The following is a 54,858-nucleotide window of genomic DNA, read 5'->3' on the forward strand; positions in this document are numbered from 1 at the left end:
TCGATCCAGAGTATCTCCAAGGTTTTTATGCTGACGCTGGCGCTCGGCAAACATGGCGAGAGCATCTGGAATCGCGTCGGCCGTGAGCCGTCCGGTTCCGCCTTCAACTCCATCGTGCAGCTTGAACATGAGCACGGGATTCCGCGCAATCCCTTCATCAATGCCGGCGCAATCGCCATTACCGACCTTGTTCTGGCAGGCCACACACCGCGCGAAGCGATCGGCGAAGTCGTCCGCTTCGTCCGCTACCTTGCCGACGAGGAAGACATTGTCATCGACCACGAGGTCGCGCGATCGGAGGCCGCGACTGGTTATCGCAACGCCGCGCTCGCCAATTTCATGCGCGCCTTCGGCAAGCTCGACCATCCGGTCGAACACGTGCTCGGCGTCTATTTCCATCAATGCGCCCTGGCGATGAGCTGCGTCCAGCTGGCAAAGGCGGGCCTGTTCCTTGCCGCCTCCGGCAGCAATCCGCTGACCCAGCATTCCGTCGTTTCGCGCCAGAGGGCGAGGCGCATCAACGCACTGATGCTGACCTGCGGGCACTACGACGGCTCGGGCGATTTCGCCTATCGTGTCGGTCTGCCCGGCAAGAGCGGCGTCGGCGGCGGTATTCTGGTCGCGGCGCCCGGCAAGGCCTCCATCGCCGTCTGGTCGCCCGGCCTCAACAACAACGGCAACTCGCTGCTTGGTTCGCTTGCGCTTGAAATGCTGGCAAGCCGCACCGGATGGTCCGTATTCGGCGGCTGAGCAGGCGTTACGGAAGTTTCATATCGATCCGCGTGCATTTCCCTTGATCTTGCCGGCTTACCCGGGCAAGTGCAGTTCACAACGCACGCGCCACAGCGCGTTTTCCAATCCGGGACTTTGTCATGGATATTTCCACCCCATCGCCTGAAGCCCACCTGGAAGAGCTTTCATCCGGCTCTGATAAGGCCCTTGATGACGTGCTGCATCCGATCTTTGCCAAGATGCCGTCGTCGGTTTCCTTCAATAAACTGCGCAAGCGCCTGCTGCGGCAGGTGCGCCAGGCGATCGAGGATTTCGGCATGCTGAAGGGCCAGAAGCGCTGGCTGATCGGCGTCTCCGGCGGCAAGGACAGCTACGGCCTGCTGGCGCTCTTGATGGACCTGCAATGGCGCGGCCTGCTGCCTGTCGAACTGGTCGCCTGCAACCTCGACCAGGGCCAGCCGAATTTCCCCAAGCATGTGCTGCCGGATTACCTGACCTCGATCGGCGTCAAGCACCGGATCGAATATCGCGATACCTATTCGATCGTGAAGGAGAAGGTGCCGGCGGGCGGCACCTATTGCGCGCTCTGTTCGCGCCTGCGCCGCGGCAATCTCTACCGGATTGCGCGCGAGGAAGGCTGCGACGCGCTGCTGCTCGGCCATCACCGCGAGGATATCCTCGAGACCTTCTTCATGAACTTCTTCCATGGGGGCAGGCTCGCCTCGATGCCGGCCAAGCTGTTGAACGACGACGGCGATCTGATGGTGCTCAGGCCGCTGGCCTATGCGGCCGAGGATGATCTCACAAAATTCGCAGCGGCGATGGAGTTTCCGATTATCCCATGCGATCTCTGCGGCTCGCAGGATGGGCTCGAGCGTAATGCCATGAAGGCGATGCTGGCCGATATCGAGCGCCGTATGCCTGGCCGCAAGGACACGATGCTGAGGGCGCTCGGCCACGTCAATCCGTCGCACCTGCTCGACCCGAAACTGTTCGATTTCCAATCCCTGTTCGCGGAGCCCAAAGCATGACGTCTGCCATCGATATCGCAACCATCGCCAATATCCTGCAGGAGGCTGCGGTCAAGGAGATACTGCCAAGGTTCCGCAATCTCGGCGCTGGTGACGTCAGGATGAAATCGGAGGCCATCGACCTGGTGACCGAGGCCGACGAAGCGGCGGAGCGCCTGATCAAAGCGCGCATGGCGGAGGTTGCGCCCGACGCGCTGTTTATCGGCGAAGAGTCGGTTGCCGCCGACCCGGCGCTGCTGGATCGCCTTGCCGGCGCCGGTCTGGCTGTCATCGTCGATCCGATCGACGGCACATTCAACTATGCGGCCGGAATGCCGCTGTTCGGCGTCATGGCATCTGTCGTTGCCAAGGGCGAAACCGTTGCCGGCGTGATCTATGACCCGATGGGTAATGATTGGGTGATCGCCGAAAAGGGGGCTGGTGCCTGGCTTTGCAAGGCGGATGGCTCGCAGGAACGGTTGAGCGTGGCGCCGTCTGTGCCGCTGGAAAACCTCGTCGGCTGCGCATCGACCGGCTTCTATTCGGCGGAAAACCGGCGCATCGTCATGGGCAACATGGCCAAGGTGCGGGTCGCCACGAGCTATCGCTGCGCAGCGCATGAGTACCGCGCCTTCGCCAGCGGACATTTTCACTTCCTGATGTATCAGAAACTGATGCCCTGGGATCACCTTGCCGGAACGCTGATCGCTGAAGAGGCGGGGGCCTATGCGGCGCGTTTCGACGGTTCGCCCTATCGCCCGGATCATGTCAATGGCGGCCTTCTGGTGGCCTCCGACAGGGATTGCTGGCAAGCGCTTCGCCGTGAGGTCTTTACCGTCTGAGGCGGCAAGATAATGCACACGAAAAGGCCCGCTTGACATCAGTCGAGCGGGCCTTTTTCGTGTCGCGTGATCACATATGGCCGCCGCCCGCATCGAGCGTAGCCTGATCGTCGCTCGGATGCGTGAAGAGTTTGCCCTTCTCTGCCCAGAGTGCTGCGAGGATCGTCACCGCTCCGAAAGCGGTGAACCCCGCAAACAGCGGCTGCACCGTGCCGTTGAACATCTGCCCGACCGCGCCGCCGATCAGCGCGCCGCCGGTGGTCGAAACGAAACCGGTGATCGCCGTTGCCGTACCTGCCAGATGCCCCATGGGCTCCAGGCTGATCGCTGTGAAGTTGGTTGCAATGACAGCGAACATCATCAAGAGAACGGAGAAGAGCAGGTAGGTAAGCCGGAAGTCCGGCTTGCCGCCGAGCGAAATCACCAGCCCGACGCCGGCGAGCAGCGTGAACAGGATCATCGCCGCATGCGAGATACGCCGCATGCCGAAGCTGCGGACGAAATAGCCATTGGCGAAGTTGGCGAGGGCTATGCCTCCGGCGGTTCCGGCAAAGGCAATCGGCAGCCAATCGCCGAGGCCGTAGACTTCGCCGAAGATCTGCTGGACCGTGACAACGTAGGCGCAGATGACGGCAGTGAACAGGGTCATGCCGATCATGTAACCGCAGGTGGTGCGGTTGGTGAGAACAGTGCGGAAGCCGGCGCCGACGGAAGCCACAGAAAGGGGCAGGCGCTCTTCATGCGGTAGGGATTCCCTCAGGCGCAAACCTGCCCAGACGAAAAGGATGGCGCCGACGCAGCCGAGCAGAATGAAGATCCAGTGCCAGTTCGCGTAATAGATCACGGCCTGGCCGAGTGAAGGGGCAACGATCGGCACGATCATGAAGACGATCATCACATAGGACATGACACGCGCCATTTCGCGGCCGCCGAAACAGTCGCGCACCACCGCCATGGTGGTGATGCGAACCGCTGCAGCACCGATCCCCTGCACGAACCGCAGCAGGAGCAGCATTTCGAAACTCTCTGTCGCCGCCGCACCGAACATCGTCAAGGTGAAGAAGGCGAGACCGCCGAGCAGGATCGCGCGGCGCCCGAAGGTGTCTGACAGGCTGCCGAAAATGATCTGCGAGCAGCCGAAGCCAAGGAAGAAGACGCCGATGATCAGCTGCGTGTCGTTGGTGTTGGCAACGCGGAGCGACTGGCCGATGGCGGGCAGGGCCGGCAGCATGATGTCGATGGCGATCGCGACGCTCGCGGTCATGAGCGCGATGGTGATGACGAATTCGAAGAAGCCGAGGCCTATCCGGGAGGAGCCGATATTTTCGATGTGTTCAGCGGTCGTGGTGGCGGACATGGAGGGGCCTATGGATGTCTTGGGGGGAGACAGTGATTAAATGGACGGATTATGTGGGCTGAAAAGCCTGCCTTTTTCGGCGACAAGCACGAAGATCAGGCCAATGACGGAGACCGTCAGGAAACCGATGGCAAGCGGCGTGACGGTGCCGTCGAACGCCTGTCCGATCAGTGCGCCGATGGTCGCGCCGCCGATCGTCTGGGTGAAACCGAGCACGGAAGATGCCGTTCCGGCGACGTGCCCGAGCGGCTCCATCGCCATCGCGTTGAAATTCGGACCGATCAGGCCGAATTGAAACATGGCTGCGCCATAGAGCAGCACGAAAAGCCAGAGAGGCAGCACGCCGAGCAACGAGGCCATGGCCCAGGCGAAACTGGCGAGCGCAAAGCCGATTAGCGCGCCGTGCGACAGGCGCCGCATGCCGTAGCGCTTGACGAGCCGCGAATTGGTGAAGGAGGCGACGGCCATCATGCCGGCGAAACCTGCAAAGACCAGCGGGAACCAGTGCCCAAGCCGGTAGATGCCGACCAGGATCTGCTGTGCGGAATTGATGAAGCCGAACAGCGAACCGAAGATGAAGGACGCGGCCAGCGAATAGCAGAGCGAGACGCGGTTGGTCAGGACAATGCGGAATGCGTCGACGATGGATGCGACTGTGAATGGGCGGCGATGTTCGACTGCGAGCGTCTCGGGCAGCCGCAGGGCGACCAGCGTCGCCACCAGAGCCGCAAATGCGCAGATGACCACGAAGATCATGTGCCATTCGGCAAAGATCATGATCAACTGACCGACGCTTGGTGCAATGACCGGCACGATCATAAAGACCATCATGACCAGCGACATGACCTCGGCCATCATCCGCCCGCCATAAACGTCGCGAACGATCGAAATAGTGATGACCCGCGTCGCGGCTGCACCAATACCCTGCATGAAGCGCAGCGCCAGAAGCCCGGCGAAGGACGGCACGAAGACGATGGCAAGCGCGCAAAGTGCATAGACGCCGAGACCGCCGAGAAGCGGCAACTTGCGGCCGAACCGGTCGGAAAGCGGACCGAAGAACAGTTGCGCGCAGCCCATGCCGAGCAGATAGGCGGTAATGATATATTGGCGCGTGTTCTCATCGGCGACGCCGAGGCTGGCGCCGATCTCCTGCAGGCCCGGCAACATGATATCGATCGAGATCGCGTTGATTGCCATTAGCATGGCCATCAGCGCAACGAATTGTGGTTTCGACAAAGCCTGCAGGCCCGGTTCTTCGGTGGTAACGGTCATCGGAATATTCCTGGGCAGAGGTGCCGGCGCCTGAGCTGAAAACGAATAGGTTCCAGCAGGAAACAGGCGCGGATGAAAATGCTGAAGCCGGTAATCCCATATCTGGTCGAAAGCGAGGCTCCGAGCGCTTTAAAACAATGAGCTGGTTGGCGTGATGCCGACACTTGTTCGGAATTCTGTGCCGAACGTCTGTCTGCGCGTGCTTACGCCTTGTTTCGCGACTATCTTGTGACAGCCGCTTCATATTGACTTCGACTGTTAAAGGTCGCGCAACATTAGGTAGCCTTCACAATTCGCAGGAATCAAAAAAGGCGGTGACCCGCCTTTTACGGTGCCCTGTAACTTGAAGTCAGATTCAGGCTGCGCCCTTGACGGCGACGCCGGCTTCTTCGAAATGCGACTGGAGTTCGCCAGCCTGGAACATTTCGCGCACGATGTCACAGCCGCCGATGAATTCGCCCTTGATGTAGAGCTGCGGAATGGTCGGCCAGTTGGAATAATCCTTGATGCCCTGGCGAAGATCGGCATCAGCAAGCACGTTGATGCCCTTATAGTCGACGCCGATATAGTCGAGCATCTGGACCACTTGGCCCGAGAACCCACACTGGGGGAATTGCGGCGTGCCCTTCATGAAAAGGACGACGTCGTTGCTCTTTACTTCGTTGTCGATGAATTCGTTGATTCCGCTCATATGTCGTAGTCCTTCCTGCTCCAGCTTCAAGGGCCGGGGGTGTCGATCCATTCTAGATAGCATGCAGGCCGGTGATTTTCATCACCCGATCCCAACAAAAATTGATGGCTTGCCCGGCGGCGACATGCCGCCGGCGAAATCATCGCGTCCTGCGCCGCGATGCGGCCGTCCGGCGTCGGCTCACCTGCTTTTTCGCGGGCTTTACGGCTCTTTTCGCCGTCGCTTTCTTGAACCGGCCGGTGGCAGACCGCGCCTGTCGCTTCTGGCGTTTTGTCGCCGTGCGACCGCCGGTCTTCTTGAGAATTTCCTTCAGAACATTCTCGACGACGTCACTGACCAGTTCATTCATCAGTCCGGCCATAAAGCCTCACTCCGGCGCAGATGTCTGAAGGGCGAGCGCGTGCAAAACGCCGCCCATATTTCCCTTCAGCGCATTGTAGACCATCTGGTGCTGCTGAACGCGGCTCTTGCCGCGGAAGGCTTCTGCCACGACCTCAGCGGCATAATGATCGCCGTCTCCGGCCAAATCCCGGATTGTCACCTTGGCGCCCGGGATACCGGATTTGATCATGTCTTCAATATCGCCCGGTGTCATCGGCATACGCTACTCCCTCAATTCTTGCTTGCTCCACAGTGGCAATCCCGTCGATTCTGCCACATGAGGATCACTTGTATAGAGGCGAAAACCGCGTTCCAACAGTTCCATCAATATTTTTACGTCGGTATCGGCATGCAGCCTCTGCATTTTGAGGTCGTTGTAGACATGACCGGTCGATGACGGATCGATCCCTGTCATGATGACGGCGGTCGCGCCATTGTGGATGGCGTACAGAATCGACGTTATACCATTGGAAAATTTCGATTCATTGTCACTTTCGGGAATGATGCGTCCGAGCACCGCTTCGGCCAGCCGGGTGCGATGATACTGGCTGATGAGCCGCAATTCCTTGAAGCCGTAGTCAAACGCACGGAGACCTTCGCGCAATCGTGCTTCGCTCTTCGGCCAGCGAAGCACGTAGAGCATGCCACAGTGTTTTCCGGAAAGTGCGCGACGCACGGCGGCAGCGCGCTCACCCTTGCCTTCCACCTGGTTGAATTGCAGGAAGGTGACGTCTGGCGCGTCTATGCCCCAGCCCGCTGTCACAACCTGGGAGCCGTTTACGCAAATAACGGCAAATCGGCTGTCAAATCCGTCTGGTAAATTGGAAACCGGCGCTGAACCCACAATCAGCGCCGGGCCACGGAAAGGGGTAGGGTGCTTCGGCGCCTGCGGCCGCGCCAGCCGATAAGCCAGGTGATACCGCCAAGAGCGCCGCAATCTGTTCAACCAGGCATACCAGTGCACTTCACCTCCGCTCATGCGTTCCCCTGTGTCCGTGTGATCCTTTTGGATCAGCAGATAGGTTTCGGATAGGCCTCGGAAAGACCGCTGTCGCCTTTGTTTCAGCAATCTTCCTTACGCGAGACGACCGTGGCAAGTCACGCTGCTATATCGATGGCCTGCACAGCGGACAAACCCGGCCGGCATCAAAGCCGTTTCAGTTTGATTCCGGCAGGCTGCCTTCCATGAAATCCGGGAACCAGGATTCATGTTCCGATCGCAATTGCACGACTGCAAGCGGCTTGGCCGAGCCGAGCACGACTTCGGTGCCGCCAGTCGCTCCAAGCACGGGCGCGGACACGCCCGCGGCTTTTGCCCGCTCGGCGACAACATCTGCATGCTCCGGCTTTACCGTCACGACGTAGCGTCCCTGGTCTTCTCCGAAGAAGACGGGGATCGGATCGCGGTCCGCTGCCGTCGAAACCTTTGCACCGATGCCCGATGCCATCGCCATTTCGGCAATCGCCAGCGCAAGGCCGCCGGAAGAGCAATCATGCACGGCGGTCGTCAGGCCGTCGGTGATCAGCCCGCGGACGAAGTCGCCGGTCTTGCGCTCATGGGCGAGATCGACATGCGGCGCAGGACCATCGGTGCGGCCGTGAATATCGCGCAGGTAGACGGACTGGCCGAGATGCGTTCCGAGGCCTTCCGGCGCGCCGACGAGGAGGATATCATCACCTTCGGCCGCAAAGCGGATGCGCGCCATCTGCGACCAGTCGCCGAGCAGGCCGACGCCGCCGATGGTCGGGGTCGGCAGAATGCCCTGGCCATTCGTCTCGTTGTAGAGCGAGACGTTGCCGGATACGATCGGGAATTCGAGTGCACGGCAGGCTTCGCCGATGCCCTTGATGGCATGGACGAGCTGGCTCATGATTTCCGGGCGTTCCGGATTGCCGAAATTGAGGTTGTCGGTGGCCGCCAGCGGCAAGGCGCCGGTCGCGGTGATGTTGCGCCAGCACTCGGCTACGGCCTGCTTGCCGCCTTCGAACGGATCGGCCTCGACATAACGCGGCGTCACGTCGGAGGAGAAGGCCAGCGCCTTGGTCGGATGACCTTCGACGCGCACGACGCCGGCGTCACCGCCCGGCAGTTGCAGCGAATTGCCCTGGATCAGCGTGTCGTATTGTTCGTAAACCCAGCGGCGCGACGAGTTGTTGGCGGAGCCAACGAGAGACAGGACGGCGTCGGCGACATCGGCCTGCGGGATATCGTTGGCCGCCAGCGGCGCAGGCGCCTTTGCCGGCGTCCAGGGGCGGTCATATTCCGGCGCCTGGTCGCCGAGTTCCTTGATCGGCAGGTTGGCTACTTCCTCGCCCTGATGGATGACGCGGAAACGCAGGTCGTCGGTGGTCTTGCCGACGATGGCGAAATCCAGGCCCCACTTGACGAAGATCGCCTTGGCGATTTCCTCCTTGGCCGGTTCCAGCACCATGAGCATGCGCTCCTGGCTTTCCGACAGCATCATCTCATAGGCCGTCATTCGCTCTTCGCGCACGGGCACCTGATCGAGCTGCAATTCGATGCCGAGGTCGCCTTTGGCGCCCATTTCGACGGCGGAGCAGGTGAGGCCGGCAGCCCCCATGTCCTGGATCGCGATGACAGCACCGGTCTTCATCAGTTCGAGGCAGGCTTCGAGCAGGCATTTTTCGGTGAAGGGGTCGCCGACCTGGACGGTCGGACGCTTCTCCTCGATCGATTCGTCGAACTCGGCCGACGCCATGGTCGCGCCGCCGACGCCGTCGCGGCCGGTCTTGGCACCGAGATAAACGACCGGCAGGCCGACACCCTTGGCTTCCGACAGGAAGATCGCGTCGGACTTGGCAAGGCCTGCGGCAAAGGCGTTGACGAGGATATTGCCGTTGTAGCGCGCGTCGAACTCAACCTCGCCGCCAACCGTCGGCACGCCGAAGGAATTGCCGTAGCCGCCGACGCCGGCAACGACGCCGGACACCAGATGGCGGGTCTTCGGATGGTCAGGCGCGCCGAAGCGCAGGGCGTTCATCGCCGCGATCGGCCGTGCGCCCATGGTGAAGACGTCGCGCAGGATGCCGCCCACACCGGTCGCCGCACCCTGATAGGGCTCGATGTAGGACGGGTGGTTGTGGCTTTCCATCTTGAAGACGACGCAATCGCCATCATCGATATCGACGACGCCGGCATTCTCACCGGGGCCCTGGATGACGCGCGGACCGGTGGTTGGCAGAGTGCGCAGCCATTTCTTCGAGGACTTGTAGGAGCAGTGCTCGTTCCACATCGCCGAGAAGATGCCGAGTTCCGTGAAGGTCGGCTCACGGCCGATCAGGTCCAGGATGCGCTGATACTCATCCCGCTTCAGGCCGTGCGAGGCAATGAGGTCGGGCGTGATGGGGCGGGTATTGGAAATGGTCATCGTGGTCCATTCGGTCCGTTGGAGCATCCCGGACGGCAAGGACACCGTCTTCCTGAAGGAATGCGTCAAAACAAAGAGATCGCGTCGGCGTTTCTTTAGCCGATGCTCTTGCGGGATGCGACAGGAAAATGCCGGAAAAGCACAGGAGATCGCGTGCTTTTTGCCGACGGGGCGGCGGTTCGATCAGGCGAAGCTGTCGTAACCGGTGCGGCCGCTGTCAAGCAGCCGGCGAAGGGTAAGGAAACCGCGCCGCACCTCGCTGCGGTCGGCAGGCGAGGAAAAGCCGATCCGCACCCGATGAAAGACGCTGTCGGTCCGCCCTGCCTTGAACTCGTCCTCGTCGTCAACCAGCACGCCCTCCTCAAACGCTGCGTGCTTGAAAGTGCCGGAGAGCCATGGCTCGGACAGTTTCAACCACAGAAACGGCACGTGCGGGTGCGAGTTGAACTCGATGCCCGAAAATATCTCGCGCGCCATCTGCTCGCGCGCGCGGATCTCATCGATGCTTCGCGCGCGCAGGATCGCAGCTTCACCGCTCAGCACCAGGCGTGCGCAGAGCTCGGCGAGCAGAAATGGCATGCCGCCACTCACCATCTTGTGGGCAATGCGGATACGCTGGCTGAAATGGGCAGGGCAGGCGACCCAGCCGCCGCGCACGCCGGCCGCAACCGATTTCGACAGGCCGCCGACCAGAAATGTCCGTTCCGGCGCAAGTTCGGCGAGAAGCGGCGTCATATCGCCGGTCATCGCGCCGTAGAGATCGTCCTCCAGCAGCCAGACGCCATAGCGGCGGGCAATATCGGCAATCGCCTGCCGGCGCTCCAGGGACAATGTCACAACCGTCGGGTTCTGTGCGGTCGGCATCAGAAAGGCGAGTTTCGGGTGCTGCTGGGCGCAGACGCGCTCAAAGTCTTCCGGGTCGAGGCCGTAGTCGTCGGTGCGCAGAAGGATCGTGCGCCGGCCGATCAGGCCGGCGCTACGGCTGATCTGCGAATAGGTGATGTTTTCGAAGGCGATCTTGTCGCCTGGAGCGGTGACAGCCGCAATGACGGCGACGGCGCCGGCATGGGCGCCGAGGGTCGGGACGATGCGATCGGGCTGCGGCTTGAACGCTCCTTTGGCAAGCCACCGGCTTCCCGCCTCGAACCAGTGCGCCGGAAAATCGCGAGCGTAGCTGGCGATGTCGGCGGGGTGTTCGCGGCTGATGTCGATCAGCAGCTTTTCGAGCGATTTCCCCTGGCCGATATCCGGCGCCGCCGTGCTGTCGAAGCGGAGCTTGCCCGGAGGCGCCTTGATCGGCCGCGTGCCGGCAAGTGCCGCGGTCATCGGATCGGCCTGTTCGGCCGGCCGCATGTTCGCATTGTCGAGCACATAAGTACCGCGGCCAACCTCGCCGCTCACGAGCCCGCGTTCCCGTACCAGGTGATAGGCGCGACCAATTGTGCCGATTGTCACGCCGATATCAAAGGCGAGATTGCGCTGCGGTGGCAATTTCGTTCCGGATGGCAGCACGCCACCGGTAATCGCCTGCTCGATCTGGTCGGCAATACGTGCGTAAAGGGGGCCTTGGCCAAGGCCGGGGTCTGGCATCCAAGTTGTCATGGTAACAATTTCTACATTGCATCAATTTCTGTGTCAATTATGACAATGCAATCCAAAAGTAACCGTGACAATCAGCGGAGTAGTGGCAATGGGTACAATTTGTACTGCAGACGATGCAATTTGCTCGTTGGAGACAAATACAATTCGTGCGCCCGTTGGCGTGGTGCCACGGGCAAAATACTTTTTCGGGCGGGCAATCTCATGGATTGTGGAGCGGGAGGAAAAGCGGCTCAGCCGCCTTGCCCTCGCCGAACTGACGGATGACCAGCTTGCCGATATCGGCGTGACACCGGCGGAGGCGAAGGGCGAAGCCTCGCAACCGTTCTGGAAATGACGGGCCTGCCGGCTACAGGAGTTCGAGAACCTTCGTCTTCGGCCGGCAGATGGCCACGCCCTTTTCGCTGACGACGATCGGCCGTTCGATCAGTTCAGGGTGGGCCAGCATGGCATCCAGGATCTGGCGGTCCGTCTTGCTCACATCGTTAAGCTCTAGTGACTGGTAAGAGCTCTCTTTCATCCGCAACATTGCGCGCGGTGACAGGTCCATTTCCAGGAGAAGGGCCAGCATCTGCTCGTGGGTCGGCGGCGTCTTCATGTAGTCGATGATAATGGGCTCGATACCGGATTCGCGGATCATCTCGAGCACCGCCCGGGACGTGGTGCAGCGGCTATTGTGATAAATCGTAACGCTCATGACTATGCCCTTTGATGACCGTTGGCCTTTGATGACCGTTGGGCCACGAAGAATGACAACACTGACCCAGCCGGTCTACGCTTATGAGGGACGTAACACAATTTCGTGACATATGTGAGAACGGCATTTCGGGTTGGAAACGTGCGAAAACACAGCCGACACCGTTCGAGCCGGATCGTCGAGCAAAATCCTTAAAAAGAAGAGCTGCTAGAGTTAGGCACCGCGCCCGGCGCCGGCGAAGGTTGTGTTATCGGCAACCGGTGTCGCCCGCGGCCCAGCGCTTTACATCCGTTGCCATTCTCGCTCCAACCGCTTCATTGAACAGCGGTCCGAAGGCTTGAAGCCGGGCAGGGTGTCCTTCCGCCTGGACGACGGCGAGCGGGCGTGATTCGGGTGAGTTACGCTTGACCAGTAGGATGCGCGGGCGTCCGGAGAAGGAGTTGAGTTCCGGAGCCAGGCGATATGGCTTGAAGGCTGCGTCGCCAGACTTGAACCAGCAGGCGTTGGCGCCGAGCGCGACGCGTTCCATGGTCGGCAACGCCGCCGTGCTCTGCGCAGGTGCTGGCGGGCTGGCCGACTGGCAGCCGGCGGCAAGTGCTGCAATGGCGAAGGAGCCGGCAGTTGCAATGAAACGGATAAATGCTGCGGCGCGCATCGGAAAGCCCCTTTTGATTCGGTCTCAGAAGCTGCCTTCTAGCAGACCGAATGTTAAGCGGCGATTACATCAAGAGCGGAAGCGAAGAGGCCGCGGCCGTCGACGCCGCCATGGGCCGCCTCGATCAGGTTTTCCGGGTGTGGCATCATGCCGAGAACATTGCCATTCTCATTGACGATACCGGCAATGTCGTTGATCGAACCGTTCGGATTGGTGCCGGCTGCGTAGCGGAAAACGACCTGGCCATTGCCCTCGATGGTCTTCAGCGTTTCCGCGTCAGCAAAATAATTGCCGTCGTGATGGGCGACCGGGCAGCGGATGATCTGGCCCTGTTCGTAGGCGCGGCTGAAATCGGTATTGGCGTTGACGACCTCCAGCTGGACTTCCTTGCAGACGAATTTCAGCGAGGCATTGCGCATCAGCGCGCCCGGCAGAAGGCCCGCTTCGACGAGAATCTGGAAGCCGTTGCAGACGCCCAGCACCTTGACGCCAGCCTCTGCCTTCGCCTTGATCGCCTGCATCACCGGCATGCGCGCCGCGATCGCGCCGCAACGCAGATAGTCGCCATAGGAGAAGCCGCCGGGGATGACGATCAGATCAACATCCGGGATATCCGTCTCGGTCTGCCAGATCGTTACCGGCGCCTTGCCGGAAATCTTGGTGAGCGCCGCGATCATGTCGCGGTCACGATTGAGGCCTGGAAGCTGGACGACGGCTGATTTCATGGGTGCGGTTCAAACCTGGATTGGGCCTCTGCAAGCTCACGCAGTTCGAGGCGGTTTTCTATTCTCTCCAAGCGTTCATCAATTTGATGAAGCATTGTGTAGAGCGTATTGATGTCGTTCTGATGCGCGTGCAACGAAAGTCTTATCGAGCCCATTTCGCTTCGCAGGTCGCGTATGCCGGTATCGGCCTTGTCAGCTCTCACATGCACACGCCGCAGTATCTCATGAATGAGTTCCTGAGTGATGTCAGCCACGCAACAAGCCTGCTCGATCGAAGCGATCCCCAAACAGCGCCTGTTTCAGCGCTTCCGTTCTGGCCCGGCCTTCGGCCAATTCCTGATTGGTCTCCTTCATGAAGGAGACCAATTCTTCAAGGGAGCTCACGGTTTCGCCGAGACGCCGGTCGAGTTCCACGACTTCAGCGTAGATCATCTCCTTTGTCACGCCTCCCATGAGACTGCTCCTTCAACCCTTAGTCGAGTGAGATAGTGTAGTTCTCGATAACCGTGTTTGCCAGAAGTTTCTCGCACATGGCTTTCAGGTCGGCTTCGGCCTTTGCCTTGTCGGTGGTCTCGATCTGCAGGTCGAAGACCTTGCCCTGGCGGACGTGGCCGATGCTGTCGAAGCCGAGAGCCCCAAGGGCGCCTTCGATGGCCTTGCCCTGCGGGTCGAGAACGCCGTTCTTCAGCGTCACTGTTACGCGTGCGTTGATCACTTTGTCTTTCCTGCTTATTTCACCAGCACGGGGCCGGTGCCGCGCGGCGGCTCGTTCTCGTTCATGATGCCAAGACGGCGGGCCACCTCCTGGTAAGCCTCGACGAGGCCGCCCATGTCGCGGCGGAACCGGTCCTTGTCCATCTTTTCCTTGGTTTCGACGTCCCAGAGACGGCAGCTGTCCGGCGAGATTTCGTCCGCCAGGATGATGCGCATCATGTCACCTTCGAAGAGGCGGCCGCATTCGATCTTGAAATCGACGAGCTGGATGCCGACACCCAGGAACAGGCCAGTGAGGAAGTCGTTGATGCGGATGGCGAGCGCCATGATGTCATCGAGTTCCTGCGGGCTTGCCCAGCCGAAAGCGGTGATGTGCTCTTCGGAGACCATCGGGTCGTCGAGCGCATCGGCCTTATAGTAGAATTCGATGATGGAGCGCGGCAGGACGACGCCTTCCTCGATGCCGAGGCGCTTGGCGAGCGAACCCGCAGCCACGTTGCGCACGACGATCTCGAGCGGAATGATTTCCACTTCCTTGATCAACTGTTCGCGCATGTTGAGGCGGCGGATGAAGTGCGTGGGAATGCCGATCCTGTTCAGATGCGTGAAGATGTATTCCGAAATCCGGTTATTGAGCACGCCCTTGCCATCAATGACATCGTGCTTCTTCTTGTTGAAGGCGGTGGCGTCATCTTTGAAAAACTGGATCAGCGTGCCTGGCTCAGGACCCTCGTAGAGGATCTTGGCTTTGCCTTCGTAGATACGGCGGCGACGGTTCATCAATATTGTTCTCTATGGTTGTCGGCGCTCTTGGGCTGCGCCATTGGCATTTTCTAATCGGGTCCATAGCTGAAAAGAAACTATTTCACAATCGGCGTCTGATCCGATCCCCTGAATTAGCAAGAGGGTAACACGGAAAGTCATCAAAGCGGAAAACTTCGCATTGCACTTTTGGCGGGCTTTTGGTTTATGGGCGAAAAGCTGTTTGCGGCGTGGGTTTTCAGGGAGAGCAAAGGATGACCAGTATGCAGGATCGCGAGAAGGCGTTTGAGGCGAAGTTTGCGCTGGATGAAGAACTGCGGTTCAAGGCCGAGGCGCGCCGCAACAAGCTGCTCGGCCTCTGGGCCGCGGAGCTTCTGGGCAAGAGCGATCCTGCGGCCTATGCCACGGAAGTCATCGCTGCCGATTTCGCCGTGGCCGGGCATGAGGACGTCGTGCGCAAGATTCGTGCAGACTTCGATGCTGCCGGCATTGCCCAGACTGATGACGACATTCGCCTGAAGATGCTGGAGCTTCTTTCCGAGGCCGTCACGCAGATCCAGAACGGCTGATACCAGCCCCCGCAATATTTTATGGGCCGTCCGCTTTCGGGCGGCCTTTTTTGTTCGGCCCAACTGGCCGGCTGCCGGCGGTTCGATCATCGATAAACGCGCTCGGAAAAAGCGCTCATGCCTGAGCGGATCATCAGTTCGTAAACCATCCGGCGGCTGATCGGGTTGTGGAGACGGGCAACCTTCGAGCCCAGAAATTCGGTTTCGACGTGATCGAATGCGGCGAGATCGGCTGAATTGGCGATCAACTCGGCGTAGAGCGCGTGGAATTCGCGGCGGCAGACATAGGTTTTGTACTTGGTCATGCAGAAGGCGGAAAAGGCTCCGCCGCAGTCCCGCAGGAAATCAGCCACGCCGATTGTCACCTCCGGCCAGGCCGGATTGAACGTATCGTCAAACGCAATGACGCCGTGGTCCGCAATCGTTTCCATCGCAAGCCTGCTATCGGCCGCGACATGTCGAAGCATGTGGCCGCCATCGATGCTGAAGAACCGAATTTTACCGATCTTGTCGGTGAGTTGGTCTGGCTCCAGCAGTGTGCTGTCGCCTTTGATGATCAGCTCTTCGTCCACGGGCAAGCCGAGCCGGCGTCCGTTTTCCAGAAAACGGCCGTATTGCGCGCTGACCCCATCGGCCGTCTGACCGATGTTGAAAAGGTCGATCGCCAAGACCTTCTCGTCGCCGCCACTGATCTTTCTGAGCAGAAAATAGGAGCGGCCATAGAACACGCCGATCTCGGCAAGGGCGCCGGCGAAGCTTCTTTCTTTCTGACCTTGCAGAAGCGAAAGGAAAACAAGTGCGTCCGGCGGATCGATATAGCCCTCGATCGTCTGGAGATCGTGGAAAATGAATTTTCGAATAACTGAGGTCATCAGGTCGCGAATCCGGTTGGTTGAGCCAAGAGATCGAATGGAACTCGATCGGAGCTGACAGCCGGCAGATGGAACGTCAGGCTGCTTGGGGAGACTCGAAGCTTGAGCCGAAGAATTCTATTTGCATTGCAGCAAAGTTCATAAGTAGGGCCATTATGGGGCCGCCACGCGGCCAAAGCGCGTCATTTCCACTATCAAAAGTTGAGTAAAATCATGCGTTTCGAGCGAGGCACGATCGGCTCGGATTACCTAAGCGATACCCACGCTTACAGTCATGGTTGTCTCAAGAAACGGACGCACCCGCGTTAGCGGTTAGCACGGAAGCCGCGGCGGTTCCGCGATTTCCGGCGCGTTGCTGTGATAGGGGCAGCGCTCGCCGCCGGGTCAGGGTCGAAGCCGGCTAAGAAACTGGGCAAAAACCATCGTGCCTTCCGGCCATGGACCGTGACCGGATTCGGTGTTGATGTGGCCGGATTCGCCGGCGTCCACCAGCAGCGAACCCCAGGCGTTTGCGATATCGCCGGCATGATCATACGATCCGAATGGATCGTTGCGGCTTGCGATCACCAAGCTCGGGAACGGCAGCGGATCGCGCGGATAGGGACCGAACGTCATGAAGTGCTTCGGGCGGATTTTCGGATTTGTCACTTCCGGCGGGGCGACGAGAAAAGCGCCGGCAATCTGCTTTTCCGCCAGCGGCAGGGCATGAATGGCTGTCGCGACGCCGAGCGAATGCGCCACGATGACGACAGGCTTGGTCGCCGAATTGATATCTTCGACCATCTGCCTGACCCAGTCTTCGCGTACGGGCTTTGCCCATTCGGCCTGTTCGACGCGGCGCGCGGAGGCGAGCTTCTTCTGCCATCGGGTCTGCCAATGGTCCGGTCCCGAATTGGTATAGCCGGGAACGATCAGGATATCTGCTTCGGATGCTTTCATAATAACGGCGATTTGTGCCCGAGGGCGACGGAAGTCAAGTGAAAGAGACGCAGATCTGGTATATGCTTGCTGCACGGGACGGTTGGTCACGACGTTCCGTGACGGCGAATGCCGCCAATAGCGAGAGCACTGGATTGAGGTCAGCGATGCCAAGATCCCCTCGAAACCGGAATACTGATTGTTCTCGAATGACGTGACGATGCGTATGTTCAAGGAGGAGAATTGATCATGACGACATTCCATGTATTGGCAGGATCCAGCACCACTATCGAGCATCCGGCAGTTCGCAAGATCGGCATTTCCGATGTCTTCGACGCGTTGCGTCTCGGCTGGCAGGACTTCAATGCCAAGCCGTCTCATTACGTCTTTCTGTGCCTGATTTACCCGATCGCAGGTGTCGTGCTTGCCACATGGAGTTCGGGTGCCAATATGCTGCCGATCCTCTATCCGCTGGCTTCCGGTTTTGCCTTGCTCGGTCCGGTGGCTGCCATCGGTCTCTATGAGATCAGCAGGCGCCGCGAAATGGGGATGAATACGTCGTGGCGGCACGCTTTCGATGTTCGCCGTTCTCCAGCCTTACCGTCGATCATCGCGCTTGCCTTCATGCTGTTTGTGCTGTTCGTCGCCTGGCTGCTCGTTGCGCAGTCGCTTTACGTGCAGATGTTCGGCGATGTGCCGCCGGCATCGATTTCAGCCTTCGCCAACCAGATTTTCGCGACAGATCAGGGATGGAACCTCATCCTGGTCGGCAACGCCGTTGGTTTCGTCTTCGCCGTGATCGTTCTGTCGACGGTCGTCGTGTCGTTTCCGCTGTTGCTCGACAGGGATGTCGGCGCCGTAGCGGCGGTCGAGACGTCGGTGCGGGCAACGCTCACCAATCCGGTTCCCGTTGCCGTTTGGGGGTTGATCGTCGCCTCAGGCCTTGTTATCGGATCGATCCCAGTCTTTGTCGGGCTCGCCGTCATCATGCCGATACTCGGACATGCGACGTGGCACCTCTATCGCAAGCTCGTGGTTGCGCCGGACACCAAATGAAGCGGGCACGAAACGAACGTGCCGCCAGATAGGCGGCACGTTCGTGCTGTAGTGTGTGCCGCTTAGCGGAAATATTTGAAATAGGATGAGATTTGCGCCGAGGTATTCGACGACGGGTCGAGACGAATGCCGATCCTGTCGCCGCGATACCATTGCACGGCGCCGGTCAGGTGACCGAATTCGTTGCTCTCGATCGAAACGTCCTGGCCGATCCTGGCATTGATATCAAAATAGAGCTGGAAGCAAATTCCGACCTCTGACAGGTCCTTGACGATCCCGCGGCTCGATCCGCCCTTGCAAGTCACCGTACCGGTGAATTTGGTTGTAGTGCGTTCCACCTTGCGTTGGATCGCCTGCTGATGCCGCATATTTCCACCCAGTTTCCGTTTGCTCGTTTTCCGCAGCCTCTCACGAAAGGCTGACGAAAGGCTTGAGAAAACCGTTCAAAATGGAGCGATGTGGGCCGAAACCGGACACCCTGCGCGATGGCGAAACGGGGAGCCTCTTCGGCTCCCCGCTACAGCGCCGCGCGTCAAATATGACGCGCAAAGGACGCTGTAGCACTTTGAAACTGCTGCATAATTTATCCTTAAAATCGATACCGATTTAAGGAATTATGCAGTAGGAATCAACCGAAGACGCGATTGAAGATCGTGTCGACGTGCTTTGTGTGATAGCCGAGGTCGAATTTCTCGCGGATATCCGCCTCCGGCAGGAAGGCGCTGACTTCGCTGTCGGCAAGCAGTTCCTCAAGGAAATCCTTGCCCTGTTCCCAGACCTTCATGGCATTGCGCTGCACGAGGCGATAGGCATCCTCGCGCGAAGCGCCGGCCTGCGTCAGCGCAAGCAGGACGCGCTGGGAATGAACAAGCCCGCGGAACTTGTTCATGTTCTTCATCATATTGTCCGGATAGACGAGCAGCTTGTCGATGACGCCCGTCAGGCGTGCCAGCGCGAAGTCGAGCGTCACCGTGGCATCCGGGCCGATCATGCGTTCGACGGAGGAGTGGGAAATATCCCGCTCGTGCCACAAGGCGACGTTTTCCATGGCGGGCAGGGCGAATGCGCGCACCATGCGCGACAGCCCAGTGAGATTTTCCGTCAGCACCGGGTTACGCTTGTGCGGCATGGCCGACGAGCCCTTCTGGCCCGGCGAGAAATATTCTTCGGCTTCGAGCACCTCGGTGCGCTGCAGGTGACGGATTTCGGTTGCCAGGCGCTCCACGCTCGAAGCGATGACGCCGAGGGTGGCAAAATACATCGCATGGCGGTCGCGCGGGATGACCTGGGTCGAAACCGGCTCGGCGGCAAGGCCCATGGCCTTGGCGACGTGTTCCTCGACGCTCGGATCGATATTGGCAAAGGTGCCGACGGCACCGGAAATGGCGCAGGTGGCGATTTCCTCACGCGCGGCGATCAAACGCTTCTTGCAGCGTTCGAACTCGGCATAGGCTAGGGCCAGCTTGATGCCGAAGGTCGTCGGCTCGGCGTGGATGCCGTGCGAGCGGCCGATCGTCACCGTATCCTTGTGTTCGAACGCCCGCCGCTTCAGCGCTTCCAGCAGCTTGTCGAGGTCGGCGAGCAGCAGGTCGCTCGCCTTGACGAGCTGTACGTTGAAGCAGGTGTCGAGCACGTCGGAAGAGGTCATGCCCTGATGCACGAAACGCGCGTCCGGACCGACGATCTCGGCAAGATGCGTCAGGAAGGCGATGACGTCATGCTTGGTGATCGCTTCGATCTCGTCGATCCGCTCGACGTCGAAGGTGGCAGCCCCGCCCCGTTCCCAGATGGTCTTTGCAGCCTCCTTCGGGATCACACCGAGCTCGGCGAGCGCGTCGCAGGCATGCGCCTCGATTTCGAACCAGATGCGGAATTTGGTTTCCGGCGACCAGATGGCCACCATTTCCGGACGGGAGTAACGGGGGATCATGGGCTTTCAGCTTTCGTCATAGGTGGCGTTGGCTGAGCCTCTAGCAAAGATGGCCGGCAATCTCAACGCCGCTGATCGGGCATCTTGCGCGCGAGCCACAAGCTGGCGGCTGCAAGGGCGGCAAATCCGACCGGCAGATACAGGCGAATGCCCATCACGACGAACTGGTAAACGGCCGCAACCGAGGTGAAGATGAACTGATAGATCCAGAGGCGGCTGCCGAATGGGCCGTGCCACCGCGCGTAAAAAAGGCGGTAGTCCATGGCAAACAGAAAGGCCGTTGCCGCAATGGTGCAGGCCGCCAGGCAAAGAAAGAAGGCAGCAAAGCGGGTCTCCCTGCCGCGGCCGTCGGCGCAAAAGCGGCCAAGAAGGACGCCGCAGGGCCATGAACCAATGCCGCCGCAGAGGTATAGCACAAGGATACTGTAGAGCTGGTAGGTTTCGGCACCGTTTTGCAGGCAGAGCGCTACGAGCGCGGACGCCGCCATCATCATGCCCCAGAGCGGTGACCCGAGAAGAATTTCCCGCACGCTCGGACGCGAGGCGAGAAACCGCCGGCCCAATCGCCGCATCAGGCCTGATTGCGGCCGAACCTCGGCAACCTGAACGTCGGTCATGGCACCACGGGGACCGGAACTGCAATCCACCGACCGTCGCTACCCTCGAAACCGACGCTTATCACTTGCACCAGGACAATGTGGATGGGGTCCAGGCCGGCCGGGTGATGAACCATGACGCCGCCGATCCGGTAAGCGGTCGGGCATTTGCGGCTCTCGGGGATGGCCGTGTCGGTGTGAAGGACGCGATCCGATGCCTGGCCATCCTCGCTTTCGAATGAAAGGCTGAATCCGATCGATTGCGGCGTCACGTCCTTGCAGGGGCCGGATGGCGGCAGCGAGATTTCCTTCAACGCCAGCGTGAAAGCGCCGCCAACCGGCGGCTCAACGGCATATTGCCGGTAGACCAGGCGATGCGCCGGAGCCTCGGTCTCGGTGACCGGATTGAAGGCCGCCATCAATCCCGGATTGGCTGCCATGCCATAACGATCGACGAGTGCGGCGGCTTTCGCCAACGTCTGCGCCCGAACCTCGCCAAGACCGGCATTCTCGTCCTCGATACGCGCGCGGATCGGCGTGCCCGGCAGGAACGTGTCCTTGCGCGTGTCGATGAAGAAGATGTTGGAGTAGGGAAAGCCGGAACCGTCCTGAACGCCATATTCCTCGAAGGCGAAAACGCCGCCGTCCGGGGAAAAGCCGATGGACTGGAACGAGGCGATGTCGCCGGCGCAGGCCACCTCGGCCATCAAGGCCGAGGCAAAAACCGCGGCAGCGATCCCGCCCGAAAATTTCACCCGCGGCTCCCCTCGGCATTGGCGCGCAGAGTGTCGATGGTTTTGCGATAGGCGTCAACGTGGCCGCCGCTGAAGATTGCCGAGCCTGCAACGAAGACATTGGCACCGGCCGCGGCCGGACGCGCGATCGTGTCGATAGTAATCCCGCCATCGACCTGAAGATCAATCGGGCGATCGCCGATCATCGCCCTGATGCGGCGGATTTTTTCTTCCATCGCCGGAATGAACTTCTGGCCGCCGAAACCGGGATTGACCGTCATCACCAGAACAAGATCGAGCTTGTCGAGCAGATAGTCGAGAACGCTTTCGGATGTTGCGGGATTGATCGAAACGCCGGCCTTCTTGCCGAGCGCCCTGATCGCCTGCAGCGAGCGATCGAGATGCGGTCCTGCCTCTGCGTGCACCGTGATGCCGTCGCAACCGGCCTTGGCAAAGGCTTCGATATAGGGATCGGCAGGCGCGATCATCAGATGGCAGTCGAAATGGGCGTCCGTGTGCGGACGCAGCGACTTGATGACGTCCGGGCCGAAGGAGATGTTCGGCACGAAATGGCCGTCCATGATATCGAGATGGATCCAATCGGCGCCGGCGGCGACGACATCGCGCACTTCCTGCCCGAGCTTGGCGTAGTCAGCGGCAAGAATGGACGGTGCGATCCGGATGGGCAGGGACATGATCTAGGCTCCAAAAACTGTTTTGCGGCCAATAACACTGCTTTTCGCCGCAAACAACATTGGTGAACAACGCTTTGGCGTCATGCGGTTCTGTCACCCTGCGACCAGACGGGAAGGAGATCGATTTCTGCGGCCGTCGCATCATGAACGCCGCGCGCGATCGCACGCGCCATGGTCGATGCCGCCACGGCGCCAAGATCGATGAAATCCTGTACGGAAACGGTTTTTCCGCTCGTGCCTGTCGCAAGGGCAAAGACGAGATCGCCGTCGAGCGGCGTGTGTGACGGCCAGAGCGCCCGCGAAAAACCGTCATGGGCCGCAATTGCGAGCCTCTTCGCTTCCGCCTTGGTCAGGATGGCGTCGGTGGCGATGACGGCGATGGTGGTGTTTTGCGTTTCCTTCTGCCGGGCGCGGAACTTGATGCGGAGTTCGCGGGCATCCTGCGGGAAAGGCTGCGGCATGCCGAGCCCGCCGAATTCCACGCCCTCTTCGAAGGGGGCAGCCCAAAAATGCCGGGTATCGCCGATGGTTGCGGAGCCGAGCGCATTGACGGCAACCAGCGCGCCGATGGTGATGCCGTTATTCATTATCGTCGAGGCTGTGCCGAGGCCGCCCTTGAATGTGGCGGTCAAAGCGCCAGTCCCGGCGCCCGCGGTGCCTGTCATGAAATCCTCAGATGCCGCCTGGACCGCCGCGTAGCCGAGTTCGCGATAGGGTGGATACAGCCCCCAATCCTTGGCGCCGCCGTTGATCAGGTCGAACAGGATGGCGGCAGGCACGATGGGAATACGAAACGCGCCGACGGCAAAGCCGCGTCCCATTTCCCGCAGCGCCGCCTGGACGCCGGAGGCCGCGTCGAGACCGAAGGCCGAGCCGCCGGACAGGACGACCGCATCGACCGTCTGCACGGTATTGTGCGGATCGAGCAGGTCCGTCTCGCGCGTGCCGGGCGCCCCGCCCAGCACCTGAACGGCGGCGATGGCTGGCTGATCGCAGACGACAACGGAAACGCCTGATTTCAGGCGATGATCCTCGGCATTACCGACCCTGAGGCCTGCGACGTCGGTAATCGAATTTTTCGGGCCGGCGCGCATCATTCGGTTCCCGTGGCAGTGGGAGCGGGCACGAAACGGCCGTCTTGCCACCGGAGGAGCCGGTAGGGATTGTCCGCCAGTTCATGGTCTGCATTGAAGCCGATCGGGCCGATCGCGGTTTGATAGGGACCTTTGAGGAGCGCCTCGAGAAGCGGCGCGTCGTCTTTGCCGGCCTGGTCCTTCGCCTGTTCCAAAAGGGCAACGGCGGAAAATGCCGGCAAGACGTAACCTTCCGGAATAAGCTTCGCCACAGTCATCGCCTCGCGGAGCACCTTTGCCTCAGGCCGAGTAGCATAGTCCGGCAATGACACGGCCAGCACGCCATTCGTAAGCGCTACAGGCTGATCGGCTGCATTCAAGGCTTCGCCGCCCATCAGCGTCAGTGCGACCTCTTCGGCGGCGGCGTCGCGGGCGATGATGGCCGTGTCGGGCCGGTCGCCGCCAGTAAAGACATGCGTGGCACCGCTCTTTGCCAGCCGCCGCACAAGGCTGACCTGCTGTTCCTGCGCCGGACGGTAGGTATCGGAAAACACCGGCGTCAGTCCGACCTCGGCCAGAGCCCCGCGCACGCTTTCCACCAGTTCGCGCCCGTGGATCGTCCCGTCCTCGATCAGCGCCAGCGGCTCGTTCTTCCAGCGCGACAGGATGATCTCGGTGACCCTGGCCGCCTCCATCCGGGCGCTCGGCACGAGACGGAAGAACGGCCACTTCTTTTTCAGTGCGTCCTCCATCAGGACATCGGAACGCACGCTCAGTGACAGCGCAGGAATGCCGGCCTCGGCGAGCGCGGGAAGCGTTGCCTCGAGGCTCTCTGTGCAGAGAAACCCGATTGCGGCTTCCGCGCCGCTCGCAGCCAAGGCCTTCCTCAGGTTTTCCGCGTCGTTCGGTTCGCACGTTTCAGGTACCGAGATGATCTCCGACCCGCGATCGCCGGCCTGGAAGCGCGCGCCATCGAGCATCTGCTTTCCGAGCAGCGCGAACGGTCCTTCAACCGGCGCGACGACCGCGATCTTCACGCCTGCCGCCAGCACGGGAGCCGGCTGCACCGATCCGGCAATGAGGAGGCTTGCGATAATCGAACGGAACATGCGCTTTTCCAGATGGATAATGGGCATGTTTTAAAGATGTGGCCGAAGGCGTCAAAGGAAAAGATCGTGACCTTCGCCGCGTGAACGGCAATTGCCGCGCATGACCAAGAAAAACCGGCTGATGGCTTTTATATTTTGCCGTAGCGTCTATGTGTAAAATGCGAACACCGATCTGGAGACTGCCGTGTTGGACAAGACCCAACTGGATCCGCTGACCTACCGCGATGCCATGAGCCGCCTGGCCGGCCACGTCCATATCGTGACGGCAGTTCATGAAGGCGAACGCCGCGGCGTGACGATCACTGCGGCATGCTCGGTGTCCGACAGTCCGGCGACGCTGCTCGTCTGCCTCAATGGTGCCAACCCGAGAAATGACATTTTTGCGCGTAGCGGCAGCTTTGCCCTCAATCTGCTCGGCGCCGACCAGATGGATCTCGCCCATGTCTTTTCCGGCCGGAACAATATCGAACCTGCCGCACGGTTTGAACACGGCACATGGGATGAGTTGAAGACCGGCGCGCCCATTCTTCGCGAGGCCGTCGCGGCATTCGATTGCCGGCTGATCGATATCAAGACTGTCGCCACGCACATCGTGCTTTTCGGCGAGGTCGTCGGCGTCACCCTCGGCGAACAAAAACCGGCTCTCGTCTACCTGGATCGGGATTATCGCACGCTGTAATTTCCTCTAAGGGAACCGAGGAAACAGAGCGAAAGGTCAATAGAAAATGGACAATGCGGCAATCGAGGAGATGTTTGCGGCCCTCGGTCCGGTCACGGTCAGGCGCATGTTCGGCGGCAAGGGCATCTATTTCGAGGGCCGTATCCTGGCGCTGGAGGTGGATGGCGACATCTTGCTCAAGGCTGATACCGAAAGCGCGCCGGATTTCGAGGCTGCGGGAAGTTCGCAATGGGCCTATGACGGCAAGGGAAAGCCGGTGAAAATGCCTTACTGGTCCATTCCAGACGAAGCGTTCGACGATCCGGACGAGATGGCCCGCTGGGTACGGCTTGCCTATGAGGCCGCCTTGCGCGCTAAGAAATAGCCATCGACTTCAGCGCCTTGACCGCATCCTGCGCGAACACCGAAAGCGGCTGCGGCAGATCGTCGAGCGCATACCAGCCGATTTCAGAGAGCTTGTCGGGCTCCATCAGCCGTGGTTCGCCGGAGAAATCCTCCGTCACGAAAATCAGTGAGACCCAGTGGTGGCGGTCGGCTTCGACGCGTTGCTCGCTGAGGCAGAGAAACCGCGCGGAATGGATTGTCAGGCCGCTTTCCTCTTCCGCCTCGCGGCGCGCGGCGTCCGCCGCAGTCTCCATATGATCGACCTTGCCGCCGACGATACTCCAATAGCCGGCTTCCGGTGCCTTCAAGCGCTTGCAAAGCAAAAGCTTGCCGTCGTTCAAGACGGCAAGCCCTGATCCCACACCGGGGAAATCAATGCCTGGATGGGCCATGCGACTGCCTGAATCAGGCCTTGCCGGCGATCAGCATGAAGGCCGGAATATCGTCGCCGAAGCCGATCGGCGTCGGACCATCGTCGTGATCGCGGCGATAGCGGTTGCGCCGATCGCGATTGTCGTCGTTGGCAGGATGCGGCTGAGGCGCAGGGCGATTGCTGTGGCGGCCGGCATTCTGCGGTTTCGTGTCTGCCTTGCGTTCTGATCTCACAGGTTCTGCCTTTGCTGTAACCGGTTCCTGGTCCGTCGGTATATCGTCTGATTTGATGTCCGATTTGTGACTGTGCACCGGACGGGGCGCGTGGTCACGGTCCCGGTCGTTGCGGCGTCCGCCACGCTTACCGTCACGGCCGCCGCGCTCGGACTTGCCGCTGTCGTGGCTTTCCATCGGGGCGGGCAGGGCGGAAAGGTCGCCATTCAGCCACTCGACCTTCTTGTCGATCAGCTTTTCGATGGCGTCGGCAAACTTCATGTCGCGCTTCGAAACCAGCGTGAAGGCGGCACCGGAACGCCCGGCGCGGCCAGTGCGGCCAATGCGGTGGACATAGTCTTCCGCGTGGATCGGCACATCGAAGTTGAACACGTGGCTGACATCCGGGATATCGAGACCGCGGGCTGCAACGTCGGAGGCGACGAGCAATTGGATCTGGCCGTCCTTGAAACTTGCGAGCATCTTCGTTCGCGAGCTCTGGTCCATATCGCCGTGCAACGCGCCGACCGAAAAACCGTGGCGGCTCAGCGATCGGAACAGATCGGCCACGTCGAGCTTGCGGTTGCAGAAGATGATGGCGTTCTTCAGCTCTTCCTGGCTCTGGATCAGGTCGCGCAGCACCGCGCGTTTTTCGTAATCCTTGCTGTGGGTCGCGACCAGGCGCTGCGTCACGGTCGTTGCTGTCGAGGAACGGACGGAGACCTCGACGCGTTCCGGGTTCTGCAGGAAGCGGTCGGCGAGCTTCTGGATTTCCGGTGGCATGGTTGCCGAGAAGAACAGCGTTTGGCGCGTGAACGGGATCAGTTTGGCGATGCGCTCGATATCCGGAATGAAGCCCATGTCGAGCATGCGGTCGGCTTCGTCGATGACGAGGATTTCAACGCCGGTCATCAGAAGCTTGCCGCGCTCGCAGTGATCGAGCAGGCGGCCGGGCGTGCAAATCAGCACATCGGCGCCGCGTTCCAGCTTGCGGTCTTGTTCGTCGAAGGACACGCCGCCGATCAGGAGGGCGATGTTGAGTTTGTGGTTCTTGCCGTATTTTTCGAAATTCTCGGCAACCTGGGCTGCAAGTTCGCGCGTCGGCTCAAGGATCAGCGTGCGCGGCATGCGAGCACGGGCGCGTCCCTTTTCGAGCAGCGTCAGCATCGGCAGCACGAACGACGCCGTCTTGCCGGTTCCCGTCTGGGCAATGCCGAGAATATCACGCCGCTGCAGCGCTGGCGGAATGGCGCCTGCCTGGATCGGCGTAGGAATGGTGTAGCCCGCATCGGTAACTGCGGAAAGAACTTTTTGGCTCAGGCCAAGGTCTGAAAAAGTGGTCAAAGGGAAATCTGTTTCCGTTCCGGTTCGGTCGAACTCTTGTGACTCGGCAAATGCTTTCGTTGCCGTCGCTGGGGCTCATAGTCCCATAGGCAGACAAAGTCAAGAAAACCGGCATTCTGCTCCGAAACAGAGTGAATAAACGGCCTGCCATCAATGGGATGGCTCCGGCTGACCTCCAAAGGTCCCGGTCACAAAACGACATTTGTCAGTTTATGTAGTGGCTCAGCTTTATGCCGGCCGTCAGGAAGCGTATCGGATCGACGGCCTCGCCGTTCAGACGGACCTCATAATGCAGATGCGGCCCGGTCGAGCGGCCGGTGCTGCCGGAGCGGCCAATCGCTTCGCCTGCCGAAATCATGTCACCGACATTGACGAGTATGGATGACAGATGGGCATAACGCGTCGTGATGCCGTTGCCGTGGTCGATCTCGACCATATTGCCGTAGCCGCCGCTCTTGCCGGCCGTGATCACGGTTCCGGGCGCTGTCGCAACGATCCGCGTTCCTATCGGCGTGCGAAAATCGATGCCGGCATGCAAGGCCAGCCGCCCGAGAAACGGGTCGAGGCGATTGCCGAAGCGGCTGGTGATGTCGCTCGCCGGAGAGGGATTGTTGAACGGCAATTTCCGCGTCTGGCTGCGGACGTGTTCGAGCCGGGCAAGCGCCGTGTCGAGCGCGACGAGGGAGTTGTCGTAGACCTCGGTGGGTTGCGGCTCGACGAACGGCCCGCCGATCGCCGTTACGTCGTCCACTTCAGCTCCAACCGTCGCCTGTGGCTCGTCGTCAACGACCTTGATACCCGTGCGAGCGACAATGTTCACGATGGCATCGGTGGCCTGCGAAGCGCCTGCCGTCAGCGTCTGGATGCGATGCTTCTGTGCCTGTTCTATGTCCTTTAGGGAAAGGGTAACCTTGGAGAACAGCCGGTCGGCCCGGTCAGACATGGTTTCCTGGCCGCCACTGGCGGATACCGGCGCATAGGCGATCGCCATCTGCTGTTGCGCCGGCTGGCCGCCGATATCCATTAGCCGCTCGATCGCCTTGATCCCGCCGCTTGCATCGGCGCGCTTTTCATCGGTCTCTGGTGCCCCGACCGGCTGGGCATCTTCCTGCGCAAGACCGGATTCCTCTGCCCGATCGAGAAGCGTGCCGAGCTTGCCGTGACGGGATGTCAGCGCCATTTGCCGTTGGAGCAGTTTTTCGACCTTGTCCTCGACGACCTGCTGGTCGAGAAGCTGGCGGCTTGTCACCCGGTCGACCTGGGCGCGCAGGGCGGCGATCCGGTCCTCATACTCATGCTGCATGCGCGCCTGGCGTGCCATGGTGCCGCCGATCAGATCATCGCGCAGCACGAGATAGGAGGTTGCCGCAAGATAACCGATCGAGAAGACCGAGATGAAGCAGATCGACAGCGCGGCCATCCAGGGCTGGAAGGTCATGTGGCGAACCTTGTCGCCGCTTGCGACGATGATGATGTGCTTTTGTGCGCGCTTGCCGAAGACCCGGCTTTCCGTAGACACCAACTCACCCCCAGCGCGTGCGATTCTGCGTATTCTGATGAGGTTGATTAGATACTGTTAAGGTTAATAAAGCCTTTGCCCGCCGCGCGCAGCTTCGTCAGGTGTTCACCGAGGCCGTCATCGACCGGTAGAACGACGGTGTCAAACCGGCTTCAGCCCGGGCTATGTCGTTGAACGGCGCCTTCAGGGGGCCACGGAAATTGGCCCGGACAAGGGATTGAAATGCCGCTGCCGGGTCCTTCTTCTGGCGGGCGCAGAGAAAGCGGAACCATTTGGCGCCGACGGCGACATGGCCTTTTTCGTCTTCATAGATCACGTCGAGCACCGCCGCGCTCTCAAGGTCGCCGGCTTCCCGCATCTTCGCCTGCAGGGCAGGCGTGACGTCGAGGCCGCGTGCCTCGAGAATAAGCGGCACGACGGCGAGACGCGCCGTGAGGTCATTGCGAGTATCGTGCGCCGCCTGCCAAAGCCCGTCGTGGGCGGGCAGGTCGCCATAATCGGCGCCGAACTGGCGCAACCGGTCGCGGACCAGGCGAAAATGCTTGGCTTCCTCGAACGCCACCCGCATCCAGCCGTCGAAGAAGGAGTTCGGCACCGGCTCGCTGGCAAAACGCGCGGCGATGTCGAGGGCGAGATCAACGGCATTGAGTTCGATATGGGCAATGGCATGGAGCAGGGCGATCCGCCCCTTCTCCGTCGTCAGTGCTCGCTTGGGCACTTGCCGTGGCGGAATGAGATCGGGCTTCTCAGGGCGGCCGGGGCGATCGGGAACTTGCGTATCGAGCGGCGACCGCAAGGACAGGCTGCGCGCGCTCCAGCGACGCGCGACTTCCTGTGCCAGAAGCGTTTTCACGTCGAGGTCGGCGGCGCGGATTGCGCGCGCGGCGCCGTCACGCAGGCTGTGGATCGCCGGCAGGTCCGTCATTTTTGGCCGCTTTCTGCAAGACTTCTCACTGCGGCCAGCACCTCTTCGGCGTGCCCGGGAACCTTCACCTTTTCCCATACCCGCCGGACAATACCCTTTGCGTCGATCAGCACAGTGGTCCGCTCGACGCCCATATATTTCCTGCCATACATGCTTTTTTCGACCCAGACGCCGTAGTCGTTCAGGACAGCCTTTTCTTCGTCGGCAGCGAGAATGACAGAGAGATCGTATTTCTTCGCGAACTTGTCGTGCTTCTTGACCGAATCGGGCGACATCCCGATCACCACGGCCCCGGCGGCTGCAAAATCGCCGGCGAGCGCCGTAAAGGCAATGGATTCCGCGGTACAGCCGCTGGTATCGTCCTTCGGATAGAAGAACAGCACGACGGATTTTCCCCTGAATTGCGCCAGCGAGACGATGCCGCCGCCATTGCGGGGAAGAATAAATTCCGGCGCAAAGGCACCTTCTTTCAAATTCGCCATGGATATTCCTTTTTTCTGCGCCAGATGCTGCGGCGGTTATCGCAAGAGGCTTATCGAATCTGAACCCGCCGCGTCCAGCGCCGAGTGGTCAGCGCCGAGTGGAATGAGCGATCCTGTTGGACAGGAAGTTGAGCCCGGCTGCAGACATCGTTTGCCCTGCCTTTCTTCTTTAACTACTGTGGAACTGATGCAAATGCCTGTGGGGCAGGGCCCTTTGGCATTCTCGGATGAAAATCCGAAAAAATCAGCCACGACAGCGTGAGCAAGGTGCGGATGGCGAAGCGTTGTCTTGCCGCGCTGCGAGATGGAATCTGGAAAAGGCACCGCATGAACTTTTTGACAATTCCGGGAGGCCGCCGGCGCCGATGAATGAAATCCGCGGCGAAAAGGTATCGTTTCGCAAGGAGGACATCGTCGCTCTGCATTCCCTGCCGTCGGCGCAGGCGCACGACCCGTGCATCGTACGTGCGCCGCACAAGCGCGGCATGGCGCACCTTGTTTTCATGACGACTGTTGTCATTATCGCAATCGTCTTTCTTCTCGGCGCCGTGCTGTTGGCAACGATTGAAGGCGGGCTGCTGGACGGACCGCTCAATGCGCGGGCGCAGACGGCGTTGAACGCAGCGATCGGCGACGGCTATCATGCAGAGGTCGGCAGCACCGTGCTGCGCGTGACATCGAACGGCGGCCTCGCTCTCAAGGCGCAGGACGTCGCACTGGTCGAAAATACCTCCAAAAAGCGCCTGGTGACCACCAAATCCGTGTTTATCGAACTCAATCCAATCGCGCTGTTAAGCGGGAGGATTGCCGTGTCGCGACTGGAGGCAGAGGGGGCGGTGCTCGATCCCTCCTTGCTGCCCGAGGGCAAACCGATCGATCTGACGGCGATACGCGTTGCCGATGTTGCCAGCGGACTGGAATTCGTTTTCAACCAGATGGACGGCATCTCGCAGCTGATCAGCCGCAGCAATACCGAATCTGTCCGGATCGCGGACCTGCAACTGTCTTTTGCAGGACCGCGCAAGCGTATTGTTCCTGTGGTCGTGGATGCCGTTGATTTCAAACGCAGCAATGACGGCTCGATGCAGATCGACGGGGCTTTCACGGTGGCTGGTGAGGCCGCTGACCTGCATTTGCGCGCCAGCCGACAGAGCGACCGCATCGCCCAGCTCGATGGCACGGTGACCGGACTGCCGCTTTCGGCGCTTCTGCACCGGGATGAGACTGCCACGGAGCCTGCCTTCGGCATCAAGAGCCGCGCTGATCTCAGTATTACCGCGACGCGCGCTGCCAATGGTGCGACGCCGACACTTGAATTGAGCACCCGGACAAGCGCGGGGGCATTTGACGCCGGCGGCTTCACCTCGGAGCTGAAACAATCCGAGCTTAACGTCACCTATGACTTCGCTCGCGGCAGGATAGAAATTCTGCCGTCCATCGTGCGGGTTGGCCGGTCGGTCTTTCCCTTTACCGGGGCGATCGCCGACCTGGATCACACCACGCCTGCCGGCAAAAAAGGATTCTCGCTGGATATCCTGTTGCAATCGGCCAGTTCCGCGCCTGTCGATGTCGAGGAACCGCCGCTGATCTTCGACGCCAAGGCGCAAGGCCGGTTTCTGTCGGAAAGCCACGAGCTTGTCTTCGACGAACTGGCCGTGTCGAGCAAACTTGGCACGGCTGCCGGCTCGCTTGCCATGACCTTTGGCGAAACGTCGCCGCAGGTCAGCTTTGCCCTCGTCACGGACAAGCTGAAGTCGGCGGCGGTCAAGCAGCTCTGGCCCTGGTGGGTCGGAAAGAACGCGCGCCGCTGGGTGGTCAACAACATCTTTGGTGGAACCGTCACCGACGGCAGGATTGAAGTCTTCCTGCCGATGGGGCGCGTAACCCGCACCGTCGGTCCAATCGATCTGAACGGCGATGAACTCAACGTCCGCTTCGACATCACGGACGCCCGTGTGAATATTGCCGGCGACATCCCGCCGCTGCGCGACGCGGCCGGTGCATTCACGCTGAAAGGCGAGCACCTTGACGTGCAGATCGATCGGGGAACCGCCTATTTCCCGTCCGGCCGTTCGGTAACTCTCAATGGCGGCAATTTCGTCATCCCGAACACCTACGAAAAGCCGCTGATCGCCGAAATGAAACTGGACGTTGGCGGGCAGGCGGACGCAATCGCGGAACTCGTCAGCTACCGGCCCATTGCCGCCCTGCAGAGAACGCCGTTCAAGCCGGAGGACTTTTCGGGTGAAATGACGGCGCAGGTCGGGGCGCGGTTTGGGCTTGTGAGAGCACAGAACCCACCGGCGCCGCAATGGCAGGCGCAGATGCTGCTCGACGGCGTGACCGTTAACAAGCCGATATCCGGACGCGCGATCTCAAACATCGAGGGCACGCTCAGAATCGATCCGCAACAGGCGGTATTGGAGGCGAAAGCCGACATCGATGGTGGTGCGATGGATATCTCGCTTGTGGAACCAGTCGGGTCAGACAGCGCCGTCAGGCGAAAACGGGAGATTTCCGGGACGCTCAAGGACGGAGCACTTGCCAAGCTGGCCCCCGGCCTGGCGCAAATCATCAGCGGGCCCGTTTCGCTGGATATCCTGATTGATGAAAAGGACCGACACACGGTTTCGGCCGACTTTGGCAATGCGTCGATTTCGCTGCCCTGGATCGGCTGGTCGAAGGGCCCGGGGATTGCGGCGAAGGCGACGTTTTCGGCCTCAACCACCGGCGGCGTCACGCAGATCGATGACCTGAAGCTCAATGGCGGCAGTTTTGGCGCAGCCGGCAAGCTCGTGATCGACAAATCGGGGCTGATTTCGGGCCAGTTTTCGTCGGTGCGGCTGGCTCAGGACGACAACTACGCCGTCAGCATCAAGCGCCAGAAGGGTGGATTTGCAGTCAAAGTCAATGGCAGCGTTGCAGATATCCGCCCGGTGATCGAACGACTGCGCACGTCTTCCGGGAACGACAAGATGGATTCGACACGAATCGCCTTGGACGCGAACCTGCAGCAGGTGATCGGATTCCATTCCGAGACCCTGTCGGACCTCAATCTGAATTACATCGCAAGGGGCCAGCAGATCGATGCCGTCAATCTCTCCGCGGTCACCGATAGCGGTCAGGCGGTCGTGGCCAGGCTTACGCAAAATGGCCCGGACAATATTCTGGAGCTGACCAGCGGCGATGCCGGCTCGCTGGCCCGGTTCGCAAATGTCTACAGCAACATGCGCGGCGGCCTGTTGAACGTGAAGCTGCGCGACAGGGGCGCCAGTTCCTGGCGGGGAAACGTCGATATCCGCAAATTTTCGCTTGTCAACGAAGCGCGGCTGCAATCCATCGTTTCCACGCCAACCGGCGCCGATGGCCGAAGCCTGAACCAGGCGGTGAAAAGGGACATCGACGTCAGTTCGGCGCGTTTCGAACGTGGTTTCGCAAATGTGATGCTCGACGACGGGACGGTCGCGGTCGACCGCGGGGTCGTACGCGGTACTGATATCGGCGCAACCTTCCAGGGGATGGTACGCGACAGGAACGGCAATATGGACATGACCGGCACGTTCATGCCGGCTTACGGCCTGAACCGATTGTTCGGCGAATTGCCGCTGATCGGCGTGCTTCTCGGCAATGGCCGCGACCGCGGCCTGCTCGGGATCACCTTCAAGCTGACAGGACCGTTCGTAAAACCGAACCTGACGATCAACCCGCTGTCGATCATCGCGCCGGGCGTGTTCCGCAGCATCTTCGAGTTCCAATAAAAAACCGGCGGGGTTGCCGCCGGTTTCAAAAAATGCTCGACGGTGCCGCCGATCAGGCGGGCCGCACGAGAATATGCTTCTTCTTGCCGAGCGACAGCTTAATGACGTTTTCGGCAGTGATCTCGCCGGTGCCGATGATCTCCCGGTCGTCGCTGATCACCTTGTCGTTGACACGAACCGCACCGTCTTTCAGGAACTGGCGGACCTTGCCGTTGGATTCCGCCAGACCGGCACGAACAAACAGGGTCAGAACGCCGACCCCGGCTTCGAGCTCTGCCGCCGGCACGTCGATCGAAGGCAGGTTTTCGGCAAGCGCGCCCTCTTCAAAGGTCTTGCGTGCGGTTTCTGCGGCTTCTTCCGCAGCAGCACGGCCGTGCAGCATGGCAGTGATCTCGGTCGCGAGGATCTTTTTGACCTCGTTGATTTCCGCGCCGCCAAGCTGTGACAGACGGCCGATCTCGCTCATCGGCAGGGTCGTGTAGAGTTTGAGGAAGCGCGACACGTCGGCATCCTCTGTGTTACGCCAGTATTGCCAGAAGTCGTAGGCCGACAGCATTTCCGGATTGAGCCAGATCGCGCCATTGACCGACTTCCCCATCTTGGCACCAGAAGAGGTGGTAAGCAGAGGCGAAGTCAGCGCGTAGAGCTGCGGCGTGCCCATGCGGTGACCGAGGTCGAGACCGTTGACGATGTTGCCCCACTGGTCGGAGCCGCCCATCTGCAAGCGGCAGCCGGTGCGCTTGTAAAGCTCGACGAAATCGTAGGCCTGCAGGATCATGTAATTGAATTCCAGGAACGACAACGACTGCTCGCGGTCGAGCCTCATCTTGACGCTGTCGAAGGCAAGCATGCGGTTGACCGAGAAGTGGCGGCCGACGTCGCGCAGGAATTCGAGATAGTTGATGCCGAGCAACCAATCGGCATTGTTGATCATCCGGGCATCCCTCGGCCCATCACCATAAGTCAGGTAATTGGAGAACACGGTTTTGATGCTGGCGATGTTGGAGGCAATCGTTTCCGGCGTCATCAGCTGCCGTGCCTCGTCCTTGAAGGACGGGTCACCGACCATGCCGGTGCCACCGCCCATCAGCGAGATCGGCCTGTGGCCGGTCGCCTGCAGCCAGTGCAGCATCATGATCTGGATGAGGCCCCCGGCATGCAGGCTGGGCGCCGTCGGATCGAACCCGATATAGGCCGTCACGATTTCCTTGTTGAACAGCGCATCGAGGCCAGCGTCGTCGGACGTCTGGTGGATGAAACCGCGTTCCTGGAGAGTGTGAAGGAAATCGGACTTGAACTCGGACATGACCTGTCTCTTTCGGTGGGCTGTTTGGATTAACGCTTGTTGGATATTTGCGCGGCGTTTAGCACTGTTTCTTGAAAAGTGCACCTGTTTGCGTCGGGAATGTTTGAGGAAGCACCAATGCCTGCGAGGTGGGAGCGCTGATGACGAAGATCATAAGAACGGCCATCGGCCTGATGAGCGGCACGAGCATGGATGGCATCGATATCGCTCTGTTGCGCACTGACGGTGAAAACGTGGTCGAACGCGGGCCGTCCATGGGCAACCAGTATGAGCCGGCTTTCCGCAATCGGCTCAAGCAGGCACTGGTCGATGCGCGGGATTTGACCGACAGGACAGCGCGGCCCGGCGATCTTGCTGCCGTGGAACGAAACCTGACGTTACGGCATGCCGTAGCGTTAAGCGATTTTCTCTATCGGCATGATGTGCCGCCCGCCAAAATCGATGTGATCGGTTTTCACGGGCAGACCGTTCTCCATCGCCCGGACGAGGCGCTCACGGTGCAACTTGGCGATGGCGCGCTGCTTGCGCAGGTGACCGGCATTCCGGTCGTCTATGACATGCGCGCAAACGACATGGTTCACGGCGGCCAAGGCGCACCGCTCATTCCCATCTATCATGCCGCACTCGCCGCAAGCGCGGGCCACGCCTTGCCGACGGTTTTCGTCAATATCGGCGGCATCTCCAATCTCACCTTTATCGGCAGGAACGGCGAGATCGTGGCCTACGACAGCGGGCCGGGAAATACGCTGATCGACCAATGGGTGGAAATGCATACAGGCGCCGCTTACGACCACGGCGGAGAAATCGCCAGCACCGGACAGGTCTTGCCGATATTGGCCGACCGCTATCTCGGCAATTCCTTCTTTTCCTCCAATCAGCGTCGGTCGCTGGATCGCAATGATTTCCTGCCGCCGGCGATCGGTGAGGCCGGCCTTGCGGACGGTGCGCGCACGCTTGCCCATGTCGCGGCTGCCGCCATTGTCAAATCGGCAAGGCATCTTCCCGAGCCTCCAGCGCGCTATGTCGTCTGCGGCGGCGGTCGGCTGAACCGCGTCATCATGCGCGATCTCTCGGAGTTCGCCCGGTCACAAAACGCGGCGGTCATTGCCGCGGAGGAGGCGGGCCTCGATGGGGATGCCATGGAGGCGGAAGCCTGGGCCTATCTTGCCGTTCGCTCGTTGCGAGGTTTGCCGCTGACATTCCCGGGCACGACAGGCGTGACTGCGCCGGTCACCGGCGGCATCCTCGGCATGCCCGGCGAAACAGCGATTTTGCGCCCCGATTAATATCCTTTACGCACTGGTCTCTGCCGCGGATTCCATAGCAGATGCGATCAACGGGTGGATGGCGCGCAATATTAGCCAAGAAAGCGGACGCAATCGAGTCAACCGGACGCGCCATGCAACGGCGACAAGCGGGGAAACAGTGGCAGGCCAAGACGTGACGATGATCAGCAAATGAAAAGGCGGGGAACTCCCCGGCCTTTTCTAGATCTCAGCGGATGCGCTTGGCCGCCGGCTCCGGCGTCAGTTCGCCGGCAAGCCGCCGGTCGAGATAGTCTTCGCATTCCGCCATCAGCGTGTCGACCTGGCCATTGAAGAAGTGGTTCGCACCCGGCACGGTCTTGTGGGTGATCAGGATACCCTTCTGTGCTTTCAGCTTGTCGACCAGATTGTTGACGTCCTTTTCCGGCGCCACCTTGTCGAGATCACCATTGATGATCAGGCCCGACGACGGGCAGGGGGCGAGGAACGAGAAGTCGTAGGTGTTCGGCTGCGGCGCGATCGACATGAAGCCTTCGATCTCCGGCCGGCGCATCAGGAGCTGCATGCCGATCCAGGCGCCAAAGGAATAGCCGGCGACCCAACAGCTCTTCGAATCCGGGTGCATGCTCTGAACCCAGTCGAGTGCCGAGGCCGCATCGGACAGTTCGCCGGCGCCATGGTCGAACTCGCCCTGGCTGCGGCCGATCGAACGGAAGTTGAAGCGCAGTGTGGTGAAGCCGCGCTTCTGGAACATGTAGAACAGCTGGTAGACGATCTGGTTGTTCATCGTCCCGCCGAATTGAGGATGCGGGTGCAGGACGATGGCGATCGGGGCGTTCTTCTGCTTGGACGGCTGGTAACGGCCTTCGAGGCGACCGGCCGGTCCGTTGAAGATGATTTCGGGCATTGGCTCTCCGGGCATGTTTATGGCACTAAAAAACGCGTTCCGGTGCTTCAGCAGTCTTGACGAAAGCAGTCAGCTTTTCTAGAACGTAGTTTAGAACCATTCAAAACTTTGACACGGTCTTTCCGTGCGAGTGTCGTCTCTTACGGCAAGCGACGCGAAAATTTCAAGGAAAATGCACCGGCCGCTACCTTTAACATGGCAACCGGTCATTCTTTGGCAAGGGAACATGAGAGAAGCGCGCATTTATATGGACTGGAATGCCACCGCGCCGCTTTTGCCGGCAGCGCGCGAGGCCTGCCTGTCTGCACTCGACCTTGCCGGCAACCCGTCATCCGTCCATGGCGAAGGTCGCAAAATCCGCGCGTTGATCGAGAATGCCCGGCGTGATGTTGCCGCATTGTGTGGCGCGCAGCCGGCAAGCGTGACGTTCACCAGCGGCGCGACCGAGGCGGCCAACTGGGTGCTGACGCCCGATTTCCGCGTGGGCAAGACGCCGCTGAAGATCGGCCATCTCTATATTTCGGCCATCGAACATCCCGCCATTCGCGAAGGCGGCCGTTTCGGCAGACACGAGATCAGCGAAATCACGGTGACGCCGGCAGGCATACTGGACCTTGCAGCGCTTGAAACAGCACTTGCGGCGCATGACCGCCAGACCGGCCTGCCAATGGTCGCCGTCATGCTCGCCAACAACGAAACCGGCATCGTTCAGCCGATCGCGAAGGTCTCACACCTCCTCAAGGCGGCCGGCGGCATTCTGGTTGTCGATGCGGTCCAGGCCGCCGGCCGACTTCCGCTGTCGATCGAAGATCTCGGTGCCGACTTCCTGATCGTCTCGTCGCACAAGATCGGCGGGCCGAAGGGGGCAGGCGCGCTGATTGCACGCGGTGAAATCCTGATGCCTTCAGCGCTGATCCGTGGCGGCGGCCAGGAAAAGGGACATCGTTCGGGCACCGAAAATCCTGCGGCCATCGCCGGGTTTGGGGCTGCGGCGCGCGCCGCGGTAGATGAGCTTGAGAAACGGATGACCGCCGTGTCGGCGTTGCGCGACAATCTGGAAAGCGCGATGGCCGCCGCAGCACCCGACGTCATCATTCATGGCAGAAGCGGGCCTCGGCTCGGCAATACGACATTCTTCACGTTGCCCGGCCTCAGAGCCGAGACAGGCCAGATTGCTTTCGATCTGGAAGGTGTCGCTTTGTCGGCAGGGTCGGCCTGTTCGTCCGGCAAGGTCGGCCAGAGCTATGTTCTGTCGGCCATGGGGCACGATCCGGGACAGGGCGCATTGCGGATATCGATCGGGTCGTCTACCACGCGGGCCGAGATTGACCGGTGTGCAGAGGTCTTTGCAAAGGTCGCAGCGCGGCGCAGGCTTTCGGGTGCTGCCGCCTGATGACGATAAAGTTGCGGAAATTCAAATTTCCGCATGGCAAACGGGGTGAAAATCGCCCCTTAGCCATTACATAAGCGGTGCGACGAAAATTGCATCGTACTGACAAGCTGCCGGACCTTGTATCCGGCGAGATTGGAGAACGACATGGCTGCCGTGCAGGAAACAATCGATCAGGTCGCCCTGATCGATGTGGACCAGTACAAATACGGGTTTGAGACGAAGATCGAGATGGACAAGGCGCCCAAGGGCTTGTCCGAAGACATCATCCGTTTCATTTCGGCGAAGAAGCAGGAACCGGAGTGGATGCTCGAGTGGCGTCTCGGCGCCTATCAGCGCTGGTTGACACTTGAAGAGCCGACCTGGGCGCGGGTCAACTACCCGAAGATCGATTTCAACGATATCTACTATTACGCCGCGCCCAAGAGCACGCCCGGCCCGACATCGATTGACGATGTCGATCCGGAAATTTTGAAGGTCTATGAAAAGCTCGGTATTCCGCTACGCGAGCAGGAAATGCTCGCTGGCGTGAAAACCTCGAGAATTGCCGTCGATGCGGTATTCGATTCCGTTTCGGTCGTGACCACCTTCAAGGAAGAGCTGAAGAAGGCCGGCGTGATCTTCATGTCGATTTCCGAGGCGATCCGCGAGCATCCGGATCTCGTCAAGAAATATCTCGGCACTGTCGTTCCGACGACCGACAACTATTATGCGACACTGAACTCGGCTGTCTTCACCGACGGTTCCTTCGTCTTCGTTCCAAAGGGCGTCCGCTGCCCGATGGAGTTGTCGACGTATTTCCGCATCAACGAGAAGAACACCGGCCAGTTCGAGCGGACCCTGATCATCGCGGAAGAAGGCGCCTACGTTTCCTACCTCGAAGGCTGCACCGCGCCGCAGCGCGACGAAAACCAGCTGCACGCGGCCGTCGTCGAACTGGTTGCGCTGGACGATGCCGAAATCAAGTATTCGACCGTCCAGAACTGGTATCCGGGCGACAAGGAAGGTAAGGGCGGCATCTACAACTTCGTGACCAAGCGTGGCGATTGCCGCGGCAGGAACTCGAAGATCTCGTGGACGCAGGTCGAAACCGGCTCTGCCATCACCTGGAAATACCCGTCCTGCATCCTGCGCGGAGACAATTCGCGCGGCGAGTTTTATTCGATCGCCGTTTCGAACGGTCATCAACAGATCGATTCAGGCACGAAGATGATCCATCTCGGCAAGAACACGTCGAGCCGCATCATCTCCAAGGGCATCGCCGCCGGCGTATCGCAGAACACCTATCGCGGCCAGGTCTCGACCCACCGCAAGGCGGAAAATGCCCGCAACTTCACGCAGTGCGACAGTTTGCTGATCGGCGACAAGTGCGGCGCCCATACGGTGCCCTACATCGAGGCGCGCAACTCCTCGGCTCAATTCGAGCATGAAGCGACGACGTCGAAGATCTCGGAAGACCAGCTGTTCTACTGCCTGCAGCGCGGCATTCCGACGGAAGCGGCGATCGCGCTGATCGTCAACGGCTTCGTCAAGGAAGTCATCCAGGAACTGCCGATGGAATTCGCGGTCGAAGCGCAAAAGCTGATCGGGATTTCGCTGGAAGGCTCGGTCGGCTAAACGGCATCACACACTTGAACCCGATGCGCAGATCATCGCGCACGATGTTTATTCTTTTCCCAAAGGGAAGATCGAAATGCTTGAAATCAAGAACCTGCATGCCCGCATCGCCGAAGACGGCACTGAAATCATCCGCGGCCTTGACCTGACCGTAAAGGCTGGCGAAGTCGCCGCTATCATGGGCCCGAACGGCTCCGGAAAGTCGACGCTGTCCTACATCCTGTCCGGTCGTGAAGACTATGAAGTCACCGACGGTGACATCCTCTACAATGGCGAGAGCGTTCTAGAGCTCGACCCGTCCGAACGGGCGGCCAAGGGCATCTTCCTTGCCTTTCAGTATCCGGTTGAAATTCCGGGCGTCGCCACCATGCAGTTCCTCAAGGTGGCGCTGAACGAACAGCGCAAGTATCGTGGCGAGGAAGAGCTTTCGACGCCGGACTTCATCCGCCGCGTCAAGGATGCCGCCGCCAAGCTGCAGATCAACCCCGACATGCTGAAGCGCCCCTTGAACGTCGGGTTTTCCGGCGGCGAAAAAAAGCGTGCGGAAATCCTGCAGATGGCGCTGCTTGAGCCGAAGCTCTGCGTTCTCGACGAAACCGACAGCGGCCTCGACATCGACGCCCTGAAGATCGTCGCCGACGGCGTCAACGCGCTGCGGTCGCCGGATCGTGCCGTCGTCGTCATCACGCACTACCAGCGCCTGCTCGAATATATCGTGCCGGACAGCGTCCACGTTCTCTACAAGGGCCAGATCATCAAGTCCGGCGACAAGTCGCTTGCGCTCGATCTCGAAGCCAACGGCTATGCCGATATCATTGACGCGGCGGCCTGAGGAGTGCTGGGGATGAACATGCAAACGGCGATAACGATGACGGCCGCCGAAACGGCCCTCGTCGATGCCTATGCCGCACAGATTGGCGAACTGCCTGGCGAAGGTGCCGTCTTGTCGGCGCGCGACACGCTGCTCGCCGATCTGAGAAAACAGGGCCTGCCGACGCGCCGCGTCGAATCCTGGCATTATACCGATCTGCGCGCGCTTCTGCGTAGCGTTCCGGCTGTCGATCCGACGGCTTTCGCGGAGCGCGTCGACCCGCTGGTTGCCGGCTCGTCCGTGCTCTCCGTTCTGAACGGCAAGGCCGATCCGAAGGGCGCGCCGGCCGGTGTCAACGTCCGGTCCTATGCCGAAAGCCTCGTTGACGGCGTTGCCGCTGCCGACCTCGTCGAGCGCGACGTCGACGACGCGATTGGGCGCATCAACGGTAGCTTCGTGTGCGACGGCTTCGAGATCGAGGTTCAGGAGGGCACCGAGCTCGAACAGCCGCTGGAGCTTCAGCTGGTGCAGAGCGCCGGCCAGAGTCACACGCGGTTCCCGGTCACGTTTGGCGCCAATACAAAGGCGATGGTCATCGAGCGCCATCTCTCCGTTAGCGAGGCGCCGAGCCTCGTGACGACGGTTTGTGACCTGATCCTCGATGACGGTGCGGAGATCACCTGGGTCATCCTGCAGCAGCAGGGGGGCGCTGATAGCCATCTCGCCCAGGTCAATTTCGATCTCGGCGCAAACGCAAAGTTCAGGCTGTTCGTCATCAATGCCGGCGGCAAGCTGGTGCGCCAGGAGGTTCACGGCGTCACCACGGGCGAGGGCTCCGATTTCCAGCTGCGGGGCATCAACCTGCTCGGCGGCGAAACGCATACCGATGTGACCTTCACGCTCGGCCACGACGTCCCGCACACGACATCGACGGAAGTCATTCGAAACGTAGTGCTCGATCGCGCCAAGGGTGTCTTCCAGGGCCAGATCCGGGTCGCCCCCGACGCGCAGAAGACCGACGCGAGGATGGCATGCAACACGCTGCTCCTCTCCGACGACGCCGATTTTTCGGCAAAGCCGGAGCTGGAAATCTTCGCCGACGACGTTCAGTGCGGCCACGGCGCAACGGTGATCGATATCAACGCGACGCAGCTTTTCTACCTGCGCGCCCGCGGCATCCCGGAAAACAAGGCGCGGGCGATGATGGTCAATGCCTTCGTCGACGAGATCGTCGAGGAGTTGGAAGTCGAAGCAGTGATCGAGCCGTTGGAAGCAATCATCGCAGCCTGGCTCGAGAAGCACGCCTGATTGGATAATTGACATGGAACATACGGTGCCGGTGCCTGCCTATGACGTCGAAGCGATCCGCAAGGATTTTCCGATCCTGTCGCGGACCGTCTACGGCAAGCCGCTCGTCTATCTCGACAATGGCGCCTCGGCGCAGAAGCCGCAGGTGGTTATCGACGCCGTTGCCCATGCCTATGCCAACGAATATGCCAACGTCCACCGCGGCCTGCATTTCCTGTCGAATGCCGCGACGGATTCCTATGAGGGCGCGCGTGAAAAGGTGCGCCGCTTCCTGAACGCGGCGTCGGTCGACAACATCATCTTCACCAAGTCCTCGACGGAGGCGATCAATGCGGTTGCCTACGGCTACGGCATGCCGAAAATCGGCGAGGGCGATGAGATCGTCCTGTCGATCATGGAACATCACTCCAACATCGTGCCGTGGCATTTCATCCGCGAACGGCAGGGCGCCAAGCTCGTCTGGGCGCCGGTCGACGACCAGGGCGTGTTCCATATCGACGATTTCGTCAAATGCCTGAGCGATCGCACCAAGCTGGTGGCGATCACGCATATGTCGAATGCGCTGGGCACGGTCGTTCCGGTCAAGGAGATTTGCCGTATCGCCCACGAGCGCGGCATTCCGGTGCTGATAGATGGCAGCCAGGGCGCGGTCCATATGCCGGTCGACGTCCAGGATATCGATTGCGACTGGTATGTCATGACCGGCCACAAGCTCTACGGCCCCTCGGGTATCGGAGTGCTCTACGGGAAGTCGGACCGCTTGCGCGAAATGCGTCCCTTCATGGGCGGTGGCGAGATGATCTTCGAGGTAACCGAAGACAACGTCACGTACAACGATCCGCCGCACCGTTTCGAAGCGGGCACGCCGCCGATCGTCCAGGCGATCGGCCTCGGTTACGCGCTCGATTACATGGAAAAGCTCGGCCGTGCGGCAATCGCCGCCCACGAGGCCGATCTCGCCGCCTATGCCTTTGAGCGTCTTTCGTCCGTCAATTCGTTGCGCATCTTCGGGACAGCGCCCGGCAAGGGTGGTATCTTTTCCTTCGAACTCGAAGGGATCCATTCCCATGACGTGTCGATGGTCATCGACCGGGCGGGGGTAGCGGTCAGGGCAGGCACGCATTGCGCCCAGCCGCTCTTGAAACGCTTCGGCGTGACCTCCACATGCCGTGCATCCTTCGGTCTCTATAATACACGAGGCGAAGTGGATGCGCTCGTCGATGCGCTGGATCATGCCCGCAAGTTCTTTGCGTAAGGAATAGTCTGATGAGCCTTGATACGACCGAAGACAAGATCAATGTCCGCGAAGGGATCGTTCATTCCGCAATCCCGGCAGACGAACTGGCGCGCCTCAGCGACGACATCATCTCGGCTTTGAAGACGGTCTACGATCCCGAAATCCCGGCCGATATCTTCGAACTCGGGTTGATCTACAAGATCGATATCGAAGACGACCGGATGGTCAAGATCGCCATGACGCTGACGGCGCCCGGCTGCCCGGTGGCCGGCGAGATGCCGGGCTGGGTGGAGAATGCGGTGGGCGCCGTCGAAGGCGTGTCCGGCGTCGAGGTATCGATGACCTTCGATCCGCCATGGACGCCTGACCGCATGTCCGAAGAAGCGCAGGTCGCCGTCGGTTGGTACTGATCAGCGTATTGATCCCTTAACCGCCGCGCATTACATTCTGGACTCGGAAAGCATCAGGCCTTGAACCTGGTTGCGCTAAGGAGAATGGCCGATGGGCTTTGCAGTCATGAGTTTGAGCGATGCGGCCGCTGGCCGCGTCAAGGCGATCGTCGAGAATGCCGGCGGCGAGGCCGAGGGTATCCGTGTGTCGATCAAGAAGGGTGGTTGCGCCGGCATGGAATATGCCATCGATCTGGTGACCGCAGCCAACCCCAAGGACGACCTTGTCGAGCATCAGGGCGCCAAGGTCTGGGTAGCACCTGAAGCCGTCCTTTACCTCCTCGGCACCCGCATGGACTTCGAAGTCACGACGCTGCGCTCGGGGTTCACCTTCAACAATCCCAACCAGACTTCGGCCTGCGGCTGCGGCGAATCGGTCGAGCTCAAACCGGCCGACCTTGCAGCGCTCGCAGCCAAGGGCGACGCTGTGGTGCGCGCCGGCTAAGCGTTTCGGAGCAAGGCTTACACCCGCATAAGAATTCGAAGAGAGACTGGTTTGCGCCAGTCTCTTTTTCTGTTCTTATGCACTGCTGACAACCGCGGCCAGGCATGGATCGAGTAACGCGATGCCGATTGCGCAGAAACATTTCGTCCAGGCCCTCTACGGCAGCTTTCCCGATCCTGTCGTCATCGTCGATTCCAGCCGCGTCATCCTTTTCGCCAATCCCGCGACCATGAAGCAATTCGGTTATGCACTGGACGAGATCGCCAATCTGCCCGAGCGGATCCTGTATGCCTCGGACCAAGACTACGACGCGTGTCTCAGCCGGGACGCGCGCGAGCGCGCCGGCGAGGACGTTTGCGATGGCGTCCACCAATACCGTCGCAAGGACGGATCGGTGTTTTCCGGCCGTCTTCGCGTCACCGCCGTCACTGGCGAGGATGGCGCCGCGCTGGGTTTCATCGGTGTCGTGCACGATATTTCGGATCTTCTCGAACTGGACAGGGAGCGAAAGAAGACCGCCGATATGTTCGACGCCGGCCTTCAGGCGATACCGGAAGGCTTTGCGATTTTCGACGGGCAGGAAAAACTGATCGCCTTCAATGAAGCCTATCGCCGCATTCTGGGGACGGCCGGCCACGGCCTGCAGGCAGGCATGACCGCGGAGGAAATCCTTGTTGCCGTCTATGAAGCCGGCAACTATCCGTTCGTGCCCATCGGCTCGCCGGATGCCTCGGCATGGATCGAGCGCCGGCTGCAGGATTTTCGGCACCCGAGCGGCAAGGCGCATGTCTTTCCGTACGACAACGGGCGCTGGCTGCAGGCTGAAAACCTGAAGGCTGGTGACGGCAATACGGTTGCCCTGCGCATCGATGTCACGGCATTGAAGGAGGCGGAGCTCGCGCTCGACCGGCAGCGGCTGGAATATTACACGCTCGTCCAGAACATACCCGATTTCATCTGCCGGATTACTCCGGATCTGAGATGCACCTTCGTCAACAGGACCTATGCCGAGTTCGTCGGCAAGCCGGCCATTGAGCTTGCCGGAAAGCCTTTTTTGGATTTTGTTCCGGAACGCGACCGCGAGCGCTTGACCCGCCTGCTGAAGAACTTGTCGCCGGAGCAACCGATCTTCGCGCGCGAACAGCGCCAGCAATTGGCCGACGGCAGTGATTTCTGGATCTTCTGGTCCAACATGGCGGTCTTCGACGGTGACAAACTCGTCGAATACATCACTGCCGGGCGCGACATCACCGAGTTGAAGCGACAGCAGGTGCGGATCGCCCAGCAAAGCGCCGAACTGAAGCGCAAGAACGAAGCACTCAACCAGTTCACCGGCACGGTTTCACACGACCTGAAGGCGCCGCTGCGCCACATATCGATGTTTTCGGAGATGATCTGCGAAGATGTCACAAGCGGCAATTTCGAAGAACTGCCGGTCTATGCCTACCACCTGCGCCAGAGCGCCCGGCGGATGGATCAGCTGATCGACAGTCTGCTCGACTACGCCCAGATCGCTGACCAGATTGCAAACTGGCAGACGGTTTCCATGGCCGACGTTGTTTCAGACGCCATCCTCAATCTTGATAGTTTCATTCGCGAGGCAGATGCGCATTTCGAGTTAGATGTTCTGCCGCAGGTCAAGGGCGATCCCGAACTGCTCAAGCGCCTTTGCCAGAACCTGGTCGGCAATGCGGTCAAATATCGTCGCGAAGGGATCAAGCCGGTCATCAGGATCTATTGCGAAAAGAATGAGGATTGGGTCCGGATCTATTTCCAGGACAACGGCATCGGCATCGACCCACGGTTTGCAAGGAAGATATTCGATGTGTTGCAACGTCTTCACGTGGATGAAACGACCTATCCGGGCACCGGCATCGGGCTTGCATTGGCAAAACGTATCGCCGAAAGCCACAATGGCTCCATCGAGCTCGACACCTCTTTCACCCAAGGTGCACGCTTTGTCCTCGCCCTGCCGCACATGATGTAATCTTTTGGAAGGCAAGGCGGACAGTCAGGCGAAAGTTCGCGCGTTTCTGTGCCGGTTCGCCCACAGCGATCACCGTCACCCGCGATCGCGGTACGAAGGGGCGCATCGCGCGCCCCTTTCGGTTTTCCGCTTTACTCTGCCGCCTCGGCGTAATCCTCCAGCGGCGGGCAGGTGCAGACGAGGTTGCGGTCGCCGTAGACATTGTCGACGCGGTTGACCGGCGACCAGTATTTGTCGACGCGGAAGGCACCCGGCGGGTAGCAGGCCTGTTCGCGCGAATAGGGGCGATCCCAGTCGCCGACAAGGTCTTCCACCGTGTGCGGCGCATTCTTCAGCGGATTGTTCACCCGGTCCATCCGCCCATCCTCGATCGCCTGGGCTTCGGCACGGATCGCCAGCATCGCATCGCAGAAACGGTCGAGCTCGGCCTTGGTCTCCGATTCCGTCGGCTCGATCATCAGCGTGCCGGCAACCGGCCAGCTCATCGTCGGCGCGTGGAAGCCGCAGTCGATCAGCCGCTTGGCGACATCGTCCACGGTGACACCGGCGCTGTCCACCAGCGGGCGCGTGTCGATGATGCACTCATGCGCGACGCGTCCCTTCGCCGACTTGTAGAGCACGCCGTATGCACCATTCAGGCGGGCGGCGATATAGTTGGCGTTGAGGATCGCCACCTTGGTTGCCTGCGTCAGGCCTTCGCCACCCATCATCAGGCAGTAGCTCCAGGAGATCGGCAGGATCGAAGCCGAGCCGAAAGGCGCAGCCGAAACGGCACCGTCGCCGCCATCCGTTTCCGGATGGCCCGGGAGGAACGGCGCCAAGTGCGCCTTGACGCCGATCGGTCCCATGCCCGGGCCGCCGCCACCGTGCGGGATGCAGAAGGTCTTGTGCAGGTTGAGATGGCTGACGTCGGAGCCGATGTCGCCCGGCCGGGCAAGGCCGACCATGGCATTCATGTTGGCGCCGTCGAGATAGACCTGGCCGCCATGCTTGTGAACGATGTCGCAAACCTCGCGCACATTCTCCTCGAACACACCGTGGGTCGACGGATAGGTGATCATGCAGCATGAGAGGTTTTCTGCGTACTGCTCTGCTTTTGCTCGGAAATCCTCCATGTCGATGTCGCCGTTGTCGCTGACCTTGACGACGACCACCTTCATGCCGGCCATGTGCGCCGAGGCCGGGTTGGTTCCGTGCGCCGAGGTCGGGATCAGGCAGACGTCGCGGTGACTTTCGCCATTGGCAAGGTGATAGGCGCGGATGGTGAGCAGTCCGGCATATTCTCCCTGAGCACCCGAATTCGGCTGCATCGAGACCGCGTCATAACCTGTGATGACGCAAAGCTTCTGCGACAGGTCGGTGATCATGTGGCGGTATCCTTCCGCCTGATCCGCCGGCACGAAGGGATGGATTTCTGAGAACTCCGGCCATGTGATCGGCAGCATTTCCGCCGTTGCGTTGAGCTTCATCGTGCAGGAGCCGAGCGGGATCATCGACCGATCGAGCGCCAGATCGCGGTCCGACAGCCGGCGGATATAGCGCGTCATTTCGCTTTCCGCTCGGTTCATGTGGAAGATCGGATGGGTCAGATACTCGCTGGTGCGCAGCAGCTCTCCCGGCAGCCGATAACCCGGCTCGAAGTCGTCGACGCTGAAATCGCCGCCGAACGCCCGCCATACGGCCTCCAGCGTTACCGGCCGCGAACGTTCGTCAAGGCTGATGCCGATCTTTGTCGTGCCGATCCTGCGCAGGTTGACCTCCTCGGCGACGGCGGTCTTCAGAATGATGCCCTGAAGCTTGCCGACATCGACGGTGATCGTGTCGAAGAACACGTCGGGCTCGACGGTGTAGCCGAGCTTCTCGAGCCCCATGGCGAGCCGAACCGTCTTCTGGTGTACGCTCTGGGCGATCGCCTTGATCCCCTTGGGGCCGTGGAAAACCGCGTACATCGACGCCATGACGGCAAGCAGGACCTGCGCCGTGCAGATATTCGACGTCGCCTTTTCGCGGCGGATATGCTGTTCGCGCGTCTGCAGCGACAAGCGGTAGGCGCGGTTGCCGCGGCTGTCGACCGATACGCCGACGAGGCGGCCGGGCATCGAGCGTTTATAAGCATCCTTGACCGCCATATAGGCCGCGTGCGGGCCGCCGTATCCGACGGGAACACCGAAGCGCTGGGTGCAGCCGATGGCGATGTCGGCACCCATTTCGCCGGGGGATTTCAAAAGCGCCAGGGCGAGGGGATCGGCGGCGATGACGGCGATGGCGCCGGCCTGATGAAGGCGGGCGATGAGGCCGGTAAAGTCGCTCACATGGCCGTAGGTGCCGGGGTACTGGAAGATCGCACCGAACACGCTTGCGCATTCGAGATCAGTATGGGGATTGCCGACGGTGACCGTCCAGCCAAGCGGCTCGGCGCGGGTCTTGATCAGCGCGATCGTCTGCGGATGGCAATTTTCGTCGACGAAGAACGCGGTTTCCTTGGATTTCGACACGCGCTCGGCCATCGCCATGGCTTCGGCAGCAGCGGTCGCTTCGTCGAGCAGCGAGGCATTGGCGACATCGAGGCCGGTGAGGTCGCAGACCATCGTCTGGTAGTTCAACAGCGCTTCCAAACGGCCCTGACTGATTTCCGGCTGGTAAGGCGTATAGGCTGTGTACCAGGCCGGATTTTCCAGAATGTTGCGCTGGATCACCGGCGGCGTGATCGTGCCGTAATAGCCTTGGCCGATCAGCGACACGAGCTTTTGATTGCGGTTGGCCGTCTCGCGCATCTTGTCGAGCGCTTCGCGCTCGGTCATCGCAGCCCCCCAGGCAAGCGGCGCCTTCTGGCGGATCGATGGTGGAACCGTATCGTCAATCAGTGCGTCAAGGCTGTCATAGCCGATCACCTGGAGCATCGCCGCCATTTCGTCGGGCGAGGGCCCGATATGGCGCCGGTTGGCGAAGTCATACGGCTTGTAGTCGGTGAAGGTGAAATCTTTCGGCATGCTCATCAGGCGATCAGCTCCTTGTAGGCCGCTTCATCGAGCAGCGCGTTGGCGGCCGACGGGTCGGCGAGCTTCAGCTTGAAGAACCAGCCGGCGCCCTGCGGGTCGCTATTGACCAGAGACGGGTCATCGACGATCGCCTGATTGCTCTCGACGATCTCGCCGTCAAGCGGACAATAGACGTCGGAGGCAGCCTTGACGGATTCGACGGTCGCGGCCGTCGCGCCCTTGTCGAGGCTCGTCCCGGCTTCCGGCAGTTCGACGAAGACGAGATCGCCAAGCTGTTCTGCGGCATGAGCGGTGATGCCGACGGTCGCCACGTCACCCTCGATCTTCAGCCATTCATGTTCGTCGGTAAATTTCAGCATTGGATTTTGCTCCAGATCAGCGTTTGTAGGTCGGGGTGATGAAGGGAAGGGATGAGACGGTCACGGGCAGGTATTTGCCCCGCACCTCCGCAAAAAGGCGGGTGCTGTTCGCGATATAGGGCGCTGCGACATAACCCATGGCGACCGGATGATCGACGCTCGGGCCGAAGCCGCCTGAGGTCACGACACCGGCTTCGACGAGACCCTCCGCATCGGCATAGAGCATGGCACCGCCGCGCACCGGTGCTTTTCCCTCCGGCTTCAGGCCGACACGGCGGCGGTCGGCGCCATCGGCAAACTGGCGAAGAATGATGTCCGCGCCGGGGAAGTCGCCTTCGCGCGCGCCGCCTGTCCGCCGGGCCTTTTGCATGGCCCATTCAAGCGCCGCCTCAACGGGGGTCGACATGGGATCGATGTCGTTTCCATAGAGACACAGCCCAGCCTCCAGCCGAAGCGAGTCGCGGGCGCCGAGACCGATCGGCAGCACATCGGGGTGTTCGAGAATCCGCCGGGCCACATCTTCGGCAGACGCGGCGGGGATGGAGATCTCGAAACCATCCTCCCCGGTATAGCCGGAGCGGGAGATGATGCAGGGGACGTCGTGAAGATCGGCTTCGGCCACATCCATGAAACGCATGGTGGCGACATCGGCCCAGAGTTCAGCCAGAACGCATTCGGCGCGCGGCCCCTGCAGCGCGATCAGCGCGCGGTCATCAAGCAAGGTGAGATCGCATGTCTCGCCGAGTTGTTGTTGCAGATGTGCGAAATCGGCATCCTTGCAGGCGGCATTGACGACGAGGAACAGGTGATCGCCGCGATTGGCAATCATCAGGTCGTCGAGAACACCACCCTGGTCATTGGTGAACAGCCCGTAGCGCTGGCGGCCTTCGCCGAGACCGAGCACGTCGACAGGTACCAGCCTTTCAAGAGCAAGCGCCGCATCGTCGATTTTTCCGGATTTTGGCCGCAGGATGATCTGGCCCATATGCGAAACGTCGAACAGGCCAGCGGCGGCGCGGGTGTGGAGATGCTCCTTCATCACCCCGGTCGGATATTGCACCGGCATATCGTAGCCGGCAAAGGGCACCATGCGGGCGCCAAGCGAGAGGTGCAGGGCATGCAGCGGCGTCTGCTTCAGGGGGGAATGATCGTCCAAATCCGGCCTCCAGGTCTGGCGCAACGCGCCGGCTCATTTCCACGGCGCATTTTAATGCGCAGTTTCCTCGAGCCCCCTCTGTCCCTTTGCCTGAGATTGTTATCCCTTCGGCGAGCGGAATGCTTCTCTCCAGAGTCCTACCGGCACCTTGCTGGTCCTTTGGCCTGAGAGTTTCCGGGGCGGTTGCTCCTTCGGCACCGGTATTACCCGGATTCTCCCAACAAGATCGGGTTCAGATAACGGCGATCCCGATTGCTTGGCAAGCGCAAAATGTCGCGCTCGAACAGATTTTTGTCGCCACTGTTTCAACATGCCTCCCCGGTGCGGAAAACGACCTTTGCTTTTTTTGCGCCAAGGCGATAATGCAATCGGCCAACACGGGGACGATCGATGGCGAGAGCCGGACGACAGTGGCAGATGACGGCGCGCGTGCTTTCGGCACTTGCCCTGCTGTTCCTGTCTTTTGCGCATCAACCGGTCTTCGCCCGGCAGCTCGCCCCGGCGATGGCGGCGAACTTTGTGCTGCCGGATGGGACGAGTGCCGACATCTGCTTCGGGTCAGACGGTGTCGACGATCACAAGCCCCCGCACGAGGGGCTTGCGCCGGTCTGCGACTATTGCCGGCTCGCCGCATCGATCGTCTTACCGCCGCCTCCGAGCGACAGTTATCTCATCATTCGAGTCGCCGCGTTTGCCGAGAGCAAGACGGATTTTCCGGCCATTTTTGTCGAATACCCGCGCGCACTGCCGCAGTCGCACGCTCCTCCGCTGTCGCTCTGACGTCATCGCTTCGGCGATTCTTCCATCTTTTCGTCATTTCAGCCGCCTGGTGCGGCGTTGACCGACGTGCCGTGATTGGCAACGACCGGTCTGGAGACAGATCAATGACACAGACCAGAACAACAACCCTCCTTGCGCTCGCCTTTTCGCTTGCCGGCGTTGGCGCCGCCTATGCGCATGCGTCCTTCGAAACCGATGAAGTTGCCTCGGAAAGCAGCTTCAAGGCCGTGCTGCAGGTTCCGCACGGTTGCGACGGCAAGGCGACGACCGAAGTCCAGGTGAAACTGCCGGAAGGCTTCGTCTTCGCCAAGCCACAGCCGAAGGCCGACTGGGAGATCGAGATCATCAAGGGTGACTACCAGAAGAGCTACGACAACCACGGCAAGACGGTAACGTCCGGGCCGCTCGAAATCCGCTGGAAGAACGGCAACCTGTCCGATGACTACTACGACACCTTCGTCATCAAGGGGACGATCTCGGGCTTCAACACGGAGACCGAGATCGCCTTTCCGGTAACGCAACTGTGCGGTGCGACGGATAAGGTTGTCTGGGACGAGATCGCCGCGCAAGGCCAGGACGCCCATTCGCTCGAACATCCGGCGCCGACGGTCACGGTGACACCGGCGACAGCCGAAGGGCATCATGGCCACAACATGGCAGCAATGGCGGGCATGGGTGGCGCGACGGTCAAGGCTGGATTGCTCGAGATTTCCGGCGGCGCCGTCAAGGCGATGCTGCCAGGAGCCAAGGTCGGCGGCGGCGGCTTCACGCTCAGGAACGATGGCAGCGAGGACGATACCCTGGTCTCCGTCGAAAGCCCGGCGGCAGGTCGTGTTGAACTGCATGAAATGACCATGCAGAATGATGTGATGAAGATGCGCAAGCTCGACGGCATCGTCATTCCGGCAGGTGAAACCGTCGAACTCAAGACCGGCAGCCTGCACCTGATGTTCATGGATGTGAAAAAGCCCTTTGCCGAGGGCGACAGCGTGCCGGTGACGCTGACGTTCGAGAAAGCTGGCAAGGTGGACTATGCGCTTCCGGTCGGCAATGCCGCCGGCGGGGCGCACAAGCACAACTGAGCGGCACAGCCGGATTTGTGGCGTGAGGCGGCGGCGCGAATACACCGCGCTGCCGCTTTTTCCAGGAAAGGGACGGCTTACTCTTCCGAGGTCTCGCCGTTCTCGTCGGCTTCCGGTTCGTCGGAGGCGAATTCCATATAGCGGCGCACCACGTCGCCGCGTGTGCCCTGCGGCGGGCGGCCGTTGGAACTCATCAGCAACAGCGATAGCGATGTCGGATTGCGAAGGGCGGCGATCGATGCGTGCGTGTTGACCGCATCGTCCTTCGGTCGTGCCGAGAGCAGCGTGATTGCTTCCTCGGCCGGGCCATCGCCGGTCACGCGCGCGGACGGCTTCACGGCTTGCGCCGCGTAAGCCGCCGTGGTGGCTGACATGGTGATGACCTGACTCATGACGATCCGCCCTGCGAATGGGCTCCTTCGGATGTGACGACCACTCTACCGTAACGCGAGCGCTGTTTCGTCCGCGTGAAATCTGGTGCCTGCATTTGAGGCAAATTTTACCGAGGCGTCGGGGGAGAAAAGCTGGATGGAGATCCTGGCGGGCGTGGCTGCATCCGTCAGGGGCGATCACGACGTGGTGATCGGGCGGAAAAATCGCAGTGGCAGCGAGGCGGCCCGGCGAGTCGTCTGGCAATGTCGTCCCGGCGGCCGCCGCAACAAACCCGGCCCTGATTAACGGAACGCTAACCGCTCTTTCGGATTCTGTCCGGGATCGGGGCGGATGGCGCCCTGATTTGCACCGTTCGACACAACTTTGGCACGATTTCAAGCAATAGACCCCTTCATGCTTCCTTCGATTTCCCTTTCCAGCGCCGCGATGCGCACCGCCCGCCGCGTTCTTACCCGGACGGTGGCCGCCCTTTTCCTCGGCGTGGCGCTCTCCGGCTGCATGGGGCTGGACGATCTCTCCGAGGCGCCGCCGAAGCTCTCCGGCAAGATGATCGCGGAGATGTCGAAGAAAGGCATGAAGCCGGAAGGTCCGGTGCTGATCCGCATCTTCAAGCAGGAAAGCGAGCTCGAGGTCTGGAAGGTCGACAGGTCCGGCACCTATGCGCTGTTCAAGACCTATCCGATGTGCCGCTGGTCGGGAAAGCTCGGGCCGAAGACGAGGATCGGCGACCGGCAGGCGCCGGAAGGGTTTTACCACGTCTCGGCCGGCCAGCTTAATCCGAAGTCGCAATATTACGCCTCCTTCAATCTCGGCTATCCGAATAAGCTCGAAGCGGCGCTCGGCCATACTGGCGAGGCGCTGATGGTGCATGGCGCCTGCTCGTCGTCCGGCTGCTACGCCATGACCGACCAGGGCGTCGGCGAAATCTATGCGATCGTGCAGAAGGCGCTTTCGGGCGGGCAGGAGGATTTCCAGGTCCAGGCCTTTCCCTTCCGCATGACGGCGAAGAACATGATCGAACACCGCGACGATGCGAACATGTCCTTCTGGCGGACGCTGAAAGAGGGCTACGATGCCTTCGAGGTGACGCACCGGCAGCCGAAGGTGTCCGTCTGCGAAAGCCGCTACGTCTTCAACAAGGACTTCGAGGGCGGCGAACCCGCCGATCCGCTCGCCGCCTGCCCGGCGGTCGTCAACCAGCTCGAGCCGCAGGCGATGGCGAAGATCGAGGCGGAGGAGCGCAAGATCGAAGCGGCGATGACTGAGGCCATTGCCGCCAGCACATCGATGAGTGCCTATGTCGATGGCGGCAT

The 54,858-nt window shown here is 60.6% G+C and carries 56 protein-coding genes and 1 riboswitch (2 of these 57 only partly in view); of the genes, 21 read left to right on the forward strand and 35 right to left on the reverse strand.

Annotated features, from left to right (window positions below; translation table 11 throughout):
• The 3 genes from ACSQ2Z_RS10545 to ACSQ2Z_RS10555 form a co-directional block, all read left to right on the forward strand.
• Positions 1-750, forward strand: partial view of a glutaminase gene (locus tag ACSQ2Z_RS10545; protein WP_436081157.1) — the 3' portion only. Its footprint begins 195 nt before the window's first position; only the last 750 of its 945 coding nucleotides appear in the window; its start codon lies off the left edge, out of view; it ends in the stop codon at positions 748-750.
• A 122-nt stretch (positions 751-872) separates the two neighbouring features.
• On the forward strand, positions 873-1,763 hold the full coding sequence (gene ttcA / locus ACSQ2Z_RS10550; protein ID WP_436081158.1) for a tRNA 2-thiocytidine(32) synthetase TtcA: 891 nt from the start codon (positions 873-875) through the stop codon (positions 1,761-1,763).
• Positions 1,760-2,584: an inositol monophosphatase family protein gene (locus ACSQ2Z_RS10555; protein WP_436081159.1), complete on the forward strand. Its 825-nt coding sequence runs from the start codon at positions 1,760-1,762 to the stop codon at positions 2,582-2,584. Before ttcA ends, ACSQ2Z_RS10555 begins: the two co-directional genes overlap by 4 nt.
• A 70-nt stretch (positions 2,585-2,654) precedes the next feature.
• On the opposite strand, the gene ACSQ2Z_RS10560 is transcribed toward ACSQ2Z_RS10555, so the two are convergent.
• The 8 genes from ACSQ2Z_RS10560 to ACSQ2Z_RS10595 all read right to left on the reverse strand — a co-directional run bounded on the left by ACSQ2Z_RS10560 (position 2,655) and on the right by ACSQ2Z_RS10595 (position 11,276).
• On the reverse strand, positions 2,655-3,941 hold the full coding sequence (locus tag ACSQ2Z_RS10560) for a multidrug effflux MFS transporter (RefSeq protein WP_436081160.1): 1,287 nt from the start codon (positions 3,939-3,941) through the stop codon (positions 2,655-2,657).
• Positions 3,942-3,977: 36 nt separating this feature from the next.
• Positions 3,978-5,213 carry a multidrug effflux MFS transporter gene (locus ACSQ2Z_RS10565; RefSeq protein ID WP_436081161.1) on the reverse strand — a complete coding sequence of 412 codons (1,236 nt, stop codon included), beginning with the start codon at positions 5,211-5,213 and terminating at the stop codon, positions 3,978-3,980.
• A 355-nt stretch (positions 5,214-5,568) separates the two neighbouring features.
• Positions 5,569-5,904 (reverse strand): Grx4 family monothiol glutaredoxin, encoded by a 336-nt coding sequence (grxD, locus tag ACSQ2Z_RS10570; RefSeq protein ID WP_436081162.1) that lies wholly within the window; start codon positions 5,902-5,904, stop codon positions 5,569-5,571.
• Positions 5,905-6,043: 139 nt separating this feature from the next.
• Positions 6,044-6,265, reverse strand: a complete 222-nt coding sequence (locus tag ACSQ2Z_RS10575) for a hypothetical protein (RefSeq protein ID WP_436081163.1) — start codon at positions 6,263-6,265, stop codon at positions 6,044-6,046.
• A 6-nt stretch (positions 6,266-6,271) separates the two neighbouring features.
• Positions 6,272-6,505: a BolA family protein gene (locus ACSQ2Z_RS10580; RefSeq protein WP_018324712.1), complete on the reverse strand. Its 234-nt coding sequence runs from the start codon at positions 6,503-6,505 to the stop codon at positions 6,272-6,274.
• Between the two features lie 3 nt (positions 6,506-6,508).
• Positions 6,509-7,264, reverse strand: a complete 756-nt coding sequence (locus ACSQ2Z_RS10585) for a membrane-anchored protein (protein WP_436081164.1) — start codon at positions 7,262-7,264, stop codon at positions 6,509-6,511.
• Positions 7,265-7,442: 178 nt separating this feature from the next.
• Positions 7,443-9,674 (reverse strand): phosphoribosylformylglycinamidine synthase subunit PurL, encoded by a 2,232-nt coding sequence (purL, locus tag ACSQ2Z_RS10590; RefSeq protein WP_436081165.1) that lies wholly within the window; start codon positions 9,672-9,674, stop codon positions 7,443-7,445.
• 183 nt (positions 9,675-9,857) lie between these two features.
• The gene (locus ACSQ2Z_RS10595) at positions 9,858-11,276 is read right to left on the reverse strand and encodes a PLP-dependent aminotransferase family protein (protein ID WP_436081166.1); all 1,419 of its coding nucleotides are present in this window, start codon (positions 11,274-11,276) and stop codon (positions 9,858-9,860) included.
• 208 nt (positions 11,277-11,484) lie between these two features.
• Between ACSQ2Z_RS10595 and ACSQ2Z_RS10600 the strand changes: the two genes are divergently transcribed.
• A complete protein-coding gene (locus ACSQ2Z_RS10600) occupies positions 11,485-11,610 on the forward strand; it encodes a DUF1127 domain-containing protein (protein WP_436081167.1) in 126 nt (41 codons plus the stop codon).
• Positions 11,611-11,622: 12 nt separating this feature from the next.
• On the opposite strand, the gene arsC is transcribed toward ACSQ2Z_RS10600, so the two are convergent.
• The 7 genes from arsC to purC form a co-directional block, all read right to left on the reverse strand.
• The gene (gene arsC / locus ACSQ2Z_RS10605) at positions 11,623-11,970 is read right to left on the reverse strand and encodes an arsenate reductase (glutaredoxin) (protein WP_436081168.1); all 348 of its coding nucleotides are present in this window, start codon (positions 11,968-11,970) and stop codon (positions 11,623-11,625) included.
• Between the two features lie 247 nt (positions 11,971-12,217).
• A complete protein-coding gene (locus tag ACSQ2Z_RS10610) occupies positions 12,218-12,625 on the reverse strand; it encodes a hypothetical protein (RefSeq protein WP_436081169.1) in 408 nt (135 codons plus the stop codon).
• Positions 12,626-12,678: 53 nt separating this feature from the next.
• A complete protein-coding gene (gene purQ, locus ACSQ2Z_RS10615) occupies positions 12,679-13,350 on the reverse strand; it encodes a phosphoribosylformylglycinamidine synthase subunit PurQ (RefSeq protein WP_436081170.1) in 672 nt (223 codons plus the stop codon).
• The gene (locus tag ACSQ2Z_RS10620; protein WP_436081171.1) at positions 13,347-13,604 is read right to left on the reverse strand and encodes a hypothetical protein; all 258 of its coding nucleotides are present in this window, start codon (positions 13,602-13,604) and stop codon (positions 13,347-13,349) included. Before ACSQ2Z_RS10620 ends, purQ begins: the two co-directional genes overlap by 4 nt.
• A complete protein-coding gene (locus tag ACSQ2Z_RS10625) occupies positions 13,597-13,803 on the reverse strand; it encodes a hypothetical protein (protein ID WP_436081172.1) in 207 nt (68 codons plus the stop codon). Before ACSQ2Z_RS10625 ends, ACSQ2Z_RS10620 begins: the two co-directional genes overlap by 8 nt.
• Before the next feature lie 19 nt (positions 13,804-13,822).
• Positions 13,823-14,065 (reverse strand): phosphoribosylformylglycinamidine synthase subunit PurS, encoded by a 243-nt coding sequence (gene purS / locus ACSQ2Z_RS10630; RefSeq protein WP_436081173.1) that lies wholly within the window; start codon positions 14,063-14,065, stop codon positions 13,823-13,825.
• A gap of 14 nt (positions 14,066-14,079) precedes the next feature.
• Positions 14,080-14,844 carry a phosphoribosylaminoimidazolesuccinocarboxamide synthase gene (purC, locus tag ACSQ2Z_RS10635; protein ID WP_436081174.1) on the reverse strand — a complete coding sequence of 255 codons (765 nt, stop codon included), beginning with the start codon at positions 14,842-14,844 and terminating at the stop codon, positions 14,080-14,082.
• A gap of 236 nt (positions 14,845-15,080) precedes the next feature.
• On the opposite strand from purC, the gene ACSQ2Z_RS10640 reads away from it, so the two are divergent.
• Positions 15,081-15,395 (forward strand): DUF1476 domain-containing protein, encoded by a 315-nt coding sequence (locus ACSQ2Z_RS10640; protein ID WP_436081175.1) that lies wholly within the window; start codon positions 15,081-15,083, stop codon positions 15,393-15,395.
• Positions 15,396-15,481: 86 nt separating this feature from the next.
• Here ACSQ2Z_RS10640 and ACSQ2Z_RS10645 read toward each other — a convergent pair whose 3' ends face one another.
• Both ACSQ2Z_RS10645 and ACSQ2Z_RS10650 read right to left on the reverse strand, forming a co-directional pair.
• Complete coding sequence (locus ACSQ2Z_RS10645) at positions 15,482-16,267, reverse strand: class I SAM-dependent methyltransferase (RefSeq protein WP_436081176.1); 786 nt, start codon at positions 16,265-16,267, stop codon at positions 15,482-15,484.
• 384 nt (positions 16,268-16,651) lie between these two features.
• Positions 16,652-17,206 carry an RBBP9/YdeN family alpha/beta hydrolase gene (locus ACSQ2Z_RS10650; RefSeq protein ID WP_436081177.1) on the reverse strand — a complete coding sequence of 185 codons (555 nt, stop codon included), beginning with the start codon at positions 17,204-17,206 and terminating at the stop codon, positions 16,652-16,654.
• Between the two features lie 228 nt (positions 17,207-17,434).
• On the opposite strand from ACSQ2Z_RS10650, the gene ACSQ2Z_RS10655 reads away from it, so the two are divergent.
• Positions 17,435-18,241, forward strand: a complete 807-nt coding sequence (locus ACSQ2Z_RS10655; RefSeq protein ID WP_436081178.1) for a DUF2189 domain-containing protein — start codon at positions 17,435-17,437, stop codon at positions 18,239-18,241.
• 62 nt (positions 18,242-18,303) lie between these two features.
• On the opposite strand, the gene ACSQ2Z_RS10660 is transcribed toward ACSQ2Z_RS10655, so the two are convergent.
• The 7 genes from ACSQ2Z_RS10660 to ACSQ2Z_RS10690 form a co-directional block, all read right to left on the reverse strand.
• Entirely contained in the window at positions 18,304-18,609 is a 306-nt protein-coding gene (locus ACSQ2Z_RS10660; protein ID WP_436081179.1) for a PilZ domain-containing protein, read from the reverse strand.
• 260 nt (positions 18,610-18,869) lie between these two features.
• Positions 18,870-20,171 (reverse strand): adenylosuccinate lyase, encoded by a 1,302-nt coding sequence (gene purB / locus ACSQ2Z_RS10665; protein WP_436081180.1) that lies wholly within the window; start codon positions 20,169-20,171, stop codon positions 18,870-18,872.
• A 62-nt stretch (positions 20,172-20,233) separates the two neighbouring features.
• A complete protein-coding gene (locus tag ACSQ2Z_RS10670) occupies positions 20,234-20,743 on the reverse strand; it encodes a hypothetical protein (protein ID WP_436083049.1) in 510 nt (169 codons plus the stop codon).
• Positions 20,744-20,784: 41 nt separating this feature from the next.
• A complete protein-coding gene (locus ACSQ2Z_RS10675) occupies positions 20,785-21,522 on the reverse strand; it encodes a DUF2259 domain-containing protein (RefSeq protein ID WP_436081181.1) in 738 nt (245 codons plus the stop codon).
• A complete protein-coding gene (gene rpe / locus ACSQ2Z_RS10680; protein WP_436081182.1) occupies positions 21,519-22,196 on the reverse strand; it encodes a ribulose-phosphate 3-epimerase in 678 nt (225 codons plus the stop codon). The genes ACSQ2Z_RS10675 and rpe overlap by 4 nt, the downstream gene beginning before the upstream one ends.
• A gap of 80 nt (positions 22,197-22,276) precedes the next feature.
• A complete protein-coding gene (locus ACSQ2Z_RS10685) occupies positions 22,277-23,293 on the reverse strand; it encodes a P1 family peptidase (protein WP_436081183.1) in 1,017 nt (338 codons plus the stop codon).
• On the reverse strand, positions 23,290-24,378 hold the full coding sequence (locus ACSQ2Z_RS10690) for a branched-chain amino acid ABC transporter substrate-binding protein (RefSeq protein WP_436081184.1): 1,089 nt from the start codon (positions 24,376-24,378) through the stop codon (positions 23,290-23,292). The genes ACSQ2Z_RS10685 and ACSQ2Z_RS10690 overlap by 4 nt, the downstream gene beginning before the upstream one ends.
• A 229-nt stretch (positions 24,379-24,607) precedes the next feature.
• On the opposite strand from ACSQ2Z_RS10690, the gene ACSQ2Z_RS10695 reads away from it, so the two are divergent.
• Both ACSQ2Z_RS10695 and ACSQ2Z_RS10700 read left to right on the forward strand, forming a co-directional pair.
• Positions 24,608-25,057, forward strand: coding sequence for a flavin reductase family protein (locus tag ACSQ2Z_RS10695; RefSeq protein ID WP_436083050.1), 450 nt, complete (start codon positions 24,608-24,610; stop codon positions 25,055-25,057).
• A 46-nt stretch (positions 25,058-25,103) separates the two neighbouring features.
• Positions 25,104-25,421, forward strand: coding sequence for a TfoX/Sxy family protein (locus tag ACSQ2Z_RS10700; RefSeq protein ID WP_436081185.1), 318 nt, complete (start codon positions 25,104-25,106; stop codon positions 25,419-25,421).
• Here the strand turns inward: ACSQ2Z_RS10700 and ACSQ2Z_RS10705 are convergent.
• The 5 genes from ACSQ2Z_RS10705 to ACSQ2Z_RS10725 form a co-directional block, all read right to left on the reverse strand.
• On the reverse strand, positions 25,411-25,833 hold the full coding sequence (locus ACSQ2Z_RS10705; RefSeq protein ID WP_436081186.1) for an NUDIX domain-containing protein: 423 nt from the start codon (positions 25,831-25,833) through the stop codon (positions 25,411-25,413). The two genes, ACSQ2Z_RS10700 and ACSQ2Z_RS10705, sit on opposite strands and share 11 nt — an antisense overlap.
• 13 nt (positions 25,834-25,846) lie before the next feature.
• Positions 25,847-27,370 (reverse strand): DEAD/DEAH box helicase, encoded by a 1,524-nt coding sequence (locus ACSQ2Z_RS10710; protein WP_436081187.1) that lies wholly within the window; start codon positions 27,368-27,370, stop codon positions 25,847-25,849.
• Positions 27,371-27,575: 205 nt separating this feature from the next.
• The gene (locus tag ACSQ2Z_RS10715; protein ID WP_436081188.1) at positions 27,576-28,892 is read right to left on the reverse strand and encodes a M23 family metallopeptidase; all 1,317 of its coding nucleotides are present in this window, start codon (positions 28,890-28,892) and stop codon (positions 27,576-27,578) included.
• Positions 28,893-28,986: 94 nt separating this feature from the next.
• Positions 28,987-29,814: a ferritin-like domain-containing protein gene (locus tag ACSQ2Z_RS10720; RefSeq protein WP_436081189.1), complete on the reverse strand. Its 828-nt coding sequence runs from the start codon at positions 29,812-29,814 to the stop codon at positions 28,987-28,989.
• Positions 29,811-30,296, reverse strand: coding sequence for a peroxiredoxin (locus ACSQ2Z_RS10725; protein WP_436081190.1), 486 nt, complete (start codon positions 30,294-30,296; stop codon positions 29,811-29,813). The genes ACSQ2Z_RS10720 and ACSQ2Z_RS10725 overlap by 4 nt, the downstream gene beginning before the upstream one ends.
• Positions 30,297-30,661: 365 nt before the next feature.
• Here ACSQ2Z_RS10725 and ACSQ2Z_RS10730 point away from each other — a divergent pair, with 365 nt between their 5' ends.
• Positions 30,662-34,054, forward strand: coding sequence for a YhdP family protein (locus ACSQ2Z_RS10730; protein ID WP_436081191.1), 3,393 nt, complete (start codon positions 30,662-30,664; stop codon positions 34,052-34,054).
• A gap of 52 nt (positions 34,055-34,106) precedes the next feature.
• Here the strand turns inward: ACSQ2Z_RS10730 and tyrS are convergent, their stop codons facing one another.
• Complete coding sequence (tyrS, locus tag ACSQ2Z_RS10735) at positions 34,107-35,360, reverse strand: tyrosine--tRNA ligase (protein WP_436081192.1); 1,254 nt, start codon at positions 35,358-35,360, stop codon at positions 34,107-34,109.
• Positions 35,361-35,500: 140 nt separating this feature from the next.
• On the opposite strand from tyrS, the gene ACSQ2Z_RS10740 reads away from it, so the two are divergent.
• Complete coding sequence (locus tag ACSQ2Z_RS10740) at positions 35,501-36,646, forward strand: anhydro-N-acetylmuramic acid kinase (protein ID WP_436081193.1); 1,146 nt, start codon at positions 35,501-35,503, stop codon at positions 36,644-36,646.
• Between the two features lie 208 nt (positions 36,647-36,854).
• On the opposite strand, the gene ACSQ2Z_RS10745 is transcribed toward ACSQ2Z_RS10740, so the two are convergent.
• Positions 36,855-37,532 carry an alpha/beta hydrolase gene (locus tag ACSQ2Z_RS10745; protein ID WP_436081194.1) on the reverse strand — a complete coding sequence of 226 codons (678 nt, stop codon included), beginning with the start codon at positions 37,530-37,532 and terminating at the stop codon, positions 36,855-36,857.
• 226 nt (positions 37,533-37,758) lie between these two features.
• On the opposite strand from ACSQ2Z_RS10745, the gene ACSQ2Z_RS10750 reads away from it, so the two are divergent.
• From ACSQ2Z_RS10750 to ACSQ2Z_RS10785, 8 genes are all read left to right on the forward strand, one after another.
• Complete coding sequence (locus tag ACSQ2Z_RS10750; protein ID WP_436081195.1) at positions 37,759-38,925, forward strand: cysteine desulfurase family protein; 1,167 nt, start codon at positions 37,759-37,761, stop codon at positions 38,923-38,925.
• A 144-nt stretch (positions 38,926-39,069) separates the two neighbouring features.
• A complete protein-coding gene (gene sufB, locus ACSQ2Z_RS10755) occupies positions 39,070-40,539 on the forward strand; it encodes a Fe-S cluster assembly protein SufB (protein WP_436081196.1) in 1,470 nt (489 codons plus the stop codon).
• Positions 40,540-40,615: 76 nt separating this feature from the next.
• Positions 40,616-41,371: a Fe-S cluster assembly ATPase SufC gene (gene sufC, locus ACSQ2Z_RS10760; RefSeq protein ID WP_436081197.1), complete on the forward strand. Its 756-nt coding sequence runs from the start codon at positions 40,616-40,618 to the stop codon at positions 41,369-41,371.
• Positions 41,372-41,383: 12 nt separating this feature from the next.
• Positions 41,384-42,658, forward strand: coding sequence for a Fe-S cluster assembly protein SufD (gene sufD, locus ACSQ2Z_RS10765; RefSeq protein ID WP_436081198.1), 1,275 nt, complete (start codon positions 41,384-41,386; stop codon positions 42,656-42,658).
• A gap of 13 nt (positions 42,659-42,671) precedes the next feature.
• Positions 42,672-43,913, forward strand: a complete 1,242-nt coding sequence (locus tag ACSQ2Z_RS10770) for a cysteine desulfurase (protein ID WP_436081199.1) — start codon at positions 42,672-42,674, stop codon at positions 43,911-43,913.
• A gap of 11 nt (positions 43,914-43,924) precedes the next feature.
• Positions 43,925-44,305 carry an SUF system Fe-S cluster assembly protein gene (locus ACSQ2Z_RS10775; RefSeq protein ID WP_436081200.1) on the forward strand — a complete coding sequence of 127 codons (381 nt, stop codon included), beginning with the start codon at positions 43,925-43,927 and terminating at the stop codon, positions 44,303-44,305.
• Positions 44,306-44,396: 91 nt separating this feature from the next.
• Positions 44,397-44,789, forward strand: coding sequence for a Fe-S cluster assembly scaffold SufA (gene sufA, locus ACSQ2Z_RS10780; protein WP_436081201.1), 393 nt, complete (start codon positions 44,397-44,399; stop codon positions 44,787-44,789).
• A 121-nt stretch (positions 44,790-44,910) separates the two neighbouring features.
• Entirely contained in the window at positions 44,911-46,776 is a 1,866-nt protein-coding gene (locus ACSQ2Z_RS10785; RefSeq protein WP_436081202.1) for a PAS domain-containing sensor histidine kinase, read from the forward strand.
• Positions 46,777-46,907: 131 nt separating this feature from the next.
• Here the strand turns inward: ACSQ2Z_RS10785 and gcvP are convergent, their stop codons facing one another.
• The 3 genes from gcvP to gcvT are packed head-to-tail and all read right to left on the reverse strand — an operon-like array spanning position 46,908 to position 51,290.
• The gene (gcvP, locus tag ACSQ2Z_RS10790) at positions 46,908-49,772 is read right to left on the reverse strand and encodes an aminomethyl-transferring glycine dehydrogenase (protein ID WP_436081203.1); all 2,865 of its coding nucleotides are present in this window, start codon (positions 49,770-49,772) and stop codon (positions 46,908-46,910) included.
• A complete protein-coding gene (gene gcvH, locus ACSQ2Z_RS10795; RefSeq protein ID WP_436081204.1) occupies positions 49,772-50,134 on the reverse strand; it encodes a glycine cleavage system protein GcvH in 363 nt (120 codons plus the stop codon). The genes gcvP and gcvH overlap by 1 nt, the downstream gene beginning before the upstream one ends.
• 16 nt (positions 50,135-50,150) lie before the next feature.
• Entirely contained in the window at positions 50,151-51,290 is a 1,140-nt protein-coding gene (gcvT, locus tag ACSQ2Z_RS10800; protein ID WP_436081205.1) for a glycine cleavage system aminomethyltransferase GcvT, read from the reverse strand.
• Between the two features lie 142 nt (positions 51,291-51,432).
• Positions 51,433-51,520, reverse strand: a riboswitch (glycine riboswitch).
• 187 nt (positions 51,521-51,707) lie between these two features.
• Between gcvT and ACSQ2Z_RS10805 the strand changes: the two genes are divergently transcribed.
• Together ACSQ2Z_RS10805 and ACSQ2Z_RS10810 are read left to right on the forward strand one after the other, a co-directional pair.
• Entirely contained in the window at positions 51,708-52,070 is a 363-nt protein-coding gene (locus ACSQ2Z_RS10805) for a hypothetical protein (RefSeq protein ID WP_436081206.1), read from the forward strand.
• 104 nt (positions 52,071-52,174) lie between these two features.
• Positions 52,175-53,152, forward strand: a complete 978-nt coding sequence (locus tag ACSQ2Z_RS10810) for a copper chaperone PCu(A)C (protein WP_436081207.1) — start codon at positions 52,175-52,177, stop codon at positions 53,150-53,152.
• A gap of 77 nt (positions 53,153-53,229) precedes the next feature.
• On the opposite strand, the gene ACSQ2Z_RS10815 is transcribed toward ACSQ2Z_RS10810, so the two are convergent.
• Positions 53,230-53,544: a hypothetical protein gene (locus ACSQ2Z_RS10815; RefSeq protein WP_436081208.1), complete on the reverse strand. Its 315-nt coding sequence runs from the start codon at positions 53,542-53,544 to the stop codon at positions 53,230-53,232.
• Positions 53,545-53,938: 394 nt separating this feature from the next.
• On the opposite strand from ACSQ2Z_RS10815, the gene ACSQ2Z_RS10820 reads away from it, so the two are divergent.
• Positions 53,939-54,858, forward strand: the 5' portion of a protein-coding gene (locus tag ACSQ2Z_RS10820) for a hypothetical protein (RefSeq protein WP_436081209.1). 127 nt of this gene lie beyond the right edge of the window; the window shows 920 of its 1,047 coding nt (coding positions 1-920); the start codon lies at positions 53,939-53,941; the stop codon falls past the right edge of the window.

The organism is Pararhizobium sp. LjRoot235 (genome assembly GCF_964254145.1).
GTDB lineage: Bacteria > Pseudomonadota > Alphaproteobacteria > Rhizobiales > Rhizobiaceae > Pararhizobium.

What these genes read in the sequence shown, in the direction of transcription:
- ttcA (WP_436081158.1), top strand. Translation starts at nt 873, where the DNA reads ATGGATATTTCCACCCCATCGCCTGAAGCCCACCTGGAAGAGCTTTCA.
- ACSQ2Z_RS10555 (WP_436081159.1), top strand. Translation starts at nt 1,760, where the DNA reads ATGACGTCTGCCATCGATATCGCAACCATCGCCAATATCCTGCAGGAG.
- ACSQ2Z_RS10560 (WP_436081160.1), bottom strand. Translation starts at nt 3,941, where the DNA reads ATGTCCGCCACCACGACCGCTGAACACATCGAAAATATCGGCTCCTCC.
- ACSQ2Z_RS10565 (WP_436081161.1), bottom strand. Translation starts at nt 5,213, where the DNA reads ATGACCGTTACCACCGAAGAACCGGGCCTGCAGGCTTTGTCGAAACCA.
- grxD (WP_436081162.1), bottom strand. Translation starts at nt 5,904, where the DNA reads ATGAGCGGAATCAACGAATTCATCGACAACGAAGTAAAGAGCAACGAC.
- ACSQ2Z_RS10575 (WP_436081163.1), bottom strand. Translation starts at nt 6,265, where the DNA reads ATGGCCGGACTGATGAATGAACTGGTCAGTGACGTCGTCGAGAATGTT.
- ACSQ2Z_RS10580 (WP_018324712.1), bottom strand. Translation starts at nt 6,505, where the DNA reads ATGCCGATGACACCGGGCGATATTGAAGACATGATCAAATCCGGTATC.
- ACSQ2Z_RS10585 (WP_436081164.1), bottom strand. Translation starts at nt 7,264, where the DNA reads ATGAGCGGAGGTGAAGTGCACTGGTATGCCTGGTTGAACAGATTGCGG.
- purL (WP_436081165.1), bottom strand. Translation starts at nt 9,674, where the DNA reads ATGACCATTTCCAATACCCGCCCCATCACGCCCGACCTCATTGCCTCG.
- ACSQ2Z_RS10595 (WP_436081166.1), bottom strand. Translation starts at nt 11,276, where the DNA reads ATGACAACTTGGATGCCAGACCCCGGCCTTGGCCAAGGCCCCCTTTAC.
- arsC (WP_436081168.1), bottom strand. Translation starts at nt 11,970, where the DNA reads ATGAGCGTTACGATTTATCACAATAGCCGCTGCACCACGTCCCGGGCG.
- ACSQ2Z_RS10610 (WP_436081169.1), bottom strand. Translation starts at nt 12,625, where the DNA reads ATGCGCGCCGCAGCATTTATCCGTTTCATTGCAACTGCCGGCTCCTTC.
- purQ (WP_436081170.1), bottom strand. Translation starts at nt 13,350, where the DNA reads ATGAAATCAGCCGTCGTCCAGCTTCCAGGCCTCAATCGTGACCGCGAC.
- ACSQ2Z_RS10625 (WP_436081172.1), bottom strand. Translation starts at nt 13,803, where the DNA reads ATGGGAGGCGTGACAAAGGAGATGATCTACGCTGAAGTCGTGGAACTC.
- purC (WP_436081174.1), bottom strand. Translation starts at nt 14,844, where the DNA reads ATGAACCGTCGCCGCCGTATCTACGAAGGCAAAGCCAAGATCCTCTAC.
- ACSQ2Z_RS10640 (WP_436081175.1), top strand. Translation starts at nt 15,081, where the DNA reads ATGACCAGTATGCAGGATCGCGAGAAGGCGTTTGAGGCGAAGTTTGCG.
- ACSQ2Z_RS10645 (WP_436081176.1), bottom strand. Translation starts at nt 16,267, where the DNA reads ATGACCTCAGTTATTCGAAAATTCATTTTCCACGATCTCCAGACGATC.
- ACSQ2Z_RS10650 (WP_436081177.1), bottom strand. Translation starts at nt 17,206, where the DNA reads ATGAAAGCATCCGAAGCAGATATCCTGATCGTTCCCGGCTATACCAAT.
- ACSQ2Z_RS10655 (WP_436081178.1), top strand. Translation starts at nt 17,435, where the DNA reads ATGACGACATTCCATGTATTGGCAGGATCCAGCACCACTATCGAGCAT.
- ACSQ2Z_RS10660 (WP_436081179.1), bottom strand. Translation starts at nt 18,609, where the DNA reads ATGCGGCATCAGCAGGCGATCCAACGCAAGGTGGAACGCACTACAACC.
- purB (WP_436081180.1), bottom strand. Translation starts at nt 20,171, where the DNA reads ATGATCCCCCGTTACTCCCGTCCGGAAATGGTGGCCATCTGGTCGCCG.
- ACSQ2Z_RS10670 (WP_436083049.1), bottom strand. Translation starts at nt 20,743, where the DNA reads ATGCGGCGATTGGGCCGGCGGTTTCTCGCCTCGCGTCCGAGCGTGCGG.
- rpe (WP_436081182.1), bottom strand. Translation starts at nt 22,196, where the DNA reads ATGTCCCTGCCCATCCGGATCGCACCGTCCATTCTTGCCGCTGACTAC.
- ACSQ2Z_RS10685 (WP_436081183.1), bottom strand. Translation starts at nt 23,293, where the DNA reads ATGATGCGCGCCGGCCCGAAAAATTCGATTACCGACGTCGCAGGCCTC.
- ACSQ2Z_RS10690 (WP_436081184.1), bottom strand. Translation starts at nt 24,378, where the DNA reads ATGTTCCGTTCGATTATCGCAAGCCTCCTCATTGCCGGATCGGTGCAG.
- ACSQ2Z_RS10695 (WP_436083050.1), top strand. Translation starts at nt 24,608, where the DNA reads ATGAGCCGCCTGGCCGGCCACGTCCATATCGTGACGGCAGTTCATGAA.
- ACSQ2Z_RS10700 (WP_436081185.1), top strand. Translation starts at nt 25,104, where the DNA reads ATGGACAATGCGGCAATCGAGGAGATGTTTGCGGCCCTCGGTCCGGTC.
- ACSQ2Z_RS10705 (WP_436081186.1), bottom strand. Translation starts at nt 25,833, where the DNA reads ATGGCCCATCCAGGCATTGATTTCCCCGGTGTGGGATCAGGGCTTGCC.
- ACSQ2Z_RS10720 (WP_436081189.1), bottom strand. Translation starts at nt 29,814, where the DNA reads ATGACGGACCTGCCGGCGATCCACAGCCTGCGTGACGGCGCCGCGCGC.
- ACSQ2Z_RS10725 (WP_436081190.1), bottom strand. Translation starts at nt 30,296, where the DNA reads ATGGCGAATTTGAAAGAAGGTGCCTTTGCGCCGGAATTTATTCTTCCC.
- ACSQ2Z_RS10730 (WP_436081191.1), top strand. Translation starts at nt 30,662, where the DNA reads ATGAATGAAATCCGCGGCGAAAAGGTATCGTTTCGCAAGGAGGACATC.
- tyrS (WP_436081192.1), bottom strand. Translation starts at nt 35,360, where the DNA reads ATGTCCGAGTTCAAGTCCGATTTCCTTCACACTCTCCAGGAACGCGGT.
- ACSQ2Z_RS10740 (WP_436081193.1), top strand. Translation starts at nt 35,501, where the DNA reads ATGACGAAGATCATAAGAACGGCCATCGGCCTGATGAGCGGCACGAGC.
- ACSQ2Z_RS10745 (WP_436081194.1), bottom strand. Translation starts at nt 37,532, where the DNA reads ATGCCCGAAATCATCTTCAACGGACCGGCCGGTCGCCTCGAAGGCCGT.
- ACSQ2Z_RS10750 (WP_436081195.1), top strand. Translation starts at nt 37,759, where the DNA reads ATGAGAGAAGCGCGCATTTATATGGACTGGAATGCCACCGCGCCGCTT.
- sufB (WP_436081196.1), top strand. Translation starts at nt 39,070, where the DNA reads ATGGCTGCCGTGCAGGAAACAATCGATCAGGTCGCCCTGATCGATGTG.
- sufC (WP_436081197.1), top strand. Translation starts at nt 40,616, where the DNA reads ATGCTTGAAATCAAGAACCTGCATGCCCGCATCGCCGAAGACGGCACT.
- sufD (WP_436081198.1), top strand. Translation starts at nt 41,384, where the DNA reads ATGAACATGCAAACGGCGATAACGATGACGGCCGCCGAAACGGCCCTC.
- ACSQ2Z_RS10770 (WP_436081199.1), top strand. Translation starts at nt 42,672, where the DNA reads ATGGAACATACGGTGCCGGTGCCTGCCTATGACGTCGAAGCGATCCGC.
- ACSQ2Z_RS10775 (WP_436081200.1), top strand. Translation starts at nt 43,925, where the DNA reads ATGAGCCTTGATACGACCGAAGACAAGATCAATGTCCGCGAAGGGATC.
- sufA (WP_436081201.1), top strand. Translation starts at nt 44,397, where the DNA reads ATGGGCTTTGCAGTCATGAGTTTGAGCGATGCGGCCGCTGGCCGCGTC.
- ACSQ2Z_RS10785 (WP_436081202.1), top strand. Translation starts at nt 44,911, where the DNA reads ATGCCGATTGCGCAGAAACATTTCGTCCAGGCCCTCTACGGCAGCTTT.
- gcvP (WP_436081203.1), bottom strand. Translation starts at nt 49,772, where the DNA reads ATGAGCATGCCGAAAGATTTCACCTTCACCGACTACAAGCCGTATGAC.
- gcvH (WP_436081204.1), bottom strand. Translation starts at nt 50,134, where the DNA reads ATGCTGAAATTTACCGACGAACATGAATGGCTGAAGATCGAGGGTGAC.
- ACSQ2Z_RS10805 (WP_436081206.1), top strand. Translation starts at nt 51,708, where the DNA reads ATGACGGCGCGCGTGCTTTCGGCACTTGCCCTGCTGTTCCTGTCTTTT.
- ACSQ2Z_RS10810 (WP_436081207.1), top strand. Translation starts at nt 52,175, where the DNA reads ATGACACAGACCAGAACAACAACCCTCCTTGCGCTCGCCTTTTCGCTT.
- ACSQ2Z_RS10815 (WP_436081208.1), bottom strand. Translation starts at nt 53,544, where the DNA reads ATGAGTCAGGTCATCACCATGTCAGCCACCACGGCGGCTTACGCGGCG.